Source organism: Pseudomonas fluorescens (assembly GCF_900636825.1).
GTDB lineage: Bacteria > Pseudomonadota > Gammaproteobacteria > Pseudomonadales > Pseudomonadaceae > Aquipseudomonas > Aquipseudomonas fluorescens_BG.
In genome coordinates, this window is sequence record NZ_LR134318.1 from 5,353,529 (window position 1) to 5,411,199 (window position 57,671).

Sequence of the window (57,671 nt, forward strand, 5' to 3'; positions counted from 1 at the left end):
GGTTCGGCGGGCAGACCACGGCCGTCCCAACCGGCGATGGCCGCTACGGTGCGCGGCATGCCGCCAACCACTTCCGGGTTGCCGACGCTTTTATAGAGCAGCGCCACGATCGGCACCAGAAATACCAGCAGCAGAAACAGCACCAGCGGCGCAATCAACGCTTGAGCCTTCCAGCGGTTGACCCGCTCGGCGCGCTTGAGCTTCTGCTTCAAGGTGGGGCTGGCGCCCTCGTTCAGGGGAACGGCGATGGCCATGACGTACTCCGCAAATCTTTGGATGGACGGCATCACCCATGGCGACACCGCATTACATCAACACACAGGAAAAGCGTCGCACCTGTAGGAGCTGACGAGTGCAACGAGGCTGCGATCTGTTGATCTTGAACAGGCAAAGTCAAAAGATCGCAGCCTGCGGCAGCTCCTACAGGGCGAGAGATGATCGTTCCCACGCTCTGCGTGGGAATGAATCCAGTGACGCTCTGCATCAAACAGGGACGCGGAGCGACCCGGGCGGCATTCCCACGCAGAACGTGGGAACGATCACCCGCAAAGCCATCGGTCCGTATGCTCGGGTTATTTCGCCGCCCAGGAATTGAAGCGCTGTTCCAGTTGCTCGCCGTTGTCAGCCCAGAAGCTGACGTCGATCTGCACCTGGTTGGCGATGTTTTCCGGGGTGGTCGGCATGTCTTTCAGGACATCCTTGGCCAGCAGCGGTACAGCCTGGGTATTGGCCGGGCCGTAGGCGATGTTTTCCGAGTAGGTCTTCTGCTGCTGTGGCTGCACCGAGAAGGCGATGAATTTCTTCGCCGCTTCCGCCCGCTTGGCGTCCAGACCTTTCGGGATGGCCCAGGCGTCGAAGTCGTAAATGCCGCCGTTCCACACCACTTTCAGATTGGATTCTTTCTGCACTGCGGCGATGCGACCGTTGTAGGCCGAACTCATCACCACGTCACCGGACGCGAGGTACTGCGGCGGTTGTGCACCGGCCTCCCACCACTGAATGCTCGGTTTCAGCTCATCGAGCTTTTTAAAGGCGCGATCCTGGCCGCCCTTGCTCGCCAGCTCTTTGTAGACGTCTTTCGGCGCCACGCCGTCGGCCATCAAGGCGAACTCGAGGGTGTACTTGGCGCCTTTACGCAGGCCACGCTTGCCCGGGAATTTCTTGGTGTCCCAGAAATCCGCCCAGCTTGTTGGTGCGGTTTTCAGCTTGTCGGCGTTGTAAGCCAGAACGGTCGACCAAACGAAGAAGCCCACGCCGCACGGCTGAATCGCGCCTTTGACGTAATCTTCGGTCTTGCCGAACAGGGCCGGGTCGAGTTGTTCGAACATGTCTTCGTCGCAACCACGGGACAGCTCTGGCGATTCAACTTCCACCAAATCCCAGGACACGCTCTTGGTGTCGACCATGGCTTTGACCTTGGCCATTTCGCCGTTGTACTCGCCGGCGACGATCTTGCCGTTACCCGCCGCTTCCCACGGTGCGTAGAAAGCTTTGACTTGCGCGGCCTTGTTCGCCCCGCCAAACGACACCACGGTCAAGTCCGGGCCGGCGGCCATCGCGCTGGCCGCACCCATCAGGCCCAGAGTCAGGGCGGTGAACTTCAGGGATCTCAACATTTATTGTTCTCTCCACGTGCAGGGTTGGTGTTGGTATTGCCGGGGCGCTTAGTGCGCCTCTAAAAGAGGATCGAGCGCACGAACGTGCTCGACCTGCCAGCCAAGCGGAACCACGTCGCCGACGGCGAGCGCTGGATCGAGCTCGGCAATCGGTTGTTTCACGAAGAAGTCGGTCTTGCCACAGACTTCCAGGCGCACCCGGACGTGGTCGCCCAGATAGATGAATTCCGCCACCCTCCCTGAGAAGCGGTTGACGCATTGATCGCTCGAACCATTGAGGCTGACGCGCTCCGGACGAATCGACAGGGTCACCGGCTCGCCGGTCCGGCCGACGTTGACCGCCAGCGCCTCGACCTTCTCACCGCGGCCCAGCTCGACCACGCAACGCTCGCCGCTCTGGCTGAGCAGGCGCCCGTTGAGGCGGTTGTTTTCGCCGATGAAATTGGCGACGAACGTATTTTTCGGTTCTTCGTAAAGGCTGCGCGGCGGCGCGATCTGCTGGATCTCGCCCTGATGAAACACGGCAACACGGTCGGACATGGTCAACGCCTCACCCTGATCGTGGGTCACGTAGACCACCGTCACGCCAAGACGCTGGTGCAAGTGTTTGATCTCCATCTGCATGTGTTCACGCAGTTGTTTGTCGAGGGCGCCGAGTGGTTCGTCCATCAGCACCAGTTGCGGTTCGAACACCAGCGCACGGGCCAGCGCCACACGTTGCTGTTGCCCCCCGGACAACTGCGCCGGATAGCGCGAAGCGAAAGCGTCGAGCTGGACCATGCTGAGGACTTTCTTCACCCGGTCGCTGACATCGCTTTTGTTCAAGCCACGCACGGTCAACGGGAAGGCAAGGTTTTCCGCGACGGTCATGTGCGGGAACAGCGCATAGTTCTGAAACACCATGCCGATGTCGCGCTTGTGCGGCGGCACGTTGTTGATCGAGCGCCCGGCCAGCAGAATCTCGCCGGCAGTCGGCGTTTCGAAACCGGCGAGCATCATCAGGCTGGTGGTCTTGCCGGAACCGGACGGCCCAAGCAAGGTGAGAAATTCGCCTTTGCGAATGTCCAGGTTGAGGTCTTTGACGATCAGGTTCTCGCCGTCGTAGCTCTTCTGCACTCCACGAAAGCTGACCAGCACATCACTGGCCCCTGCGCTTGTATCGACCTGGCTCATACCCACACCTTTGTTGTTGATGACTGCTTGTTCATCAAGCCTAGTGGCTGGCGGCAGGCACGCAAATCGGGGCGCAGGAGAGAATTGCTTAAGCACAATGGAAGGTTGGGGGTAGGGATTGCCCTACAAGGATGGCGCGTTTGGGCAAACGCAGCGGCAAGGGGCAAGCTGCAAGGCGCAAGAGCAGGCGAAAGCGCTTGTCGTTAATGAATATGCCAACGCGGTCTCCTGTAGGAGCTGCCGAAGGCTGCGATCTTTTGACTTTGCTGTTTACAGGATCAAAAGATCGCAGCCTTCGGCAGCTCCTACACGGTGGTGGGCTCAGAGGAGCTTGTGCTCCATCGCGTATTTGACCAGTTCGGCCAGCGAGGTGATGTTGAGCTTCTGCATCAGTCGGGCCTTGTGGGTGCTGATGGTTTTGCTGCTCAGCGCCAGTTGCTGGGCGATGTCATTGACGTTAGCGCCTTGGGCCAAGCGCTCGAACACCGAGAACTCGCGTTCGGACAACAACGAATGCAGCGGACGCGCATCGGTCAGGCCGACTTCGAACACCATCCGATCAGCCAGATCCGGATCGATATAGCGCCCGCCCGCCGCGACCTTGCGAATGGCGGTCAGCAGCAGTGCCGGGTCGCTGTCTTTGGTTGCATACCCGGCCGCGCCAACCTTCAATGCGCGAGCAGCCATTTGCGCTTCATCGTGCATGGACAGCACCAGAATCGCCGGCGGATTGTTCAGTGCACGGATTCGCGGGATCGCTTCGAGGCCGTTGACTCCAGGCATGGAGATGTCGAGCAGCACCACTTCGCACGGTACATGGCGCAAGGTTTCGAGAAGTTGTTCGCCATTGCTCGCCTCGCCCACCACTTGCAGATCCTTGGCCAGGCCGATCAATTGCTTGATGCCCTCACGGACGATGGTGTGGTCTTCGGCTACCAGTACACGGATCACTTGCACTCTCCTTGATTGTTGTTTTTAAGGGCAAAAGATCGCAGCCTGCGGCAGCTCCTACACTGATCGCGTTCCCCTGTAGGAGCTGCCGCAGGCTGCGATCTTTTAGCGATCCAACGGCACCCGCACCACCAGACTGGTGCCCTCCCCCGGCTCGCTCTCCAGCTCCAGCCGCCCGCCCATGATCAACACCCGCTCGCGCATGCCGACCAGACCAAACGAAGTCGGCCGACCCTCGTCGGCGACGAATCCTACGCCATCATCGGCGACCGTCAGACACAGTTCATCGTCTTCCAACGCCAGCGTCAGTTCCACAGTATGCGCCTGAGCATGACGCATCACATTGGTCAGCGCTTCCTGCAGAATGCGGAACAGACCGATCGCCTTGGCGTCGCTGAGCGTCGGCAGATTGTCCGGTACCCGCACCAGACACGGAATTTGTGTGCGCGCTTCAAATCGCCGCGCCTGCCACTCGATCGCCGATGCAATCCCGGCATCCAGAATCGGCGGGCGCAATGCGGTCGCGACATCGCGGACCAACTGGAACAATTGAGCGATCAGACGTTTCATGCTGTTCAGCCGTTCGTTCAGACCCGGGTCGAGTTGCGCGTAGGCCAATTCGCACATCGATGTCTCCAGTTTCAGCACCGTGAGCATCTGGCCCAACTCATCGTGCACTTCGCGAGCGATGCGCGCTTTCTCTTCTTCGCGCACGCTCTCCAGGTGCGCCGACAGTTCACGCAGTTGTTCGCGCGAGGCCGCCAGTTCGAGTTCGATGCGTTTACTTTCGCTGATGTCCCAGACGATGCCGTCCCACACGTAAGCGCCGTCTTCCAGTTGCCGGGTGATTGCTTTGATCTCGGCCCAGCGCTGCTCGCCTTGTCGGGTGACGATTCGGCCCTGCCATGACCAGTCGCTGTCAGTGTCGAGCGCTTGGTCCTGGGTGCGGTGATAACTGGCTTTGTCGTCGGGATGCACCAGACTGCGCAAGCCCATGTCGCGATGGGCGATGGCGGCGGGCGCGTAACCCACCAGACTCTCGCTGCCCTCGCTGATGTAGGCAAAGTCGATCTGCCCGGTGACAGGCGCCCGCTCCAGACGAAACACCAGCCCCGGGACGTTGGCGGCGATGCCTTGCAGGCGCGCTTCACTTTCCTGCAGCGCCGCCAATGCGCGGCGGCGGTCGGTGACGTCGGTGAGGTAGACCACCAGGTATTCACTGTCGCGAAAACGCAGAAAACTCAGTGACACATCGGCGGGCAAAACACTGCCATCGGCGCGCACGCAGCTGGTTTCGAAACTCAATGGCCCTTCCTCACTGGCCCGCGCACGCTTCCACAGATTGAGCCAGCGGTCCATGTGCAGGCCGGGCTCGAAGTCGATCAGCGGCCGCTCAAGCAAACCGCCGGCGGGATAACCGAGCATGACTTCGGCCGCTCGGTTGGCGTAGCGCACATGGCTGTCCCAGTTGACCCAAAGGATGCCGACCGTACTTTGATCGATGGAGAACTGCGTCAACCGCAACGCTTCCTCACTGGCAGCGCGTTGGGCGATATCTTCGCGGGCGGCGAGCAAGCGTTGTTCGAGGCTGTGCTGCTGGCGACGCTGCCACAACACAATGGCTACACAACTGAGTAGCATCACCGCGAACAAAAGGCTGAGGTTCTGCCAGAACCCCGGCGACTCCGACAGCCGCGGGTATTTCGGCTGTAGCCATTGATTGTGCAGGTGCTCCAGATCCTTGGCCGGGATGGCGCGCAACGCACTCTGGACGATCGCGGCCAGCTCTGGCCAATCCCGGCGCGAGGCCACGCGTAAAAGTTGCGGCAGGCCGATATCGCCGACCACCACCATTTCAGCGAACTCCGGCTCCACGGACAAGCGCCCCAACTGCGCTTCATCGACCACCGCGTAAGACGCTTGCTGGCTGAGCAGCAACTGCAAGGCCTGACGCTCCAGCGGCACGCCTTGCAGATTCAGGTGCGGATAGTTGCTGCGCAGATAATCGGCGGTGGTACTCGGCATGCGCACGGCGACGCGCGTCTGGCTGTCGAGTTTTTCCAGATCGACTGCGCCGCTGCTTTTCTGATCGCTGACCACCAGTTGCGGCACGCGCATGTAAGGATCGGAAAAATGCCAAAGCCTCAGAGCGCTGGGGGTTTGGCTGAGGCCGGGGGCAATGTCGATTTCGCCGTCGCGCAAAGCGCTTTCCAACTGCCCGAGGTCCTGAAAGTTGCGCCAGCTCATTTCCACGCCCAGCGTTTTCGCCAGCAGCTTCATCAACTCGACGTTAGCACCGGACAGCCGCTGCAAACGTCGGTCGTAGGTCGCGTACGGGGCCTGCAACACCAGGCCAACGCGCAGCTCATTGTGTTGCGCCAGCCATTGTTGCTGGCTCGCTGACAGCTGAGGGACATGCGCGGCTGGCGCAGGCGCCGCCCAGCCCATCAAGGGAAACCACAACCAGCCGATAACCCACAGGCAGCAAACTCGCTTCATTGAAGTCTCATACACTGACAAATTCTGACCAACCCATTAGGCTGCCGGGATACTTTCTGGCCTGGAATGACCGATGCCCTTTGTTTACCGCCTGGCAATGCCAGCATTGTGCCTGTCGCTGATCCTGCCTTGTGCGTTTTCCGTTAACGCCGCCGATCCGGCACCCGCCGCCGCGGCGGAAAAACCTGCCGAAGACAAACCCGCTGAACGCCAGCCATTGCTTGAGCGTAGTCAGGAAGAAGCGGCAGCACTCGGGCGCACGATTGCGGCGCAAGAGCAGCAACAGTTGCAGGCCGGAGGCGACACATTTCTTGCCCTGTGGAAAACCGCCAACACTGCCGAGCCCAAGGGTGCGGTGATTATCGTCCCCGGCGCGGGTGAAACCGCTGACTGGCCGCAGGCAATCGGCCCGTTGCGGCGCAAATTGCCAGACGCAGGATGGAGCAGCCTGAGTATCACCCTGCCGGACCTGCAAACAGATGTCATCGCGCCGCGCGTCGTCGAGCCCGCTGCCGCAGCAAAAGCGCCGGAAACCGGGAGCAAGGATGCGACCACCGCACAACCGATCGAACAGGCAGCAGGCGGTGAAGCCGAAGTTGCCGATCAAGTCGTCGCCGACACCGTGGAAGAACAGGAAAAAGCCGACGGCGAGCGAATCTTCGCGCGCATCGACGCGGCCATTGCTTACGCCGAACAGCAAAGTGCACGCAGTATCGTCGTGCTCGGCCACGGTACCGGGGCCTATTGGGCGGCACGTTATCTGAGCGAGAGACAGAGCGCACAGGTAGAGAAGCTGGTAATGGTGGACGCGCAAACGCCAGCCAGGGCCAAACCGCCGCTCGCTGAACTGACGCCGACCCTGAAACTGCCGACCGCGGATATTTTCTACATGGACAAGCCGACGGATCGCAATGCCGCACTGGAACGCATGCAGGCCAGCAAGCGTTTGAAGACGTCGTCGTTCAGCCAGGTTGCGCTGCGGGCCTTGCCCGATAAAAGAGCTGAACAGGAGCAATTGTTCCGCCGGGTGCGCGGCTGGTTGAGCCCACAAAATACGGACTGATAAAAGCAAAAGATCGCAGCCTTCGGCAGCTCCTACAGGAAAAATGCATTCCAAAGGCAGGAGCTGCCGAAGGCTGCGATCTTTTGATCTTCAAGGGTCAGCGAAAATCTCGCCGCTGCCGAATCAACGTATACGCATTGTGCAACTCACGCGTCCGCTCGGTCGCCTCACGCACTTGCGCTGCCGTGGCCCCCGTACCGGCAATCTTGTCCGGATGATGTCGACTCAACAGGCGCCGGTAAGCGCGCTTGATCTGCGCGGGCTCACTGGTCGCCGATACGCCAAGCAATTTCATCGCTTCCTGATAACTCACCGCCGCACTGACGGTTGGCCGCTTGCCCGGTTCGTAATCACTTGCGAGCGCTTGCACTTGCTGCGGCGTCCAGCCCAGCCACTTGCCCCACTGCGCCAGCAATTCACGCTCGCTGACACCCGCGCGGCCGTCGGCCCAGACCATCCGCCAACAGGCGCGCAACACGCCCTCGGCAGCGTGCGGCTGGGCACTGAGACGGCGCAGGTAACCACGCAGACTGTCGCTGCCGGCCTTGCCACGATTGAACGCCGCGATCGCCCGACGCATCGCCGGGTCGCTCATCTCCAGCGCGCGCATTTCGTTGCGCGCCTGCTGGATATGCCCGTCGGTGACCCGACCGTCGCTCTTCGCCAAGCGCCCGAGCAGCACAAACAACAGTTCGTCGTTACGCAACATCGGCCGACCGCCGAGCTTTTCCCGTAAATGCCCCCAGCTTTGCAAATGCAGCCGCCGATCCAGCGCCTGCCCCAACAAAGCGCCAAGCATGGCCCCCGGAATGCTGGCGATCGCATACCCCACTCCGGCTCCAATCAGAGTCCCTGGCCACAACATGTCAGCGACTCGCTTCTATCAGGGTTTCAGCTTCGGCCAGACGGTCATGGGTACCCACATCGACCCAGTGACCTTTCAGGCGCTCGCCCGACACTTCGCCGTCAGCCATGGCTTTGCGTAACAGCGGCGCGAGCTTGAAGGCGCCAGCGTTGCAACCATCGAACAGCTGCGGATGAAGCACGGCGATGCCGCTGTAGGTCAGAGTCGCTGCATCAGGCTCGCCGTCCTGCACTTTCCCATCGACCAGCATGAAATCACCGTTCGGGTGATGCGCCGGATTGTCGGCCAGCACCAAATGCGCCAGGCCATTGATCGGCTGGTGCAGCACGCTGAAGTCGTAATCGGTCCAGATGTCGCCGTTGACCACCACAAACGCATCGTCGCCGAGCAGCGGCAGCGCACGGAAAATCCCGCCGCCGGTTTCCAGTGGCTCGCCTTCCGGCGAATACTGAATGCTCAGCCCGAAGCGCGAGCCGTCCCCCAGGTAATCTTCGATCTGTTGACCGAGCCACGCGTGGTTGATGACGATCTCGTTGAAGCCGGCGGCCGCGAGGGCGCGCAAGTGATATTCGATCAGCGGTACACCGCCGGCGCGCACCAGCGGTTTCGGCGTGGTCAGGGTCAGCGGGCGCATGCGCTCGCCTTTGCCCGCCGCGAGAATCATTGCCTTCATGCCGTCGCTCCAGCACGCAAGCTGCTGAACAGCGCTTGCAGTTCCGCCAGCTCGGGGCGACGAGCGATCACTGCTTCTATATAGGAGAAGAAGCGCGGCACGTCGGCCAGATAGCGTGGCTTGCCGTCGCGATGACAGATGCGCGCAAAGATGCCGATGACTTTCAGATGGCGCTGCACGCCCATCAGGTCGCTGGCACGCAGGAAGTCTTCGAAATCTGCCTGCACTGGAATGTCCAGCGCCGAAGCTTGCTGCCAATAACTTTCCAGCCAGCCGCGCACGCGCTCTTCAGGCCAACTGAGGAAGGCGTCCTTGAACAGGCAGGTCACGTCGTAAGTCACCGGACCATAGACCGCGTCCTGGAAATCCAGCACGCCGGGGTTCGGTTCGCTGAGCATCAGGTTGCGCGGCATGTAGTCGCGGTGCACCAACACTTTCGGCTGAGCCAGAGCGCTGTCGATCAGCAAGTCGCTGATGCGGTGCCACTGTTGCTGTTGTGCCGAATCGAATTCGACGCCCAGTTCATGTTTCACGTACCACTCGGGGAACAATTCCAGCTCGCGGCGCAGCAGAGCGACGTCATAGCTCGGCAGCGGCGCGACCATCGGCAATTGCTGAAATGCCAGCAAGGCTTGCAGGGCATCGGCAAATAACGCGTCGGCATTTTCACCGTCAATTACGTCGAGATAGGTCTTGTTGCCCAGGTCATTGAGCAAAAGAAATCCGCGTTCGAGGTCTTCGGCATAAATTTTCGGCACATTTATTTCGGACTTCGCCAGCAAAAAAGCAATATCCACAAACGGTTTGCAGTTTTCCTGAGGCGGTGGCGCGTCCATCACGACGAAGCTGCGACCGCCGCCCTCCCAGCGAAAATAACGGCGGAAACTCGCGTCGCTGCTGGCCGCAGTCAACGTAGCCGGGGGCACGGAGCCCCAAGCCTGATCAGCAAAGAGGATTGCCAACTGCTCATCGAGCCAAACTTTCAGGTGTTGCAAGCGTACATCTTGATCAGGCATTGCAAGGGTCTCCGACGGCGCTAGCCGTCAAGCGGGTCATGCTTTATTATCCAGCATCTTTTTCAGACCATCGAGAGGCGTGCGGCCCACACCGCGGGCAGATGGCACGCAGGAAGCCCGGACTAATAAGATGGCATTGAAATCCCCCGCGTTTCGTAAAAAATTTCCGTTGTTGGTAACCGGCAGTCTGCTGGCTATGCAACCTCTGGCCAGTCAATTCGTTGTCGCCGCCGAGCAGTATGACTGCTCCGTCTCGGCTACGGGTGGTTGGGCGTGTGCGCCCAAGTCGCCGGCAGCCGCGTTGCCGCCGCGTCCCGTACATGACGGCACCGCCGTCAGTGCCAGCGGCGCAGCTGCGGCCGAAGACGGTTCGGTTGCCGACACAGCCCCTAAAACGGCACTGGTCACCGAAGCCAAGGGCCGCGGTTTGAAATCCCGTAGCGAAGACTTCAGTCACCTCGACTGGGTTCCGCGCGAGAAGCTCACCGCCGCCCAATTGGCCGAGACCGGCCCGTATTGCTCCGGCGCGTACATCGAGCCGACTCGTCCTGGCATGAACGACAAGACGAACAAAAGCGACGCTCCGACCTTTATCGGCGCGAAAGCGTCGCGCTATAACACCGATGATCAAGTCGGCACGCTGGCCGGCGACGTTGTCCTGCGTCAGGGCAGCATGCAGGTCGAATCCGACGAAGCGAGCCTGTACCAGGCCGAGAGCCGCGCCGAACTCAATGGTGATGTGCGCATCCGCGACAACGGCGCACTGATCGTCGGCGACCACGCCGATGTGCAGCTCGACACCGGTGAAGCCAAGGTCGACAACGCTGAATACGTGATGCACAAATCGCGCATCCGCGGTAACGCGCTGTACGCCAAGCGCGCGGAGAACGCGATCATCCGCTTGAAGGACGGCACGTACACCACGTGCGAACCGAACAGCAACGCCTGGCAGCTCAAGGGCAACAACATCACCTTGAACCCGGCCACCGGTTTCGGTACCGCGACCAACGTGACACTGCGGGTCAAGGACATTCCGGTCCTGTACACGCCGTACATCTACTTCCCGATCGACGATCGTCGCCAATCCGGTTTCCTGCCGCCGACCATCGGCACCGGCAGCGATACCGGTTTCATGCTGGTCACGCCGTACTACTTCAACCTGGCGCCGAACTACGATGCCACGTTGTATCCGCGGTACATGGCCAAGAAAGGCCTGCTGATGGAAGGCGAATTCCGTTACCTGACGAAGTCCAGCGAAGGCCAGTTCGGTGCGGCGTACCTGAACGACGAGGACGACGAGCGCAAAAACCAGACCGATTACGAAAAAACCCGCTACATGTACAACTGGCAGCACAAGGGTGGTCTGGACTCGCGCGTGCTCACTCAGGTTGACTACACCAAGATCAGCGATCCGTATTACTTCCAGGATCTGATGAGTGATCAGATTGGCGTCAAGAGCGAGGATTTCGTCAACCAACAGGGTTCGGTGACTTATCGTGGCGACAGCTACACGGCGCGCCTGAACGCTCAGGCGTATCAGCTGGCGACCGTATCGAACATCACGCCTTATGATCGTCTGCCGCAGATTACCTTCAATGGTCGGCTACCCTACGATCCGCAAGGCTTGCGCTTCGACTACGAGACCGAAATCGTTCGCTTCGATCGTGATCTCAAAGACGGCAACTTCGTCAACGAAGATGGCACAGTAGAGCGTCGACTCGATAACAACGTGTTTGGGCTGGGCCGGGCCAATGGTGATCGTCTGAACGTGAAACCAGGCGTCAGCCTTCCGCTGGATTGGACCTATGGTTTCCTGAAGCCTTCGATCAAGTACCAGTACACCCAATATCAGCTTGACCTCGACGGCACAGGCAAGTCCCAAATCGCCAGCTTGAGCCCTGAGCAGCAAAAGCTGAACGGCAGGTTCGACAGCAATCAGAATCGCGGCGTCCCGATCGTCAGCATCGACAGCGGTCTGTACTTCGATCGCAACACGTCCTGGTTCGGCAAGGACTACCGCCAGACATTGGAGCCTCGCCTGTTCTACCTCTATGTACCCGAGAAAGACCAAGGGGACATTCCGGTATTCGACACCGGCGAATACACCTTCAACTATGCATCCCTGTTCCGCGACAACCGCTTCTCCGGCGCCGACCGTGTCGGTGACGAGAACAAGCTGTCGCTGGGCGTGACCAACCGCTGGATTGAAGAAAACGGTTTCGAACGTCAGCGGATCAGTGTCGGTCAGGCGCTGTATTTCAAGGACCGCAAGGTTCAGCTTCCTGGTATCGATGCGAGCACTCGCCAAGACTCCCAGGCCAATGTTTCGCCGTACGCGCTTGAGTACGAATACCGCTGGAACCGCGATTGGCGCACCACAGCCGACTATAACTGGGATCCGGACAGCCGCAGCCCTCGCTCCGGCAGTGCGATGTTCCACTATCAGCCGGAAGACAACCCGAACAAAGTCATCAACGCCGGTTATCGCTATCGCAATGACCAGGTCCGTTATGACCAGAACACCGGTCGCTGGTCGGTGGGTGGTGGTGACTACGGCAGCCCTGGCCAACCTGGCTATGTGAAGGACTACTACAAGATCCAGCAGCATGACTTCTCGGTCATCTGGCCGATCGTTCCGCAGTGGAACGCCATCAGTCGCTGGCAGTACGACTACAACCGCAACCGTACGCTGGAAGCCTTCGGTGGTTTCGAATATGACAACTGCTGCTGGAAACTGCGCCTGATCAACCGTTACTGGGTCAGCTTTGACGAAAACAGTCAGAACGCCCCGGAAAACGAAAAAGGCGACCACGGCGTCTTCCTCCAAATTGTTCTGAAGGGGCTCGGCGGCCTGACTGGCGCCAAGGTAGAGAGTTTCCTCGACAAAGGCATCCAAGGTTATCGTCAACGTGAAGACCAAGCTTTCTGATTGTCTGCGCCCGCTGATGCTGGGCGCGCTGTTCCTGGGTACTGCGGCAAACGCCGCGGTACAGTCCATCGATAAAGTGGTAGCGATCGTCGACAACGATGTGGTCATGCAGAGCCAACTGGATCAACGCGTCCACGAAGTTCAGCAGACCATCGCCAAGCGTGGCGGCGGTCTGCCGCCTCCGGGCGTGCTGGATCAACAGGTGCTCGAGCGCCTGATCGTCGAAAATCTGCAACTGCAGATTGGCGAGCGTTCCGGCATCCGCATTACCGATGAAGAACTGAACCAGGCTGTCGGCACCATTGCCCAGCGCAACAACATGTCGATCGACCAGTTCCGCGCCGCTCTGGCTCGCGACGGCCTGAACTATGACGACGCCCGTGATCAGATCAAGCGCGAAATGATCATCAGCCGTGTGCGTCAGCGCCGTGTGGCAGAACGCATCCAGGTCTCCGAGCAGGAAGTGAAGAACTTCCTCGCCTCGGATCTGGGCAAGATGCAACTTTCTGAAGAGCTGCACCTGGCCAACATCCTGATCCCGACGCCGGAGAGCGCCAACTCTGACGCGATTCAAAGCGCCGCACGTCAGGCCATGGAGGTCTACCAGCAACTCAAGCAAGGCGCTGACTTCGGTCAGATGGCCGTTGCGAAATCGGGTAGCGACAACGCGCTGGAAGGCGGCGACATGGGCTGGCGTAAAGCCGCTCAATTGCCACCGCCGTTCGACCGCGAGTTGAGCAGCATGGCTGTCGGCGACATCACTCAGCCTGCGCGCACGCCGGGCGGCTTCATCATCTTGAAGCTGCTGGGCAAACGCGGTGGCGAAGCGCAGATGCGTGATGAAGTGCATGTACGCCACATTCTGGTCAAGCCAAGTCCGATCCGCGACGAAGCCAAGACCAAGGCGCTGGTGCAATCGCTGTATGACCGTATCCTGGCGGGTGAAGATTTCGCCGAACTGGCGAAAAACTATTCCGAAGACCCAGGCTCGGCCCTCAACGGCGGCGATCTGAACTGGATCGACCCGAACGCACTGGTGCCGGAATTCCGCGAAGTGATGGCCTCGACCCCGCAAGGTCAGCTGTCCAAGCCATTCCAGACCCAATACGGCTGGCACGTTCTGGAAGTCATGGGCCGTCGTGCCACGGACAGCACAGAACAAGCCCGCGAGCAGCAAGCCACGACCGTACTGCGTAACCGCAAATACGATGAAGAGCTGCAAACCTGGCTGCGTCAGATCCGTGACGAAGCTTACGTAGAAATCAAACTCCCTGGTGCAGACCAGGCAGCGCAGTGAAACCCAAGCGTTTCGCGCTGACCCCCGGCGAACCAGCCGGCATCGGTCCCGACCTGTGCCTGCTGCTCGCCTCGCAAGCCCAGCCACATCCTCTGATAGCCATCACCAGCCGCGACCTGCTCAATGAGCGGGCCGCGCAGCTGGGGCTGGCCGTCAATTTGCTGGATGTCGCGCCTGATCACTGGCCCGACGTGCCGGCGCCGGCCAACAGCCTGTACGTTTGGGATACGCCGCTGAGCGCCGCCGTGATTGCCGGTCAGCTGGACCAGAGCAACGCTGCCTTTGTCCTCGAAACCCTGACGCGCGCAGGCAACGGCTGCCTGAACGGCGACTTCGCCGGGATGATTACCGCTCCTGTGCATAAAGGCGTGATCAACGACTCAGGCATCGCGTTTTCCGGGCACACTGAATTTCTTGCCGACCTGACCCATACCGCACAAGTGGTGATGATGCTTGCCACCCGCGGTTTGCGCGTGGCGCTGGTAACGACCCATCTGCCCCTGCGCGAGATTGCCGATGCGATCACGCCAGAACGGCTGGAGCGGGTCACGCGGATTCTGCACAGCGACCTGCAAAACAAATTCGGCATCGCCCAGCCACGCATCCTGGTGTGCGGACTCAACCCGCACGCTGGCGAAGGCGGACATCTGGGCCATGAAGAAATCGACATCATCGAACCCACCTTAGAGCGCCTGCGCGGCGAGGGCATGGACCTTCGTGGCCCGCTGCCTGCCGACACTCTGTTTACCCCCAAATATCTGGAGCACTGCGACGCAGTGCTGGCGATGTACCACGACCAGGGCCTGCCTGTGCTGAAGTACAAAGGCTTCGGTGCTGCCGTCAACGTGACGCTGGGCCTGCCGATCATCCGTACATCGGTCGACCACGGCACTGCCCTGGACCTGGCCGGCAGCGGCAAGATCGACACCGGCAGCCTGCAAGTCGCCCTGGAAACCGCCTACCAGATGGCCGAGACCCGTTTATGACCGAGCAATACCAACACAAGGCGCGCAAGCGCTTTGGCCAGAACTTCCTGCACGATGCCGGCGTTATCGACCGCATCCTGCGCTCCATCAGCGCCAAACCCGACGACCGCCTGCTGGAAATCGGTCCGGGCCAGGGCGCATTGACCGCCGGTTTGCTCAACTCCGGCGCGCAGCTTGATGTGGTGGAACTGGACAAAGACCTGATCCCGATCCTCAACGACCAGTTCGCCGGCAAAAGCAATTTCAACCTGCACCAGGGCGACGCACTGAAGTTCGATTTCAACACGCTCAATGCGGCGCCGAACAGCCTGCGCGTTGTCGGTAACTTGCCGTACAACATCTCGACACCACTGATTTTTCACCTGCTGAATAACGCCGGCATCATTCGCGACATGCACTTCATGCTGCAGAAAGAAGTGGTCGAGCGTCTGGCGGCGGGTCCGGGTGGCGGTGATTGGGGTCGTTTGTCGATCATGGTTCAGTACCACTGCCGCGTCGATCACCTGTTCAACGTAGGTCCGGGTGCTTTCAACCCGCCGCCGAAAGTCGATTCGGCCATCGTCCGTCTGGTGCCGCACGCCGTACTGCCGCACCCTGCCAAGGACCATCGCCTGCTCGAGCGTGTGGTTCGTGAAGCGTTCAATCAGCGTCGCAAAACCCTGCGCAATACGCTCAAGCAATTGCTCAGCAACGCCGAAATCGAAGCCGCCGGTGTCGATGGCAGCCTGCGTCCGGAACAACTGGATCTGGCCGCATTCGTGCGTCTGGCCGATCAGCTCGCCGTCCAGGTCCCGGCCTCCCCTGCCGCAGACTGACAAACGATGAACGCTATCGGGCAGGACGCCACTCTGGTTTACTGCCCGATACTTGCCTAGACTGACTCACCATCAGCTACGCCCCGCGTTCCGCTTCGTTTAAGGCCTTTTGCATGTCCGATTCCCGTTACCAGGTCGATGTCAGCGTCGTCACCCACTATCTGGCAGACCAATCGCAACCCGAGCACGATCGCTTCGCCTTCGCCTACACCATCACCGTGCAGAACAACGGCCAGATTCCGGCCAAGCTTTTGTCGCGGCACTGGGTGATCACCGATGGCGACGGCCATGTCGAAGAAGTCCGTGGCGCCGGAGTAGTTGGCCAGCAGCCGTTGATCGCCGCAGGCAAAAGCCACACCTACAGCAGTGGCACGGTGATGACCACCAAGGTCGGCACCATGCAAGGCACCTACGAAATGCTTGCTGACGATGGCAAACACTTCGATGCCGTCATAAAGCCGTTCCGCCTTGCAGTGCCCGGAGCCCTGCACTGATGACGACATACGCCGTCGGTGACCTGCAGGGCTGCCTCGAACCGCTGAAATGCCTGCTCAATCAAGTCGCATTCGACCCGAAGCTCGATCGACTGTGGCTGGTCGGCGATCTGGTCAACCGCGGCCCGCAATCCCTGGAGACCTTGCGTTTTCTCTATGCCATGCGCGATTCGCTGGTTTGCGTGCTGGGCAACCATGACCTGCACCTGTTGGCTGCGGCGAAGAACATCGAACGGCTGAAAAAAAGCGACACGCTGCGCGAGATCATTGAGGCGCCAGACGGCCCACAGCTGATGGAGTGGCTGCGCCAGCAGAAGCTGATGCACTACGACGAAATGCGTGATGTCGCTATGGTGCACGCAGGCATTCCTCCGCAATGGTCGCTGCGCCGCGCGCTGAAGTGTGCGGCTGAAGTCGAAACGGCCCTGCGCGACGATAATGTGTTCCCCGCGTACCTCGACGGCATGTATGGCAACGAACCAGCGAAGTGGGACAACGACCTCAAAGGCATCGACCGCCTGCGCGTCATCACCAATTATTTCACGCGCATGCGCTTCTGCACGGCCGAGGGCAAGCTCGATCTCAAGAGCAAGGAAGGCCTCGACACCGCGCCACCGGGTTACAAACCCTGGTTCCAGCACAAGGAGCGCAAGACCAAAGGCCTGCGTATCATTTTCGGCCACTGGGCGGCGCTCGAAGGCAATATCCATGAGCCGGGCATTTCGGCGCTGGACACCGGGTGTGTCTGGGGCGGCAGCCTGACTCTGATGAACGTTGACAGTGGTGAGCGCCTGCCTTGCAAATGCGACGAGCATGGCGGTATCGCGTCAACGGTCGCTCCACTTATCCCCAAAACCGATCCGCTGAGCGCCCCGCGTTAAACTGGACGTTCAGCCGAGCAACAGGAACCCGCCATGAGCGAATTCAAAAGAATCCCCCCAGAGCAGGCCCAGGCACTGCGTGAACAAGGCGCCGTCGTGGTCGACGTCCGCGATCCGGCAACGTTCGCCGCGCTGCACATCAGCGGCTCGAAACATCTGGATAACCATTCACTGCACGCTTTCATTCAAGACGCCGACCTCGATGCGCCGACCGTAGTGGTTTGCTATCACGGCAATTCCAGCCAAAGCGCGGCCGCGTACCTGATCGGCCAAGGATTCTCCGACGTCTACAGCATGGATGGCGGTTTTGAGCTGTGGCGTACGACCTATCCTTCGGAAACTGCGCAAGGCAGCGACGAATAATTTTTTTGTCAGGCGCAGGCCCCGGCTTCCGCGGGCCCGCGCGGGGCAGACGAACGGTCTGCCACAACTAATTACGTATCTCGCCTTTACCTGCCGAATTCCCAACTATCCTTAAGCGCAGGCCATCCAAATCAGGGGAGAGCCGGTACACCGGCGCACGGGTCATCGGGAGTGACTTTCGCGATTGTCGATCGTGGAAGTGTTCTGGGGGGTAAACAAACAGCTGTGAAAACGGTTGTTTGCCAGCATCGACTGAGTGATCCGGCGTCGGCTCCACGTATCGAGCGAGGTGACGTCATGAGTATCTTTAGCCACTTCCAACAACGCTTCGAGTCCACACGCCAGGAAGAATTCTCGCTGCAAGAGTACCTGGAGCTGTGCAAGAAGGACCGCAGCGCCTACGTTTCCGCCGCCGAGCGCCTACTGCTGGCCATCGGCGAACCGGAACTGCTCGACACCTCGACCAATTCGAGGCTGTCGCGCATCTTCTCCAACAAGGTGATCCGGCGCTATCCGGCCTTTGAAGACTTCCACGGGATGGAAGAATGCATCGACCAGATCGTCTCGTATTTCCGCCACGCCGCCCAAGGCCTGGAAGAGAAGAAACAGATCCTTTATCTGCTCGGCCCCGTCGGCGGCGGCAAGTCGTCGCTGGCCGAGAAGCTGAAACAGCTGATTGAAAAGGTGCCCTTCTACGCGATCAAGGGCTCGCCGGTATTCGAGTCGCCACTGGGTCTGTTCAACGCCACCGAAGATGGCGCGATCCTCGAAGAAGACTTCGGCATTCCACGGCGCTACCTGAACACCATCATGTCGCCGTGGGCGACCAAACGTCTGGCCGAATTCGGCGGCGACATCAGTCAGTTCCGCGTGGTCAAACTGTACCCGTCGATCCTCAACCAGATCGCCGTGGCCAAGACCGAACCGGGCGACGAGAACAACCAGGACATCTCGGCACTGGTGGGCAAGGTAGACATCCGCAAACTCGAGGAATATCCACAGAACGACGCCGATGCCTACAGTTATTCCGGTGCGCTGTGCCGGGCCAACCAGGGCCTGATGGAATTCGTCGAAATGTTCAAGGCACCGATCAAGGTGCTGCACCCGTTGCTGACCGCCACTCAGGAAGGTAACTACAACAGTACCGAAGGCCTCGGCGCGATTCCGTTTACCGGGATCCTGCTCGCTCACTCCAACGAATCGGAATGGCACACCTTCCGCAACAACAAGAACAACGAAGCGTTCATCGACCGGATCTACATCGTCAAAGTGCCGTACTGCCTGCGCGTCAGCGATGAGGTGAAGATCTACGACAAACTGCTGTTCAACAGCTCCCTGGCCAAAGCGCACTGCGCGCCCGACACCCTGAAGATGCTCGCTCAGTTCACCGTGCTGTCGCGCCTCAAGGAGCCGGAAAATTCCAACATCTATTCGAAGATGCGCGTGTACGACGGCGAGAACCTCAAGGACACCGATCCAAAGGCCAAGTCGATTCAGGAGTATCGCGATTCGGCCGGTGTCGACGAAGGCATGAACGGTCTGTCGACCCGCTTTGCGTTCAAGATCCTGTCCAAGGTCTTCAACTTCGATCCACATGAAATCGCCGCCAACCCGGTGCACTTGCTCTATGTGCTGGAACAGCAGATCGAACAGGAACAATTCCAGGCCGAAACCCGCGAGCGCTATCTGCGCTACCTGAAAGAATACCTGGCGCCGCGTTATATCGAGTTCATCGGCAAAGAAATTCAGACCGCTTATCTCGAGTCCTACAGCGAATACGGCCAGAACATCTTCGACCGTTACGTGCTGTATGCGGACTTCTGGATTCAGGATCAGGAATACCGCGATCCGGAAACCGGCGAGATCCTGAACCGCGTAGCGCTGAACGAAGAACTGGAAAAGATCGAGAAACCGGCCGGTATCAGCAATCCGAAGGATTTCCGCAACGAGATCGTCAACTTCGTCCTGCGCGCCCGGGCCAACAACAACGGCAAGAACCCGACCTGGCTCAGTTACGAAAAACTGCGGGTGGTCATCGAGAAGAAAATGTTCTCGAACACCGAAGATCTGCTGCCAGTCATCAGCTTCAATGCCAAGGCGAGCAAAGAGGATCAGCAAAAGCACAACGACTTCGTTACACGAATGGTCGAACGCGGCTACACCGACAAACAGGTACGGCTTCTTTCCGAATGGTACCTACGGGTACGGAAGTCGCAGTGAGGCAGCTGCAAGCTATAAGCCACAAGCTGCAAGAACAAAGCGCTTGACCCCGAAAACACGGGCGTTCGCTTTTACTTGCAGCTTGCAGCTCAAAACTTGAAGCTCCCCGGAGGGGCCTTATGAGCTATGTGATCGACCGACGCCTGAATGGCAAGAACAAGAGCACGGTGAACCGCCAGCGTTTCCTGCGGCGTTATCGTGACCACATCAAAAAAGCAGTCGAAGAAGCGGTCAGCCGGCGTTCCATCACCGATATGGAGCACGGCGAACAGATCAGCATCCCCGGTCGCGACATCGACGAGCCGGTGCTTCACCATGGACGCGGTGGCAAGCAGACTGTGGTTCATCCCGGCAATAAGGAGTTCACTGCCGGCGAACATATCGCCCGACCACCGGGAGGTGGCGGCGGACGAGGTCCAGGCAAGGCCGGCAATTCCGGCGAAGGCATGGACGAGTTTGTTTTCCAGATCACTCAGGAAGAGTTTCTCGAATTCATGTTCGAAGACCTCGAACTGCCGAACCTGGTCAAACGCAACCTGAGCGGCACCGACACGTTCAAAACCGTGCGTGCCGGGATCAGCAACGAAGGTAACCCGTCACGGATCAACATCATCCGCACGCTGCGCTCGGCACACGCACGGCGTATTGCCTTGTCCGGCAGCAGCCGGGCGAAACTGCGCGAGGCCAAACTGGAACTTGAACGTCTGAAACGCGAAGAGCCGGACAACTTCGGCGACATTCAGGAGCTCGAGGCAGAAATTGAAAAGCTCAGCGCGCGCATCCATCGCGTGCCGTTCCTCGATACGTTCGACTTGAAATACAACTTGCTGATCAAACAGCCCAACCCCAGCTCGAAAGCCGTCATGTTCTGCCTGATGGACGTTTCCGGCTCGATGACCCAGGCAACCAAGGACATCGCCAAGCGCTTCTTCATTCTTTTGTACCTGTTCCTGAAACGGAACTACGACAAGATCGACGTCGTGTTCATCCGCCACCACACCAGCGCTCGTGAAGTTGATGAAGAGGAGTTCTTCTATTCGCGGGAAACCGGCGGGACGATCGTCTCCAGCGCATTGAAACTGATGCAGGAGATCATGGCCGAGCGCTACCCCAGCAACGAGTGGAACATCTATGCGGCGCAGGCTTCCGACGGCGATAACTGGAACGACGACTCGCCCATCTGCCGTGACATTCTGATCAACCAGATCATGCCGTTTGTGCAGTACTACACTTACGTGGAAATCACCCCGCGCGAACATCAAGCCTTGTGGTACGAGTACGAACGCATCGCTGAAGCCTTTTCTGACACTTTTGCCCAGCAGCAACTGGTCTCGGCCGGAGATATCTATCCGGTCTTCCGTGAACTCTTCCAGCGCAGGTTAGTGACATGACCGCCAAAGAGCAGAAGCGCCAACCCATTTCCACCGGCTCCGAATGGACTTTCGAGCTGATCCAGACCTATGACCGCGAGATCGCCCGTATCGCGGCCCGCTATGCGCTGGACACGTATCCCAACCAAATAGAGGTGATCACCGCCGAGCAGATGATGGATGCCTATGCGTCGGTGGGCATGCCATTGGGCTACCACCACTGGTCCTACGGCAAACACTTCCTCAGCACCGAGAAATCCTACAGCCGCGGGCAGATGGGTCTGGCGTACGAGATCGTGATCAACTCAGACCCGTGCATTGCCTATCTCATGGAAGAAAACACCATTTGCATGCAGGCGCTGGTGGTGGCGCATGCGTGCTATGGCCACAACAGCTTCTTCAAGGGCAATTACCTGTTCCGCACCTGGACCGATGCCAGTTCGATCATCGACTACCTGGTGTTTGCCAAGCAGTACATCATGCAATGCGAGGAACGCCATGGCATCGATGCCGTGGAAGACCTGCTCGATTCCTGTCACGCCTTGATGAATTACGGCGTCGATCGCTACAAACGTCCTTATCCGATTTCCGCCGAGGAAGAACGCCGCCGGCAAAAAGATCGCGAAGAGCACATGCAGAAGCAGATCAACGATCTGTGGCGCACCATTCCCAAAGGCGCGGACAAATACAGCGACAAGGACAATGCGCGATTCCCGGCAGAACCGCAGGAAAACATCCTTTACTTCATCGAAAAGCACGCCCCACTGCTGGAGCCATGGCAGCGTGAGATCGTGCGCATCGTACGCAAGATCGCCCAATATTTTTATCCACAGCGGCAGACGCAAGTGATGAACGAAGGATGGGCAACGTTCTGGCACTACACGTTGATGAACGACCTCTATGACGAAGGCCTGGTTACCGACGGCTTCATGATGGAGTTTCTGACGTCGCACACCAGCGTGGTGTTCCAGCCTGGCTTCGACAGTCCTTACTACAGCGGCATCAATCCTTATGCCCTGGGCTTTGCCATGTATCGCGACATCCGACGGATGTGTGAAGAACCTACCGAGGAGGATCGGCACTGGTTCCCGGATATCGCTGGCAGTGACTGGCTGTCGACCATCAAGTTCGCCATGAGTAGCTTCAAGGACGAGAGTTTCATCCTGCAATACCTGTCGCCGAAGGTAATCCGCGATCTGAAACTGTTCAGCATTCTCGATGATGATCAGAAGGACGATCTGCTGGTGCCGGCGATCCATGACGAACCCGGCTACCGGATCATTCGCGAGACGCTCGCCGCCCAGTACAACCTCGGCAATCGCGAACCGAACGTGCAGATCTACAGCATTGATCGGCGCGGTGACCGATCACTGACCTTGCGCCACCAGCAGCATGACCGCAAACCGTTGGGCGACTCTACCGAGGAGGTACTCAAACACCTGCACCGCTTGTGGGGCTTCGATATTCATCTGGAAACCCTGCAGGGAGATCAGATCATGAAAACCCATCATGTACCGCCACGTGGTGAACACAGCGAAGGGGATTACGGTCGACTCGATCTGGCCGTGATACATCTTTGATCCGCTTTCGGCCGCCGAAAGCCTGACGCAAGGGTTATCCTGTCAGGCTAACGGAGGTTTTCTATGCAGGTTTACAAGGTTGGCGGTGCGGTACGTGATCGCCTGTTGGGGTTGCCGGTTACAGACGTAGATCGAGTGGTGGTCGGCGCCACGACCGAAGAAATGCTCGCGCAGGGTTTTCGACCAGTCGGCGCCGATTTCCCGGTGTTTCTTCATCCGAAGACCGGCGAGGAATACGCCCTAGCCCGTACTGAGCGCAAGAGTGGCCGGGGATATGGCGGCTTTACCTTTTATGCCAGCCCCGAAGTCACGCTGGAAGAAGACCTGATCCGTCGTGATCTCACCATCAACGCGATGGCCGAGGATGATCAGCTCAATCTGACCGATCCCTATCATGGCCAGCGCGATCTCGAAGCGCGAATCCTGCGCCACGTTTCCCCGGCATTCGCCGAAGATCCCTTGCGAGTCTTGCGCGTTGCCCGCTTCGCCGCACGTTACGCCGGATTGAGATTTACCGTTGCCGACGAAACACTGGAACTGATGCGTCAGCTTAGCGAGTCCGGCGAACTGCAAGCGTTGACCGCGGAGCGCAGCTGGAAAGAAATTTCCCGGGCGCTGATGGAAGACTACCCGCACGTATTTATCGAAGTGCTGCGCGACTGTGGCGCACTGAAGGTATTGATGCCGGAAGTGGAGGCCTTGTTTGGTGTGCCGCAGCCAGCGATTCATCACCCGGAAATCGACACGGGCCTGCACACTTTGAGCGTGATCGAGCAGTCGGCACGCCATAAACAGCCGCTTACAGTCCGTTGGGCTTGCCTGCTGCACGACCTGGGCAAAGGTCTCACGCCGGAAGAACAATGGCCACGGCATATCGCCCATGAGCACACCGGCCTGAAGCTGATCAAAGCGGTCAACGAACGCTTCAAGGCACCGAAGGACTGTCAGGAATTGGCCTTGCTCGTCGGCAAATACCACACCCACGGTCACCGAGCGCTGGAGCTCAAGGCTTCGACGTTGCTGGAGTTGTTGCAGAGTTTTGACGTGTATCGCCGGCCGCAGCGGTTTGAAGAATTTATCGCCGCCTGCGAAATGGACGCCCGGGGCCGCAAAGGGCTGGAGCTGAGAAGTTATCCACAAGCCGATTATTTGCGCGGTGCGGCGAAGGTAGCGCGGGAAGTTGCGGTGCAGCCGTTGCTGGAGAAGGGATTCAAGGGGCCGGAGCTGGGCGAAGCGCTGAAGCGTGAACGGCTGAAGGCTTTAAAGGTTTACAAACGCAAAGGCTGATTCAAGATCAAAAGATCGTCCGATCGCGGCCCGAGCCTTCGGCAGCTCCTACACGGATATGCGTTTCTCTGTAGGAGCTGCCGCAGGCTCGGGCCGCGATCGGACGATCTTTTGCGTTTATAGATTCTGCGGGGTCAATTGCGTGCCACGCCATTCGAAGGCAACCGGCGCCAACACCTGATCAATGTGCGCCTCTGCCCACAACGTCGCGAAGCTTTTTCCCACACCCGGATGCACACGATCCGGGGCAATCAGCGACAGCGGCCACAGCACAAAAGCGTTTTTCAGAATTTCTGCCCGCGGCAAGATCAGTCCGTCGAAGTTTCCCGACAGATCGCCATACAGCAGCACGTCGATATCCAGAGGCAAGCCCTTGCGATCCGGAGCGTAACGCCCGTTGTCCGCCTCGATGAATTTCAAGCGGCGATCCAATTCGATCAATGGCAGATCGGTGTAAGCCGACACTACGAAATTGAAAAACGGTCCGCTCTTGATACCCACCGGTTGGCTCTCGAACACCGCTGAACAGCGGATATCTACCAGAAACGTCGCCAACGCATCGAGACCGGCACGCAAATGTGTTTCGCGCTCGATATTGCTACCGAGCCCGAGATAGACCTGAGTCAGCGACATCCGCGCTCGATCTCCACGCCCACGCCACCCTTGGCAGCCGGCACCGCGCCTGGCTTGGTCAGTTTCAGGCGCACCCAAGTGATATTGAATTCGGTCATCAGCACTTCGACCAGACGCTCAGCGAACGTTTCGACCAGTTGAAACTGGGCCTGCTCGGCAAAAGCCTGAATACGCGTGGAGACGCTGGCGTAGTCGAGCGCCAAGGTCAGGTCGTCACCGGCAGCGGCCGGGCGATTGTCCCAGGCGAAGCTCAGATCAAGACGCAGGCACTGGCGGATGCCGCGCTCCCAGTCATAGGCACCGATCACGGTGTCGACTTCCAGGCCCTCGATAAACACTCTGTCCAAGCACTTCTCTCCACTGCACGACAAGGGCGCAATGCGCCGTTAGAATCAGGGCGTCCTCGCCCGGAATAGTTAGCATGTTTTGGTTACTGGCGACTCTCGCCTACCTGCTCGGCTCGCTGTCCTTCGCCATTTTGCTCAGCCGCATGACCGGAAATCCGGACCCGCGAATGAGTGGCTCGGGCAATGCCGGCGCCACCAACATGCTGCGCCTGGCCGGTCGCAAGCTGGCGATCCTGACCCTGCTGGGTGATCTGTGCAAAGGCCTGGTCCCGGTGCTGATCGCCTCGGCGGCTGGCCTTTCTTTGCAAGACCAGGCCTGGATCGGCGTATGCGCCGTGATCGGTCACCTGTTCCCGCTGTACTTCCGTTTTCGTGGCGGCAAAGGTGTCGCAACCGCGGCCGGGATGCTGCTCGGCCTGTATCCGCCAGCGGCATTATTGGCCGCTTGTGCCTGGCTACTGACGTTTTACCTGACCCGCACCAGCTCGTTGGCAGCGCTGATCGCCACGCCCTTGACCCTGCCACTGCTGGCATGGCAGCGACCGGAGGCGCTGTTGCCGATGAGCGCGCTGACCTTGCTGATCGTCTGGCGCCATCGCGGCAATCTACGCGACCTGTTTGCCGGGCGCGAACGGCATTTTTAACGATCGTCCATGAGCACCGCGCATCACAGCGCTGACAATTGCTCCATCGGCCAGCGCGCCTGCACGCTGATCGCCAGACTTTCCTGCTGACCGGCCTGCAAACGCTGGCAACCGGCGAACGCGATCATCGCGCCGTTATCGGTGCAGAACTCAGGACGCGCGTAGAACACATCGCCCTGCATATCGCCGAGCATCTTTTCCAACGAGACGCGCAGGGCCTTGTTCGCACTGACACCGCCAGCAATCACCAGACGCTTCATGCCCGCCTGTTTCAGGGCGCGCTTGCACTTGATGGTCAAAGTCTCCACCACGGCCTGCTGGAACGCCAGCGCGATGTCGCAACGGGCTTGCTCGCCGTCGTCCCCGGCGCTGACGCAGTGCTGCCAGGCGTTGAGAGCAGAGGTTTTCAAACCACTGAAACTGAATTGCAGGCCCGGGCGGTCACACATCGGACGCGGAAAGGTGAAACGTCCGGCGACGCCCTTCTCGGCCAGTTTGGCGATTTCCGGCCCACCTGGATAATTGAGACCCATCATCTTCGCGGTTTTGTCGAATGCCTCACCGGCCGCATCGTCGAGCGTCTCGCCGAGCAGGCTGTAGTGACCGATGCCATCGACCTGAACCAGCTGCGTATGACCGCCGGAGACCAACAAAGCGACGAACGGGAATTCGGGCGGTTTCGGCTCCAGCATCGGTGCCAGCAAATGCCCTTCCATGTGATGCACGCCGAGTGCCGGAATGCCCCAGGCAAACGCCAGCGCTTGCGCGCAGGACGCACCCACGAGCAACGCGCCGACCAGGCCAGGACCCGCGGTGTAGGCGATCGCATCGATCTCGGTCGGCACACAGTCCGCCTCGGCCAACACCTGACGGATCAAGGGCAGCATGCGCTTGACGTGGTCACGCGAGGCCAGCTCCGGTACCACACCGCCATAGGCGCGGTGCAGGTCGATCTGGCTGAACAGTGCGTCAGCCAACAGACCGCGCTCGCTGTCATATAATGCGACGCCGGTTTCGTCGCAGGAAGTTTCTAATCCCAGTACTAGCATGGGTTTGCGCCTTGTTTAGGCTGAATTCGAAGGCGCGCATAATAGTCGCCGCGTGATGCCCCGACCAGCGGTTTTCGATCAGAGGCTTTGCATTCCGAGCGATGAGGGGTTAACATCCGCAACCCTTAAAAACCGACGTCTTCAAGTGCTCTTTTGCCGCGAGGATGTTGACCCCGGTAATGAATGAAGGTAGCTCTGGATGCCAGCCGTCAAAGTAAAAGAGAACGAACCCTTCGACGTAGCTCTGCGTCGTTTCAAGCGCTCCTGCGAAAAAGCCGGTGTACTGGCTGAAGTTCGTAGCCGCGAATTTTACGAGAAGCCAACTTCTGAGCGTAAGCGCAAGGCAGCTGCTGCTGTTAAGCGTCACGCCAAGAAAGTTCAGCGCGAACAGCGCCGCGCCGTTCGTCTGTACTAATACACAGACGTTCGTTGCAAGCTTCTTTGCCTAAGCCCGGCTCTCAGCCGGGCTAATGGCATTTGCGTAAAACGCTTGATGCTTCACCGTCGAAGCCGCAGACGCGACCAAGACGAATCTGCTTCACACGTCAGACCTGGCTCTTTTGCCAGCGGTGCACGTCTTTTCTGACGAGTCTTTCAAGGCTACTGACGAGCACACCCACTGATTCCTCTTACGACGATCAGCCCAAGGCACCTGCATGCGTGCCCGCTTTATTGAGCTATCCGAGGCCGACAACCGGCCGTCAGCGGATTCAGCGCAACACTTTCAAATAGTCGAAGACTGATAGGCACTAACGTCAGTGGATTTTCGGCAGATACACTTCCCGACAGCGATTACGCATACGACACCGGTCGAGCCGCACACTCTGTGCGTTTCCAACAATGACCCGCGTGCAGCAGCCTGTCGCAACGGACTTATTGCAGCGCAGACGACGAGAACGCCATGGCCGGGCTGATTCCCCAGAGCTTCATTGACGACCTGCTGAACCGCACCGACATCGTCGACGTGGTCAGCTCGCGCGTGCAATTGAAGAAGGCCGGCAAGAACTACACCGCCTGTTGCCCGTTTCACAAAGAAAAAACACCGTCGTTCAGCGTCAGCCCCGACAAGCAGTTCTATTACTGCTTCGGCTGCGGCGCCGGCGGTAATGCTCTCGGCTTTCTCATGGATCACGACAACCTGGATTTCCCCCAGGCCGTCGAAGATCTGGCCAAAGCCGCCGGCATGGAAATCCCCCGCGAAGAAAGTGGCCGCGAACGCAAACCGCGCCAGCCGACCGATTCGCCGCTGTACCCGCTGCTCACCGCCGCCGCCGACTTTTATCGACAGGCACTCAAGAGTCATCCGTCGCGCAAGGCTGCGGTGGATTACCTCAAGGGTCGCGGCCTGACTGGCGAGATCGCCCGGGATTTCGGCCTCGGGTTTGCACCGCCAGGCTGGGACAACCTGTTCAAGCATTTGAGCAGCGATACCCTGCAACAAAAGGCCATGATCGACGCTGGCCTGCTGATCGAGAACGCCGAAACCGGCAAACGCTATGACCGCTTCCGCGATCGCGTAATGTTTCCGATCCGCGACACCCGTGGCCGTATCATTGCGTTCGGTGGCCGCGTACTCGGCGACGACAAGCCGAAATATCTGAACTCTCCGGAAACTCCGGTATTCCATAAAGGCCAGGAACTCTATGGCCTTTATGAAGCGCGCAAGAACAACCGCAACCTCGACGAAATCATCGTCGTCGAAGGTTATATGGACGTCATCGCCCTCGCCCAGCAAGGCCTGAAAAATGCTGTGGCGACACTGGGCACGGCGACCAGCGAAGAACACTTGAAGCGCCTGTTCCGCGTCGTGCCGAACGTATTGTTCTGCTTTGACGGCGACCAGGCTGGCCGCAACGCCGCGTGGCGCGCCCTTGAGGCAACGCTGTCGAGCCTGCAGGACGGCCGCCGTGCGCGGTTCCTGTTTCTACCGGAAGGCGAAGACCCGGACACCCTGGTGCGCGCCGAAGGCACCGATGCGTTCAAGGCACGAATCAATCAGCACGCCCAGCCGCTGGCGGATTATTTTTTCCAGCAATTGACGGAAGAAGCTGACCCGCGCTCGCTCGAGGGCAAGGCGCACATGGCGACCCTCGCCGCACCGTTGATCGACAAGGTGCCAGGCGCCAACCTGCGCATCCTGATGCGGCAACGCCTGACCGAAATCACCGGCCTGAGCAGCGAAACCGTCAGCCAATTGGTGCAGAGCGCGCCGCAAGAGGCGCCGCCGGCCTACGATCCCGGCATCAATTACGACGTCATGCCGGATTACAGCGACTACCATCAGCCCCAGGCGCAGGACATATACGCGCCGCAGCAGGAATGGACGCCAAAGAAACCTGGCGCCGGCGGCAAGAAATGGGACAAAAAGCCCTGGGACAAGAATGGCAAGCGTGGTGGCGACCGCGAACAGCAGCGTCCGCGCACGCCAATTGGTGTCGAGTCACCGACCCTGACCGCCCTGCGCACATTGCTGCACCATCCGCAATTGGCCGAGCGCGTCGAGGACGCCGGGCACATTGCCGACGAAAATCAGACCAACGCCCAGCTACTTGTGGCGCTGCTCGAAGCCGTACAGAAGAATCCCAAGCTAAACTCATTTCAGTTGATCGCGCGATGGCACGGCACTGAACAGGGTCGCTTGCTCAAGGCACTGGCAGAAAAGGAATGGCTGATTGATGGAGAAAACCTTGAACAACAGTTTTTCGACACCATTACTAGCTTGTCAGCCCGCCAACGCGAGCGAAATCTTGAACAGTTACTCAGGAAAGCCCGACAAAGCGAACTGAGTATTGAAGAGAAAAATCAACTGCGCGACCTTTTAAGTCGCAATGTTTCCGCATCAAACCCGACCTCAACTGGCGCGTGAGGTCATAGCTCAGGTATAATCCTCGGCTTGTTTTTTGCCCGCCAAGACCTTCAGTGGATAGGGTGTTATGTCCGGAAAAGCGCAACAGCAGTCTCGTATTATTGAGTTGATCAAACTGGGTCGTGAGCAGAAGTATCTGACTTACGCCGAGGTCAACGACCACCTGCCCGAGGATATTTCAGATCCTGAGCAGGTGGAAGACATCATCCGCATGATCAACGACATGGGGATCCCCGTACACGAGAGTGCTCCGGATGCGGACGCCCTTATGTTGGCCGACGCCGATACCGACGAGGCCGCTGCGGAAGAAGCAGCCGCTGCGTTGGCGGCGGTGGAGACCGATATCGGTCGCACCACTGACCCGGTGCGCATGTACATGCGTGAAATGGGTACGGTCGAGCTTCTGACCCGTGAAGGCGAAATCGAAATCGCCAAGCGGATCGAAGAAGGCATTCGTGAAGTGATGAGCGCAATCGCGCACTTCCCTGGCACGGTTGACCACATTCTCTCCGAGTACACCCGCGTCACCACCGAAGGTGGTCGCCTGTCCGACGTCCTGAGCGGTTATATCGACCCGGACGACGGCATTGCGCCGCCTGCGGCAGAAGTGCCGCCGCCGGTCGATCCGAAAGCCGCCAAGGCTGCAGAGGAGACCGACGATGATGACGCCGAATCTTCCGATGACGAAGAAGAAGCCGAAAGCGGTCCGGATCCGGTCATCGCCGCACAGCGTTTTGGCGCTGTGGCCGATCAGATGGAAATCACCCGCAAGGCCCTGAAAAAGCACGGTCGCAACAACAAGGCAGCGATTGCCGAGTTGCTCGCACTGGCCGAGCTGTTCATGCCGATCAAACTGGTGCCGAAGCAATTCGAAGGCCTGGTCGAGCGTGTGCGCAGTGCCCTGGATCGTCTGCGTCAGCAAGAGCGCGCGATCATGCAGCTGTGCGTACGTGATGCACGTATGCCGCGCGCCGATTTCCTGCGCCAGTTCCCGGGCCACGAAGTCGACGAAAGCTGGTCTGACGGCCTGGCCAAAGGCAAGAGCAAGTACGCCGAAGCCATCGGTCGCGTACAGCCGGACATCCTCCGTTGCCAGCAAAAGCTGATTGCGCTGGAAACCGAGACCGGTCTGACCATTGCAGAGATCAAGGACATCAACCGTCGCATGTCGATCGGTGAGGCCAAGGCCCGCCGCGCGAAGAAAGAGATGGTTGAAGCCAACTTGCGTCTGGTGATCTCGATCGCCAAGAAGTACACCAACCGCGGCCTGCAATTCCTCGACCTGATCCAGGAAGGCAACATCGGCCTGATGAAAGCGGTGGACAAGTTCGAATACCGTCGTGGTTACAAGTTCTCGACTTATGCCACCTGGTGGATCCGTCAGGCGATCACTCGCTCGATCGCCGACCAGGCCCGCACCATCCGTATCCCGGTGCACATGATCGAGACGATCAACAAGCTCAACCGTATTTCCCGGCAGATGTTGCAGGAAATGGGTCGCGAACCGACCCCGGAAGAGCTTGGCGAGCGCATGGAAATGCCTGAGGACAAGATCCGCAAGGTATTGAAGATCGCTAAAGAGCCGATCTCCATGGAAACGCCGATCGGTGATGACGAAGACTCCCATCTGGGTGACTTCATCGAAGACTCGACCATGCAGTCGCCAATCGATGTCGCCACAGTTGAGAGCCTCAAGGAAGCGACTCGCGAAGTACTGTCCGGCCTTACTGCCCGTGAAGCCAAAGTACTGCGCATGCGTTTCGGTATCGACATGAACACCGACCATACGCTCGAAGAAGTGGGCAAACAGTTTGACGTAACGCGTGAGCGGATCCGTCAGATTGAAGCCAAGGCGCTGCGCAAGCTGCGCCACCCGACGCGAAGCGAGCATCTGCGCTCCTTCCTCGACGAGTGATACCAGAACCCCCGGCCCGTGCCGGGGGTTTTGTTTTGTGGCAGATTAAATTCCCCGCAGCACCCTCCCCCGCCGTATACCCCGTCTACACTCGAAACAATCCCCCCGATCCATAACGAGAGCGTTATGCCCAGACTGGCGCCCGTGCTTTTTCTGCTGTCACTGATGCTCTGGACCGCCACGGCTGCCGCGCTCACTCTCACCGAAGAAGAACGTAGCTGGCTGGCGGCTCACCCCGATCTGCGCCTGGGTGTCGACGCATCGTGGCCGCCCTTTGAGTTCCGCGACGAGCAGACCCGTTATCAGGGTCTCGCGGCCGATTACATCGACGTGATTCGCCAACGTCTGGCGATCAAACTCTCGCCCATCGAGCCGGTCAGCTGGACGGTGGTGCTGGAGCAAGTCAAAACCGGCAAGATCGATTTGCTGCCCGGCATCATGTCGACCCCGGAGCGCCAGAGCTACCTGTCGTTCACCCGCCCCTATCTCGACTTTCCCATTGTCATTCTTGCCCATGTCGGCGGCGCACAACCGCGCAAACTGGATGATCTGTATGGGCTGAAAATCGCCGTAGTGGAAAACTACGCACCTCACGAACTGCTGCGTACACACCATCCAGACCTCAACCTGGTTGCCATGCCCAATGTCAGTTCGGCGCTGCAAGCATTGGCGACCGATGAAGTGGACGCCGTGGTCGGCGACCTCGCCTCAAGCGTCTGGAGCTTGCGCCAGCTCAAACTGGACGGCCTCTATGTAAGCGGCGAAACCCCGTATCGCTATCAACTGGCCATGGCCGTCCCCCGCGACAACAAGGTACTGATAGGGATCCTCGACAAAGTCCTCGCCGACATGTCGCCTGCGGAGATCAGCAGCATCCAGGAACACTGGGTCGGTAACGTGCTCGATCACCGCACGTTCTGGTCGGATCTGCTCATGTATGGCCTGCCCGGCCTGTTGCTGCTGGTGACCGTTCTGGCAGTGGTGATTCGCATCAACCGGCGTCTGAGCTCGGAAATCACCCGGCGTATCGACCTCGAACAAGAGTTGCGCAGCAGCGAATATCACTACCGCGGCCTGGTGGAAAGCCTGTCGGCTATCGCTTGGGAAGCGCGAATGAGCGACTTCACCTACAGCTATGTATCGCCCCACGCCGAGGATCTGCTCGGCTATCCGCAATCGCACTGGCTGATTCCCGGGTTCTGGCACAACATCATTCATCCCGCCGATCTGACGCGCACGCAGAGTTATTGCAAAGAGGCGCTGCGTCAGGGCCGTGATCATACCGTCGACTATCGGGTTATCACCGCCGACGGCCGCTGCCTGTGGGTGCGCGATATTGTCAGTCTGATCGAACACGGCCATGAGCCGGTGATGCGCGGGCTGATGATCGACATCAGCGAAATCAAGCGTACCGAAGAAGCATTGCGCCTGTCCGAGCAGAAGTTTGCCTCGGTGTTCCAGCAATGCCCGGACATTCTGGTGATCGCGCGGCTCTCCGATGGCTGCCTGCTGGAAGTCAACGAAGCGTTTGAAACACAGATGGGGCTCAGGGCCCACCAAGTGATCGGTCAAACCGCGACGAATCTTAATATCTGGGGGATTCCCGGCGTAGGGCCAGGTTTGTTGCAGCGCCTGCAGGCCGGCAGCATTCGCAACCTGGAAATGCCCTTTCGCCGCAACAATGGCCAGTTGTTCACTGGCCTGATTTCCGCCGAGCCATTCGACCTCGACACCACGCCAGCATTGGTGGTGGTGGTGCGCGACATTACCCAGCTCAAGGAGACCCAACAGCAGTTGCAGACTTCCGAAGAGAAGTTCGCCAAGGCCTTCCATGCTTCGCCGGACGGCTTGCTGCTATCGCGGCAAAGCGATGGCCTGCTGATGGAAGTCAACGAAGGTTTCAGCCGCATCACCGGTTTCAACAGTGCGATGTCGGTGGATCGCTCGGCGCTGGACCTGGGCATCTGGGTCAACCTCAACGAGCGCAAACAGATGCTCGATCTGTTGCAGCGGGACGGTTTCGTCCGTGACTTCACCTGCCATATTCGCCGCAGCGACGGCCAGATTCGTCTCTGCGAAGTCTCCAGCAGACCCCTGCCGATCGGCGACGAAGACTGCATGCTGACCATTGCCCGCGACATCACCGAACGTCATCTCATGCAGGAAAAACTGCAGCAGGCAGCAACGGTTTTCGAAAGCACCGCCGAAGGCGTGTTGATCACCGACACCCAACAGCACATCAGCGCGGTCAACCGTGCCTTTACCGAAATCACCGGTTACAGCGAAAGCGAAGCGCTCGGGCACACTCCGCGTCTGCTCGCGTCCGGCCTGCACGACAGCGCGTTTTATGCGGCGATGTGGCACCAGTTGACGGCCGAAGGTCACTGGCAGGGCGAGATTTCCAACCGGCGCAAAAACGGCGAGCTATACCCGAGCTGGCTGACCATCAGCGCCGTGCGCAACCGCGACAAGCTCATCACTCACTTTGTCGCGGTATTCGCCGACATTTCCAGTCTCAAACATGCGCAGGCCAAACTCGATTATCAGGCTCATCACGACCCGCTCACCGGTCTGCCGAACCGCACGTTATTCGAGAGCCGCTTGTTGACTGCGCTGAACAATCAGCAGGAAAACGGCGGTCAAGGCGCTGTGCTGTTTCTCGACCTAGACCGCTTCAAACACATCAACGACAGCCTCGGGCATCCGGTCGGCGACCTGTTGCTCAAGGGCATTGCCGTGCGTTTGAAGGAACAGTTGCGCGATATCGACACGGTTGCGCGATTGGGTGGCGATGAATTCATTATTCTGCTGCCTGGCCTGCAACAGGCCAGCGACGCCGACAATATCGCCGGCAAGTTGCTCAACTGTTTTGGCGCACCGTTCCAGGCCGGCGAGCATGAGTTTTTCATCAGCGCCAGCATCGGCACAAGCCTGTATCCGCGTGACGGCTGCGATGTTGCCACACTGGTAAAAAACGCCGACGCAGCGATGTACCGCTCCAAGGCCAAGGGCCGCAATCGCGTCGAAAGCTACACCCGCGATCTCACCGCCCAGGCCAGTGAGCGCGTGGCGCTCGAGCATGAATTGCGCCGCGCCATCGAACGTGACGAACTGTTTCTCTGCTACCAACCCAAGATCAGCCTGGTTGACCACAGCCTCGTCGGTGCCGAAGCCCTGATTCGCTGGCGTCACCCGACGTTTGGCGATGTGCCGCCGGAGCACTTCATTCCGCTGGCTGAAGAGAACGGCATGATCCTGCAGATTGGCGATTGGGTGCTGGAGACTGCGTGTCGGCAGATGTTCGAATGGAACCAGGTTTACGACAGCCCCGGTCCAGTATCGGTGAACCTCGCCGGTGCGCAGTTACGCCAACCGAATCTGCTGGGACGCATCGAACAACTGCTTAATGAAAACCGCCTGCAGCCCGATTTACTGCAACTGGAAATTACCGAGAATTTCATCATGAGTCAGGCCGAAGAGGCGCTGGCCGTACTGCACCAGCTCAAACACCTCGGCGTGCAACTGGCGATCGACGACTTCGGCACCGGTTATTCCTCGCTCAGTTACCTCAAGCGCCTGCCGCTGGACATCCTCAAGATCGACCAGTCGTTCGTCCGCGGACTGCCCGATGACCCCCACGATGCGGCAATTGTGCGAGCGATCATCGCCCTCGGCCGGAGCATGCAATTTACTGTCATCGCCGAAGGCGTGGAGACCCAGGCACAGCAACAATTCCTCGCCACCGAAGGCTGCGAACAGATTCAGGGCTACATCGTCAGCCTGCCGCTGCCGCCGGAAGAATTCGCCGCAACGTTTCTGCGTGTGACCGTATCGGATTTTTCGGATAGCACAGCCGAGAAACCATCGCTATAATCCGCGGCCTACTGAGGGCCTATAGCTCAGTTGGTTAGAGCAGAGGACTCATAATCCTTTGGTCCACGGTTCTTATGTGGTATGAATGTCGGTGTGGCATTTGAACCTCATTTCTGGTAGTTTTGCATCACCTCAGCGCCACTGTAGCTCAATTGGTTAGAGCAACCGACTCATAATCGGTGGGTCGCGGGTTCGATTCCCGCCGGTGGCCCCATCTCCTTGTATATCAAGCACTTCATGAATTCTGCACAATTTCTCTGATAACGCTGTCGGAGTTTTTCGCGTGCTAAAAAATCCTCATTTCAAGACTTTTGCTTGACATGGCAAGTGCAACACCGAAAGCTAGGTGGGTGTTGTATTTGGAAATGCGCTCGTGAAAAATTTCATCTTGGTCGAGGCACCGCTCACAAGCGAAGCTAAACACCTATTGCTTCACCTTGACCCGGATATGCCCGACGAGCTGCGGGAATTCAAGCCTTTTACCCACTACACCATCTGGCTGGCACGTAGGGGTTATGCCCCCAACACAGCGAAGCTTTATGCCGAGCACGTGGGGCGGTTTGTGGATTACGTGTATGAAGCATCAAAAACTCAGTTCGCGGCGGATGTCGACGTCACAATTGAGACCGTCATCAACAGCTACCAGGCGTATCTGCTGTTCGGTAAGGGCGCTGCGAACCCGATAGCATTGAAATTGGCTGACAGCCTAGGGAAGGAGAAGCTCACAGGCCAAAACTCCCTAGCGCAGACCATCGAATCGTCGATTAAATGGTTTCTTGATGTATCGGAAACTAAGAACAGAATAGCGCCAGACCAGTTATTCAGCGCGTTCTACACAAAGCGAGCTGAGTACCGCAGCCAGTATGAGATTTCGGCGCACAAGGCCAATTCTTGGTTGGCCGCAGTCATTCGTGACTCGATTAAGTCGGTGATGCCTAAGCGCAAGGGAGACAAACTATTTCCCCAGGCTGCACGCAGGGACAGGAAGAACGACCAAAAACCGTTCAAGACGGTAGCATTTCCCATCGAACGATCCGTGGATCTCATCAGGCAGTCAAAGCCAGCGAAGTCCAAAACTTTCTATAGAGATATGACCCTCTATTCCCTACTCGCGGCAACAGGCGCTCGTTCGAGCGAGGCCCTGCAGGTGAGGATGCCCGATATCGACGATGATGAGTTCGCAGTTTTCCTCCGCGACCCTTTTGCACGCAAAACGCCTGGAATTACAGAGGATGAATACCAGTTCCTTGCCTGGAAGGGACGGGTGACCGAAATGACGTTCATGATCGAACCCTTTGCCGGTATGTTCTGGGAAAACCTTGAGAAGTATTTGACCCGTGAGTACAACTCGAGCGTCGACCATGACTTCCTCTTTCAAAACCTCGATGGCAGGCCATTCTTCGCTAGCGACCGAAGCAGTCGAGACAAAACCTTCAAGAGCTACGCCCAAAAAGCAGGGGTAGAGGACGTCACAGGCATTAGCGCTCACTCGCTGCGACATATGTACGGAACCTACACTCTTAATTACTTGCCAGTTCCCGGACAGAGCATTCCAGGACTGCCTCTAGCGTATGTAAAAATCCTAATGGGTCACGCTAGTGCCTCTTCTACCATGAAGTACGCCAAGCACGACACTGACATAATTGAAGCCTATATCCAACACGCCAATCAGTACGTATCACAACGTGGTGAAGCATCTTTCAAGACGATTCGAGCAGACTTCCACTACCGGCAGTTAGAGTTACTCGAGGAAGAAGCCAAGCGTATTGAAGGAGAAAAAAATGATTAATCTCACCAAAGATATTCTCATTATCAAGTCAGGAGAGGACTTGGAGAGATCGATCAAGGAGGCTATTGCCAAAGCTAAGGCATGTGTTTCAAAGGTACTTTTTGAGTCCAAGCACATCGCTCCTAGCAAAATCTCAAGCGGCTCCGTTAATGAGTATTACCAGGCCTCCGTCCTACGTTTCTTTAACGACCACTTGGATCCGGTTAACGCCCCGGTATACGATGAAGATTGGGTACACAATCTCCATACCTGCACGAAGAAAACTCCGGACGCGAATATTGCCAAGCAGGTGGTTCCGAAGACCGCACACGACTGGATTAACAAGTCTTCACTGGAAAGGCTTGCTAAAGATTCAATATTGATTTTGCATTTTCTCTGGCAGGAAAAAGCCGTACTTCTTCCGTTAGATACCAAGAAGCCCACTGGCGGCAACCAAACTAAGAAGAAGCATTTCGAGTTTGCTGCAGCTGACTACACTGAAGTTCTCGCCTTGGTCAGCAAGCCTTTCGTTCCTCATGTCACATACGAGAACATTCTTGATATAACTACTGTTATGAAGCCGAGTGCCATCAAGAATTTCGAGTGGTATGCGTGGCGGATGATTCGCGCCACCGACTGGCACCAAATTGAAGACATCAGGCCGGTTGACATCTCTGATCTTATTGAACATCTAATTAAAACACGCCGTGGCGAAATCGACTGGTTCATGTATCCAATTGCCCCTGCGGCTTTTCTGAGTTACGTCCAGAAGCTATACCCTGAAAGGTGCCAGCAAGCCACTACCCCTCCGAAAAATGATAAGACAGCCAGTAAAAAGGCATTAATCTCTGGTGAATTCAATATCCCTGCTGAACACCAAAAAAGCGTCGATCTCTGGTTGAAATATCAAGGCAAGTTTATTCAACTGCTAAAAACCAAAGGAATGAAGACTTTTAGGCACTATGAAAGCAGCTTCACGGTGTTGAACACGTTCCTATTTAGTGAATATCCTGGAAGAACTGGTCTACTTCCACCAGGGCCTCGAGATCTCAATCGTACACACATCGAAGGAGACGGCCAGGTTGGTTTTCTCAGTTATCTTCGCAAGGGTCGGTCGGGAACAGCCGTTCAAAAGTCCCTGTATCACTTGGAAGCTTTGTTTGACTACCTGATAGTCAACTCTAGCGCCGATGAGGAATTATCTGGCTTCGTTAATCCGATTTCCCACATCGATTATCCAATTGTAAGCAGAAGCTCTGGCACCAACAAGCCAGCTTTCGAATCCGAGCACTTTCCCATTCTGCTGCAATACTGTTACGCAATTGAATCTTTCTCAACGCACCTTGCCGACAGGGTTCATGAAGAGCAGATCAATCTGTATGACAAAAAATTCAGGGCAGATATACCCACAAAGAACTGGAACGAAGCCCAGAAAGTTATTCAAACTGAAAAACTCGGGTACGTACCGGTTGTTTTCTATCGCAACCCAGACTTTGACGCCAGTCAGCCAAAGTCAGATATCAACCGCCCGATGAAATATGAAGCTCTACACCTTCTCCCTAGGTTCGTAGTGCCCATTATCGAACACAGTGTCGAAAGGAATGGGCAATGGGTTTTCTATCCCCAACTGAACTACATTCGACACAACATCGTAGCGCTGGAAACCGGCGTTCGAAGCATTCACATTCGGTGGCTGGAAAAGCTAACCTATGATATGCACATTGATCGATCTAGACCGCTACCGCCTCTTTGTAAGTTGCGAATCAACACAGACAAGGCAAATGGCGCTTGGGATTCCACTGTTTCTAGAAACGTAATTTATGTTTTAGACCGCCAAAAGGCCATGATTAAATGGTTCAACGATCCGTCAATGGATGTTCCGGTTTGGTACGACTACCATGAAGAAAGCCCATTTGGAAAAATCACCTCCCTGTTCCCTAGGGGCGAAACTCCTGGTGTACTGACAGGAGAAGCCTATGGCAAATACTTCAAGAGGCTTGTCTATTCTTTTGATTTGTTCTGCCGATTCCAGCTGGGAATTAATACTACGAACGCGATGCCAGAAGCTGTGGGTGACCTGGAGTCAATTGATGCGCCTCTGGATTACTTGGCGGCACTGAAACTCGAAGCACAAGCCTGTAAGCTCATCGAGCATACTCCGCACTCTTGTCGAGTTTCAGTAGTATCCGAATACATCAGGGTATTGCCGCCACATATCATAGGCGCGTTCATCACGGGGCAAGCCACTGAAGAACACGTCATGTATTACGCGAAAGTCGACCCTGCATACCTGAAGTCGGTAGCCCAGTTTCAGAAGATGAGTGTCGAGCAGGGCTGGCTCATTGATCGTCCAGCAATGTCCAATATTAAAGCCGAAGATGTCTCCTCAAAGCTCCAGCAGGCTTTCCGTCGAGACAAGGAAAAGTCTCTGATTGATTTCGGCGCCATCTCCTTTGACCGCGAGATGAAGGACGATGTCGTGTCAGGCGTCAGGGCCGCAAAACAGCGCCCAATTGATTCGCTGGCTTTCATGCCCACACACATCTGCCCGTACGGCAATCACTGTCCAGCGGACGTGGTGAAAGACCTGGGTGCCATCCCTGGACTGAGCACGCCATGCGGTGGTTGCTACTACTCAGTCAAAACTGTCGACCATCTGCCTAGGATTCACGGCCATATCCGAGCTTTAACTGATGAATGCAGCGAGCTAGAGGCGTACATCGCAGAGGCAAAAAGGAATGGTGCATCGCTAGAAAGCCTTGTACAGAAAGCCAACCGTCGCAAATTCCTGGCTACGGAGATCATCTCCTGGAGCGTCACAGCACACTGTCTCGAACAAATGTATAGCGAGATTAAAACGCGTGAAAGTTTCTTGGTAGAGAAGCCTGAAATCGTGTCAGAACATCTGGAACGTCTGGAGCTGAAAGAGCACTCGCTCTCCAATCTCATCGCCCGCACTGCTGAAGCCAAGTCACATGCAGAGTATTTCACTCCACAACTGAACCAGCAGCTCAAGGTAGCCAGGAACAAGCTGCTGGCGTTCACAGGAGACTTCAACCGCATGCTGGAAGAAGCCCCGACTGGTTTCACGTTAATCGATGAATTCAGAGGACTGATTCGATCTGCCTGTGAAGTCCTCGGCATTTCGCTACACGAACTGAGCGATGCAATGACCAAGCCTATGGCTTTGAATCGCCCTGATTCGATTCTGAAGCTAATTTCGAGCCCTGGGAGTGTCCCAGCATGAGCAAGGGTGCAAAACCTGGCCAAAATCGCTTTGCAGGCTCCCAGAAGAGAAATCGCGAGTTCAGGATCAGCCGGATAAAGGATGAAGTTGTCCCGAGACTGAAGACGTTTGTGGGGAAGACATCTTTTGACGGCATTACCCCTTTTTCCAGGTTTTGTGCAGAGCTTTACAACGCCGATCTGCCCGTAAACGAGAAGAAGATAGGCTATCGCACACTGGTTCAAAGCACCGATTATTGGGCATTGATCGGCCCACTGTTCCATAGATATTGGGACTCCGCCGGCAACATGGAATCCACGAAGAACAAGCTAGTCGAGAAGCTATCAGCGCATCGGGCAGATGGGCTCCAAGCAGAGACAGAAAGGCTGAAGAAAGAAATAGAGGCTCTCAAATCAGCGCTTCGTACTCACGGGGCCACCCTGGCTCCCATTTCGGATTCAAAGCACAGCGATCAGGCCTTCATGACGAAGTTTGATAAGACCTGCCGTGCCCTTATGCTGGTGCTCAAAGCGAGCGACGGCATGTTCGTTGTTGACATGATGGCCGGAAAAATCACCTGCACATTTGATGATCTCGAACCTGCTGAAGGGCTTGTTCCAAAAGATATTGCCGAACCCTTCGTCCTTTGGATGAAAGCCAAGGAAAGCACTAATGGCGACCGGTGATCAAAAGCGCTCTCCGTACGACCGCTACAGGGACTATGTGCTGCAGCTTGAACAGGCTGGAAAAAAGTTTCCTGTGAATCAGTTTGGCGCCGTCAACTTCAGCAAAATCGCTGATGAATGTGGTAATCGTAGGCAGTGGTTTTCTGAAAGCGCCAAGAAGATCTTTTGCTCACAGGGCAAAACCCTTGAGCAGGTCATCGCGAAGGACATTCGCCGCATAGGCAGTGAGTTTGTTGCGGCCAAAGATCCTGAGTCTCTGGCGATTGATATGGCGGATTCGAAAAGTCGCGAAGCGAATCGGTTGCGAGTAATGCTTGAGCAAAAGTCGAAGGAAAACGAACTGCTCCGCGAGCAAGTTGAGCGACTCTCTGCCGAGCTACGGTTGCTTCGGACATCTGCGCAAGAAATCAGTAGCCAGCAGGACTTGATGATCGACTCCGGGCGGTCATTCATCCTATGAGCAATCTGTCGAACATAATCCAGGTGAGCTCGGTAAAGCCAGGCAGTTTTGGCGGAGCAGTTTTCTCCGGGCGCATCATTGGCCAAAACAAAATCTACACATGCAGAGCCAGCTATAAAGTCATCACTCGCATACCTCAACCCGGTGAATGCTGGCAGTTCAAAGGTTCGATCACAGGGCATGATCAGTACAGGGATTTCGTTCTGATCGAGAGCTGCCACATCGTAAACCTGCCCATAGCGGCATATGTGGAACGATTGCTGGTGAAGCATCCTGCGTTTCGCGGGCTGTCATTCGGCAAAGCGAAAGTCTCGAAACTGGTCAGGGCATTTGGCGCAGAAAATCTTGCTCAGGCATTGACTGCAGGCAGGGTCAGCTACCTGGCGGAATTTATTAATCCCGATCTCGCCCAGAAGGTCGTGGATGCCTGGAGGACACTGCAGGATGAGATTTCAACGATTGAATTTCTCTTGGAGCACGACTTCGATCCTGGGCTCGCCAAAAGCATTCTCAAGGTTTGCCAGACGGATACAGTAGAGCGCCTAAAGCTTAATCCGTACAGCCTCGTAGCGTTTCAAGGCATCCACCCGAACATGTGGAAAATCGTAGACGCCGCAGCAGCCAAGCTAGGCATACCTCAGGATGACCCACGCAGGCTGGCCGGCCTTGTGGAGAACTTGCTCTATGTGCGCTTGGATCAGGGTCATACCGCATACGAAATCGAAGAGCTAAAAGCCGCCCTGATGCAGAAGCTTCCATCCGCCAGATTGGTAGACCAGGCTATCGACTGTGCCCTACAAAGGCGTGCTGTATGCGTTAAGAAGGATCAAGGGACGACGCTTATCCAGCCACTGGGAGCGGCCCTTGTCGAAAGTAAACTCGAGCAGCGAGTCGCGAGTCTACTGTCCTCTCAGGCCTCATTGCTTCACGGTTCTCCGCAGGAACTGGAGCAAGCGATTGAAGATTACTGCGCACACGGTGAGAGCGTGCCTGGACACTCACTCACCCGAGACCAGAAAAGCGCAGTGCTGATGGCGCTTACTAATCGCATCAGCACGCTGACTGGATTTGGCGGTACGGGCAAGACAACCGTGCTGAAAGCCATCGTTGATATAGCCTCTCAGCACCGCCCAGTGCATGTCTTAGCACTGAGTGGAAAAGCCAAGGAGCGCGCCAAGGAGTCTGTTGGCCGAGACACCTACACGATCCACAGCTTCTTGATCAAAATCAGCACCGCAAGCTCAGGGATCAGCACTGGAGGCGACCCTCTAGTAATCATTGATGAATCCAGCATGGTAGACATCGCCTTGATGCTGAAACTGCTGAATGCTTTCGCGAAGAAAGAACTGTCTCTCTTGCTAGTAGGGGATACCGGTCAGCTATCTCCGGTTGGTTATGGAATCTTCTTCCATGCACTGGCCAAATCGAAGGCGATACCGTCGACTCACCTGATCAAGGTTCACAGGTCTATCGGCAACAGTCACCTTCAGAACATCGCCATGAAGATTAGATCTGGTCACCTGGACACCTTGCCATTCTGGAATGGCGAGCGCGATGGGGTTTATCTGATCCCCTGCACAAACACGCAGGACATGCTGACACACCTCGCGAAGATCAAGCAGATCATCCCTGACGCTCAGATCCTGACGCCACACATGTCTGATCGCATGCCGGATTCCGGGCACAAGATAAACAAACATCTGCAAAGTGCCCTCCAGCATACAGACGAGACGCAGGGCATCTGGATGGGCAAATACTGGCTGCGAGTTAACGACCCCGTCATCGTCACCCAGAATAGCTACGAACATAATCTGTTCAACGGCAACACCGGGATCATGACTGGCGTTACGTCAATCGATGGCCAGACTTCAGGTGTGTTTTTCTTCAATGGGCTCGAAGTGACCCTCTCTAGGATGGACTTGTTCGGGCTGGGAATGAAGCTTGCCTACGCCATATCCATTCATAAGGCGCAAGGCAGCGAGTACGAGACGTCGATCCTTTGCATTCTGAGTCAAAGCGAATTTGTGGAACGAAGCATGCTTTACACAGCCGTCTCACGATCTAAGCGGCTGGCCTTGATCCTAAGCACGCATGACATCATGCAGCAGGGGGTAGCTCGCCCGAACCGAAGTGACACCCTCTGTGTGGGCTTCTCGGTTTGAATATCAAACAGGTCGTTAGCCCTACAATATTGTGGGCAGGGCCTTCGCTTCAGGCGGCTTACCTTGCTTGTATGATCGCGGGATCCGCGCCCAATGCCTCAAGGTAGGAGAATGTCATTGAAGCTGTTCACAAGCCTTTGGAATCTCATCAACCCCGACAGTCGCCCTGACTGGGAGAAAGCGCGAGAACGCGAGTTCATCTTGGCAGCAAACAGCCTAAAAACCCTTTCGGTCACCGACCGGGGCGGCATGTCTATCGACCCCGAAGAGCTGCGCGACCAGATAGTCGCGTCGCGTGAGCAGTTGAAGCATCTTGTCCGCAGGCCAGAAGCGCCTAACCGATCATTCAGAGCAGCGGAAGATGTCCAGGTGGAACCGTTAGTGAGTTCCACCGTAGAGGCTCCGGCGAGCGCCATGGACTGTATTGAGGTGGTGGCATGGCGTCGGTTGCAGACCGGCGCTGCTGTGCGCTACGTGTGCCTCCAGTGTACAAGTTCGGAGCGATTCGCTGTCGCTACAGCCAGTCTGTTCACAGAGGCCATAGAGAGTCTACCGACTTGGGTCGATGGTAATACCAACAGGCAAGTTGCAAATGCACTTCAGAGCGGTGGACTCCATTGGTACGCGACTTTGAGTGAGGCGATAAATGCTTGGGATGCGGAGCTTTAATGACCCTGAGCGTTCAGTTGGGGCGTGCCCCTGCGGGGAGGGGCTGTCGTAAACCGAGCCTTGGCGCGAGCGCCAGCATCTCGGCCCTTCGGGCTTCCATCCCACACGACTGCGCGCTCCGCTTGCCATGCTTATCCAGCCGTGTGATCACCTTCCTTCAGTTCGAGCGGACAACCAGGCTGAGCTAGATCCAAAGCTCACTGGGTTCTACCCCTTTGAAAGTTCAAGCTTCAAAGAAAGCACGGTAGGCGTTCATCAAAGCAGTTGCGTCATTCAAAGCTCGGTGGTGCCTGGTTGTCGGCAGTAGGCGATAAATGTCACTTGCCGCCTCCCTACCCACCAACACCTCCAAAGGCTTCAACTCGAAGGTAGGTATCAGATCTGCTGCCTCGTAGAGCACATCGAGCCAACAGCCGTCCTGAGGTGAATCACTGCAAAGCACCTGCCCGGAAAACAGCTGATTCATATTTCTCGCGACGGCGGCTGGGGTATCACCTTCCTGATGTAACTGATCTTGAGTGAGACCGTGCATGTCTTGCGCGTCAAACGACCAGTGCGTCCAGTACCGGACGGGCTTGATAAGCGAGCTGAAAGTGGTATCAATCGACACGACGGCAACTTCAATCGGATAGCTGTCAGGAGCTATTCCAGAAGCTTCAAAATCAATAAAAAAAGAAGGCCGTTCCACCTTGCTGCTCCTGTTTGAGGCTGCGCTTTTCAGCAGCTACACCGACTGCTTATGTGTTTGCGCCGCCATTGCTCGAACCAGCAGTTCTAGCTGCTAGCAGCCTTTGCAAGTCGATGGTCTTGCAGATGCTGCATCTCACGCTCCCATTCAACCAGAAATTTATCCCAGTCTGAGGCGTATGGCCCATCAAGCAACCTGGTCGAGCCGATACTTGCTTGATTGAAGCGCTCCCTCCATGGCTGCGGGATAGTCTGCTCCAGGATGATGTCGATGCCGGAGTGGTGATGCTGCAACGTGACACAATCCCGAAGCTGGCTGAGTTCAAGTGCCTTGTCAGCATGAGGGGAGACTTTTCGCTCTAGAAGGTCAAGGTCATCGAGAATGGATAAAGCATCGAACGCCTTCGAATCGCCTGGAGATATGTTCGCAAGCATCCACAAAGCCTTTCGTCTCTTGGCTTCCAGCTCGCGGAGTTCATCGTCGGGCATGTGAGTTAGCTCTTGTTGGCGTTGATGGCATGCCGCCTGCGGCGTTAGGCTGCCGTGAATCGAGCCCCGCCAAGGCGTGTCTCGCCCCTGCGGGCTCGCATCCCTCACGCCTGCGCGCTCCGCTTGCTTGGTGTCTGAGCCTCTGTGAAGCATAGATCGCAACGCATCCTACCCTCATGATTCGGAGCTCGGCATCGCTTTTAGAAGCGTTCTGTTATCGTTCTAAAACTAATTTAGTCGCTCTTAGTCATCAGCCTTCTGGGGAGCCGGGAATGGACACAACTCGACGTGTACCAGGCAGAGCCTACCAAAAGGTTCGCGATCCCGAGCGCCTACTCATTGAAGAACGTGCCGAAGCTCTATCCGCTGCCGGCTACCCACTGCCAGCTGATGACCCGGCTATGTACGCTGAGCAACGGCTAAAAGAGGCCAGAGCTGCAGCGCGTTCATCCCAGGTAGGTAGCGTTAGCGAAAACACTGCGGCGGAGCTCTCCGCAAGAGAGGTATCCCACGTACTCAGGGAGGTGATTTTCGGTCGAACCGTCATGAGTAAGGTGGGTCATGAATCGTGGGACGAAATTTATGCCGGCCACTTCCAGATCAATGTAGATAGTTGGGAGATATCGATTTACAACGACTGCGATCAGCTCGATTACTGCGAAAAATGCATCAGCCCGGATGGGCGACACTGGTCGTTTGACTCCGGAGATCGCTTTGGCACAGACCCCATTGCACTGCTATCTGCATGGGAGCATCAGATGCTTGAGAACCTGCTGAAGGCTCTCTAGCGGTCGACTTTTAGTCGGCAACGACGACTGTCGCAGCCGCGCATCTTCTAACACCTACGTCAGCGTACATAGCCTTTAGTAATCATCCCAGTCGTCGTAATGCTCGTCAGACTCTGGCTGACCATCATCGCGCTGCAGGTCTTCAGTTATGAATTTGACACGACAAACCTTATGCCTTACCAGCGTGTCAGGCACGTACTCAATCGCAGGCGTCTGCGATGAGGGGCTGCTAAGCAAATCATCTAGGTTCGTGAAAGCAGTTCTAGGCTCGAGTGAAGCCACCACGGCATGATTAAAAAGGGTCAGGTTTGTACCTTTCCGCACTTGAGCGGATTCGAACAGCACACCGTCGAGCGGCGGGTCGAATTGTGTAGCTAGGTACTCCGCCATGACTTGTGTAGCTAGGTATTCGTGTTCCTGATTCGGAAGCACCGGGACGGTAATTTTTGCGTGGAGTGTTTTCAAGAAGATGCGCCTACCCATTTGCTCTTCGTAGCTGGCTTCAAACGCACTCAACGGCCTCGCTTCGTAGGCTTCATCCAATGCAATGAAATCCAGGACGCGAACGGGTCTTGTGAGTTTGAATTCGCCGCTGACGACTCGTCCTCCTACTGGTGGGCGAAGCTCGGCAACACAGGTTTTTCGGTCAAAAGCTCCGTAAAAAGCGGCCAATCCTTTAGGGTTCATTCGGCCAGCCCCTGCGACCTCCTTGGGTGGCGGGCCAAGTTCTGCAGCAGGGTTGCTAATGATCGAGTCGTATTCTGAAGCGGAATCACAGCGCCTGGCACGAAAGATCTGATCGTCGACAAGCTCTTTGACAACGGACATTGATCCATTAGGGCTTTTGAAGGTTGAAAGCCCTCGAAACAGCCAGTCCAGAAAATCCTTGGCATGCTGACTAAAAAATCGATTTCCATGCTTCATTTCGTTCTGAAAATTTAGCCATCGAGCATCTGCTTCTCTTGGTCGAATCACTCTCCACTCATAGTTTTCATCATCACTGTACCTCGCGTCACCTCCTTGCATGATGTCGTAATGGGAGCTTTCGTTGAGGTCGCAGAGAACACGCTCGGCAACCGGGTCGTCCTCATCCAAACCAAGCAATTCTGCGACATAGAAGATAAGGGGGTCGCCAGTCTGCTCTGTTTCAGAGCGTTTCCCATTGTCATCGTACTGATCGTATATCGCTCCAGGATGGCAATACTTCTGGAGGACATCGTCGACCATGCTGATAAGGTCTTCGAATGGGATAGCCTTACGCCTTTTTAAGCAGAACGAGCACTCCGCAGCCACGCCTGTTCGCCTGATCAACCCAATGAGATAGGCTTCGTTCAAGCATTGGTGGCAGATCAGGTCTTTGTCCATGGGGCTGTGCCTAGCAAAGTTCAGATGGCGGTGATTCTAAGTCACCTTAGACGCTGAGCCCGATGGAAACTTGCTGGGTCTTAGTCTTCCGTCTTCAGGGCATGTCCTGGCAATCAGGTAGCGCAGGTGCACAGAGGTATGTCACATGAAGCAACCACTCTTCGATTTCGATCTCAAACGCGTTTCTCGCCAGCACTACATAACTGGCAAGGCCGCAATCAATTTCCCTCATCCAGGATGTATCACCGGTGGGTGGCACTTTCTGTCGTACTTTGACCGAGAGGCAGGGGTCGCCAAAGTATCGCTTGCAGGGATTCACTACCCAGATACCGACGCCTTTTTTGGTGGCACGGGCATCACTGATGTTACCGAGCAGTTGAGGAAGCGTGGCTGGCCCGTAGAGGATAAAAGGCTCTTTATGGCTGATCACTACAGAGCTGCAGCAGACATGGTAGTGAAATGGTCGTTGAGCGATTCAAATCACTGCAGCTTAGAAGTCGCCGAATGGTTCCCTTCCCCTGAAGCAAGGAGTCGGTTGCTTAAGGTGCTGGATCTTGGCAAGCCCCAGCTTTCTGAACTGCACAGGCTGCAAAAAATGGAAGCTTGGCTAAGCTCGCAATAGGTGATGACGTCAGGTTGGTCAGGAAGACAGCCGTTGGCATACGTGGCGAATGAGAGCAATGGATATGCGCAAGAAGTCCCCGTCATGGTTTGTCCCGCTCCTGATTATTTTTGCCCTCCTGTGGGCAATGGGGAAGAAAGACACGCCTCCAGCCCCGGTACAGCCACACGCTCTTAGCTCGCCGAATCCGCAAGCGTCGATTTCCCCGGCCTCACCGCCAACCCCGGCTCCTGCTCCTGCTCCTGCTCCTGCTTCCGCAACTGAGCACTTTGTGAGTGCTGATAATCTCAATATCAGGGATCAACCAGGTGGAAAGGTCATCTCCAAACTGAAGCGCGGGGAAAGGTTCAGGTCTTCGAAACGAGGAATGAATGGGCGCGCATCAGCATTGATGGTCAATCTTCGAAATGGATTTCGTCCAAGAGTCTATGCAGTGGGCCTGGCTGCTACGTTGTTCCGAAGCCCAGACCGTCGGCCCAGCTTCCACTGCCCGCTCGCCAACAGACTCCAGCTTACGGTTCCTCGTGCCCCTGTTCCTCTGGAAACGTGTGTATAGGGCCTAGGGGTGGTCGATACTGCATTACCTCTGGCGGTAACAAGCGGTACGGCGTTTGAGCGATTATCTGATGACGTCTTGCCGGGGATTACACTCTCGCAGGCGCTTTAGCCTGTAAACGAGCCGATCTCTTGACGAGGTTTCGTTGCAGACGGATATGTATTGGCTATGAATCCGTAACCACCTGACTCAACAACCATGTGGTTCAACTTCATTTTTGATTTTCCAGCTCAGGGCTAAACATGCACACCATACGGAAAGTGGTAATTCAGAATTTCAAAAAATTCAAAACGCTCACGCTCGATTTTGAGTCTGGGAAGAATGTGCTGATTGGCAACAATGAGGCAGGAAAAAGCAGCATTTTGCTCGCGCTAGACCTCGCGCTCGGCGGGAGTCGCAACCGCATTGAAGCTCTGGGTGCAGAAGCTCTGCTCAACAAGGATTCGGTTGACACTTTCCTTGCTGGGGAGAAGAGCCTGGAGAAACTACCTGAGCTGATAGTCGACGTTTTCCTAGAGGAAGGTGACGACGAAGGCCTGTATGGAACCAACAACTCCCACCAGCGCCAGACTGACGGCGTGCGCATGATCCTTGCGGTGATGGCCGAGTATGGCGAAGCGGTGCAAGCCATCTTGGCTGATGATCAACCGAACTTCCCATTCGAATATTATGCGGTGCGGTTTGAAACGTTCGCCGGCAGACCCTACGCAGCATTCAACCGCCCCATTAAGCACATGATGCTAGACGGTTCACGTATTGATGGCGATCACGCGTCTCGTGAATACACCCGAGCCGTTTACGCTTTCAACGCCCCCGTTGAAGACCGCTATAAACTTGAAAACCTGTACCGCCAAGGCAAGCAGGCTTTTACAGGACAACATCTCGCAGCGCTCAACGCTGACCTACCCGCGTATCAGTTTGACGTACGGAGTAGCGTCCGGTCGAACCTGGAAACTGACCTAATCATCACGGAAGACAATATTCCGCTTGAGAACCACGGCAAAGGAAGGCAGTGCTTCATCAAGACTGAATTTGCGCTGAGCAAGCACAAGCAAGGCGGCTTGGATGTAATGCTCTTGGAGGAGCCTGAGAACCACCTCAGCCATTCCTCCATGAAAGCACTCGTCGCCAAGCTAGCGGAAAACGAGAGCACCCAGCTTTTCATTGCAACCCACAGCAGCCATATCTGCTCAAGGCTTGATCTTCGGCACGCCCTTTTGATCGGCCCGAATGCAGCTGCTGGCTCACTTAAAGCCCTATCACCTGACACCGCAGAATTCTTCATGAAGGCCCCGGACAACAACGTCCTGGAGTTCGCGCTCTCGAAGAAGGTGATATTGGTTGAAGGTGATGCTGAATTCATCCTGGTGGAAGAGTTCTATAAGCAATTTACAAATGGGCGTCTACCGCATGTCGATGACGTTCACATAATCTCTATTGGGGGCACCAGCTTCAAAAGGTACATGGAGCTCGCTAACCTGCTCGGAATTCGAGTCGCAGCCATACGAGACAATGACAAGGATTATCAGAAAAACTGCGTAGAAAACTACGTCGACTTCGCTTCGGACAATGCCAAAGTCTTTGCCGACAAAGACAATGACCGTTCAACCTTCGAAATAGGGTTGCACAACGACAACGAGGAAACCTGCAAGACCGTCTTCGGCCCAGGACGAAAAACTCTCTCCCCCTTGGAATACATGCTGGCAAACAAGGCAGAAGCCGCGTTTGAGCTGCTCAAGGGAAAGCCCGGTGAGCTGACCGTTCCGGCCTACATCGCGGAGGCAATCCAATGGATAAACGAGTGATGTTCGCTGTGGCAGGGTCAGGGAAGACCACCTTGCTCGTGAAGCGTCTGAGCCTAGAAAAGCGCGCACTGATAATCACCTACACGGAGAACAACTATCGCCATTTGCGCGATAGCATCATCAAACGGTTTGGCCATGTGCCGAAAAACATCAACTTGCTGAGTTATTTCACGTTCCTTTATAGCTTCTGCTATCGCCCTCTGCTGCAAGTGCATATGCATACGCGGGGAATCAGCTTTCGAGCTCCGCACGCCCGTACGCTAAAGCTCAAACGGGACAATATGGCGTATTACGCCACTACAAGCGGCAGCGTTTACCACAATCGCCTCGCCAAGCTCCTAGAGACCGCTAATGCAATTCCTGACGTGATGGCGCGGATGGAGCGCTTTTACGATGAGTTTTATGTCGACGAAGTTCAAGACCTAGCAGGCCATGACTTCAACCTGCTAATGGCATTAGCGAAAGCCAAACTTGAGATGCTGTTTGTAGGTGACTTCTACCAACATACGTTCGACACCAGTCGTGATGGAAACGTGAATAGCTCGCTACACGCTGACATTGGCAAATACGAAAAGCTTTTTCAAAAGGCGGGCGTGACCGTCGACAAGGAGACATTGAGTCGAAGCTGGAGGTGTGGCATCACCGTATGTGATTTTATCCGCACACATCTCCAGATTGACATGCAGTCACAGCATACGTATGAAACCGAAATCATTCCTCTGTCCAATCAAGTGGATGCTAACGCCGTGCACGCGGATGGCAACGTGGTGAAGCTGTTCTACCAGGAGCATTACAAATACGGGTGTCTGTCTAACAACTGGGGCGCTAGTAAGGGTTTGGATCACTACAACGATGTGTGCGTAGTGCTGGGTACTACTCACTGGAAGATCTACCAGACATCCTCGCTTGCCGCGCTCCCTCCACAGACAAAAAACAAACTCTATGTTGCCTTCTCACGGACTCGCGGAAGGCTCTACCTAGCGCCCGAAACACTTTTCAAACCATTTAAAACGGACTAGGTCGTAGCCATGGGTGGTGATGTATGGCGTAAGACCTTGTCCAGAAAGTATGCTCAGTATGAAGGGGAACCGCTGGGCATGACACCTAGCGTGATCAGTCGAAAGACTGGCCCTGCTCCATCTCCCCAATCCAGCTGTATGTGCCGTTTAGCCAAACGAAGACGCTGTTGAGCACCTCGCGCAAGTGCCGGATGTTGATATGCGTAACGTCTGGGAGATGGTCTTTACCACTGTTGGTCGTCGCATACCGAAACGCCATCGAGTCTGGGTCGACGTTGTCCAACTGGCGAATGAACTCGTGAACAGCAGTAGCGTTGACGTCAGAGCGCTCTAGACCCAAGTCCTTGAGCAGATGACGCAACTCCGACCACAGAGGCATCAACGGATGCTTGTCGTAGTTCTTGGGCTCTTTGCCTGTCAGAGCGCGAGCACTCTTTAGCATCAGCTTGAACTGCAGCTCCAAGGAATGGCGGTACAGAAAAAGCAAGGGATAAATGCCGCTATCCAATGGCACCTGACGATTCGCCATAGCCTCCACAAGACCGTCGGCGGCATCTTTGTATGCAAAAGCATAGAGGTCGACACGAAAGTGAGACGAGTTCAGCATCGCGTTGTACTGCCAATCTTCACCCTGGATAAACAGCTGCTGGCCGGAGAAGTCTGCCGGCCACTGGATGGCCTCAAGCTCCGGGTCGAGCATCGGTGGCGATTCCTCATCCATGTCGTCTTCTCACGTTGGCCAGTCCATGGTTCAGAACTTTACGAATCTGGGTGGACTATCGGCAACCAGTAGGTGGTTTTCTGGCTTGGGCTACTGTACGAGAAAGCGTGATCTCAGGTTGAGGTCACAGTGTCCTTTTTGCGGGGACATCGAAAAATGGCTCTGATCCATGCTGGGCAGGGTTTGGTGCCTAATTGAGCCTCAACCGCCAACGTACCACAGCCGGTTAACTGTGCTCTTGGGCAGTTCTAATTGCCGGCAAACCTCCGCTTGAGAAAGGCCTGCCGCCTTGAGATCGCGCACCGCTTTGAGTCTTTCTGCGGCAGCGATTCTCTGGGGCGTAGTGAGCTTTTGGGGTTCGGCAGGTAGCTGCTCATCAAGAACACCGAGCTGCATGAGTTCTTTCATTGTGTCATTCAGAACTGAGCGCGCGGTCTTGCCTTCATCGGCTGCGGCCACCAGTGTGAGGAAGGAGAGTGGCATTAGGCCTAGCGCTTTAGCTAAATCGGCACTGAGATCGACGGTAGCCGATGTCGTCGATGCTTCCAAGCGGCTTATGTGTGCTTGATCAGTCTGTTGCTGGAGGTCTGCTTGCGACAACCCATGTCGAACCCTCAGCCACTGTAGCGTTGCCGCATATGCCTTCCGCAAAGACATCCAGCGCACCTCTCCACAAAAGGAGACGGTATGCCCCGTTTGATGAGTTCCACACAAATGTATATAGTCATTGCGGTGGAACTACCGGTGCGCCACCTTTGCGATTCTGTACGTGCGCAGAGCCCTATTTTCTTTGTCGCCAAGAGGATCATCAATTTATGACTAATTCTTCTGAGCACGAGCTGCTACCGGAAGGGGAAATCTCCTCTGCTGGCACGTCGCTGTCTCATGCAGAAGTGGAAGTATTGGTCGCGGGGCGCTTCGGTCGTAAGCCTTTTTGCACCGTCGAGGACTGGGTCATCTTTCACGTCGACGAGTCCCCAGAATCGCTCGCGAAAGTACGAGCTACTGGTCTGGAGCCGATGTTCATGTATGCCCATTGCGTCATTCATGACGGTCATGGCCGGTTTCCGCCAGGGGGCTGGGTGCGCTCGACCCTGTGTAAATCGTTCGACGGTGTTTGCCTGTTCGAGACGCGAAACACGGTGTACGTGCTTTTGGGACAAGGGCGCGAGATGACTGCCTCGCTGAAGACAATATTTGGCTTATGTTAATCGCAGGCGCACTTCGCGGGCCTGCTCAACACGAGATACAAGATGTTCAGGATTAGCATGCAAGACCAGGCCGGCCCGGTGGGAATGTTCGGGGACGGTCTCGCTCATTTTCACGCGGTGTCGCGATCCCTAGTCACTCATTGGTATCACGTGAGCCTGAAGCGTCGACACGAAGATCGCCTCGTAGCCTACGAGGAGATGTTGAGCGACGAGCCCCGTCTGGTTGAGCTGCTGGTCTCTCAGAACGAGAACTTGCTCGTGCAGGAAGTCCAAGTCGTCACTCCAGGGTGGATGAACAAGGGGTCTAGCTGGAGGATGGAGAAGCTGACCTCGCTCGCCATGGGACTCAATCAAGCTGAAGTGCCAATCTGCGTCTTGAAGGTCGAGAGCGGTGATGTGTACGTCAATACTCATCAGCGTGATTTTGATGTTGAGTCTCTGACTGGCTTGAAGGAGCTATACCGGAGGACGGCTCCAGAGAGCACCGTAACCTGTGTATCGAGAGGTTCGTAACCATGGAAGAGATCAACACGGTCGCAGTCGATTTGCACGTGAAACGCTACTCGGACGTCGACCTTCTTCGCATCGCCAAAGCAGTGAATCAAGACTACAACGGGCTGGTCACTGCCTACCTGGTGAATGTCCATATTCATGCGTGCAGTGCTGTTGGTGTGGTGTTCGGTCACATTTGCCCTGGGCCGTACCAACGATTAGCAGATGGTCGGCTGATTCGGACATCCGACATTCAGTCCGTAACGAAGGAAGGCAGGTTTTGGGTTATCAACACGGTCAACTCCAAGTACGTGATTGCGACGTTTAGGCGTGACGTCGGGCGCCGCAGCTTGCGTGAGTTCTTACGTATAGCAGGCGCCAGGTATCTGCCAACGCCTGATCGACTGCAATAAATTCTGCATCGTTGTTGTACGGTAGCCCTTTGCGATGTTCTGCTGCGGCAAAAGGCTTTAAGGCGATCAGCCAGTACACGGAACTATCTCAGAGTCGGTCTCTGCCGGAGTGTAGGGCCGAACCGCGTGGACAGATACCGCTTGGCGTACCCGCTGATGAATTTATAACCTTCATCGATAGTCAGAGATGCTGTCTTGATTTCCTTCGCCTGCTGCTTGAATCCATGCCGCGACTCAAAGCCACTGATCGAAAAATTGTTAGCAGTCAGCTCAAAGCTTTTCTGAATCTTTTTGTCTACAGGCACATTTAAACCGTACTTCGCCGTATAGGACTCAATTGTTTCGAGAATCTTGTAATAGGTAGTCCAACCGCCCTTTTGCTCAAACAGCTTGACCAAGTGGTAAGCGTCTTGGTACTCGCAAGCAAGCGATACAAGGTGAAAAACTAACGCGCTATCTTCGCGTTCCCTGCCTCGCTTCGCTGAGGCTGGGAGAGCACCGAGAAGGCCATGCAAATTACGCTTTTCGGCGTAGTTTACGCTCCGGCCCTCACGCAAGAGGCGCGCAATCCGGAAGGGGTGTCGCTGGTTCCACAGCAAAGCCATTGCTCCGTTGAACAGCGACAGAAGCTCGTGCGCTACCTGCCAGGCCACATCAGGGTCATCTTCGATATCGCCGAAATGTGAGGAACTGAAGCTGAAGTGGTCATTTGTGCAGTCGAGGTAGTCGTCGACTCCTCCCCACACCCAAAAATGCCCGTTGTTATCGTTCTCGCGAGAAAGCTGATGCAAGTACATCGGAATGCCGCTGGTAAGTTCGACTTCCCATTCAATTGTGGAGCTCATTTAGGGTCGTAACCTCAAAATCCTGGGATTGGCAGCCTGCTGCCATGCTTAAAAGGCAGTGAATCTAAGACAGGCTGCTGCAGGTCTGCAATAGGGATGCGTTCTCACAACCAACCCTGCCACCGAATTAGCTAAAACGGAATTGGTCGTCAAACTGGATCTACGCCTTTCTAGACACCGGCGGGACGGTCAGACGACACTACAAAAAGATCAATGATGTCCTCTGCGCTGGTCAGGATACCCCCTCCCTCGGCTCACTCACGAGAACATGCCGGCGATAATCCTGGCGTCGAGCAAGGCGTGGTGAGGCAACTCTTCACCCTCGCTGGTTGGAGCAAGCGTCGTCGCATCGGTAGGAAAATTGCGAACGATTCTGGGCCATCGTCCGTCCTCATATACCAGGTCGCAAAAAAGCTCCCAATCGTACTGAGGGGCATCCGTGACGATCTCGACCTCGTTTTTGAACGACGTCAGAAACCTGAGCAGCGACTTCCTGGCTTCAACAATGGGCAGCGCATAGCTCCCACCCCACAGCTGCGGAAGCACGATTTCCTTCACGAAATCACTGCAGTCCTCTTCTTGCCAACCTTCGAGCAATTCCACGTAGAATTCGCGCCCATCCTCAGCCACCAATGCGAGTGAAATCAGCTTCGCAGCCGCCGAGAGCTTGGTAAACTCGCAATCAAGAAAGAGCCTCATGTTGCCGGAACTCCGTTATGACTAGGCCTCGCCTGGATATGGTGCAGGAAGGTCAGCTGTGGGAAATGGCTCTCAAGCATTTTGGCTCAGACGGGCTCCTCAAGGTAGTCATAGAAATGTGGAGTCACGCTGCGCCTCCGCCCAAGCCAGTCGTGGAATACCTGTCCACCAAACAGGTGAGCCGAGAAGTCCTGAATATACTGAAAATCGCCCAAGAGCGAGTGGGTGCATTCGTTGCGGGTCGGACACCGGTTCCGGACACCGTAACACTGTACTCCCGGCACGCCAGTGACCTAGCGGACGGGCTCATTACGCGACTGCCGAAGGTGCAACTTTCCCGAGCCTGGAGGGGTTTTTGTCTTGAAATTGACCTAGGCATTTGAAATCTCCTCCTGCTCCATAGGGCATCTTGGCGTAAGCCTTCCCAAATAACTTGTTGAGTTAATTGCTGTTCTATAGAGACGATTTATGAAAGCAGATTTAACTGAAGAAGAAATGCGCCGCGCCTTGTTCGGTACAGCTAAGCCTGAAGAGGTTCTTGCATCTCCAGCACCGGAACCTGTCACAGAAGTCGTCTTCACGAAGCCGATAGCTGAGTCTGCAGCCAAGAAGAAACCGGCGAAACCGTTCACGCCTAGGCTCAGGGTCACGCTTCGAGTTGGAAACGAATTTGAGGGGAAGATGCACGAGCTGATCCATGAGGCCGACACGCTGAGTTCGTTGCTTGCTGAGCAAGATGCTGTGAAGGCTGCTAGGAAGAAATACAAATACGTGGAAGTGGAATCCGTTAAGTCGATGTAAAAGACACAGCTGTGAGGATTGCCTACCTGGTAAAGATCGCTGAGCAGCATCGGGGGATATTCTGATTGTTGATCGAAGCGTCGATGCGGCCAGTGGAGATGTCGCTATCGCAACGCTTGGCGATACTTGAACTGCAACCGACACGACGAACCGTGCCGGTTTTTTATCATCGCAGGCTCATTTTCTTATAGAAACGATTGTGGCTTTGCCACCCTCTAGACGAAAGGTAAACGAGACACGGTCTCCGGCTGCCAGCCCTTTCAACTGATCCTCTGTCGCGGAAAACGCCATAGTCATCGGTGGCCATTGCACTGATGGAACAGCGCCATGGGCAATGGTCACGGTATGCTTCGTAGGATCCATAGCCTTGATCGTTCCGTCGGCGGTGGCTACTGGAGCCTGCTTTGTTTCTTGCTTCATTTCCATACTCTCCATTTTCATGCCCGGCATGTCCTCTGCTAGGGCAGAAAAAGACAGCGTAAGTACGGTGCTAGCAGCTGCAATCAGGGTCAGTTTCATACGACTTTTCCTTGAGGGAGGTTGGGTTCATCTTGGAGGTGACGGCGACGCATCAGGCGATACGCTGCCGGAATGACAAACAGGGACAGCAAGGGTGCAGTGACCATGCCGCCGACCATGGGCGCGGCGATGCGGCTCATGACTTCGCTTCCGGTGCCGCTGCCCAGCAGGATGGGTAACAGACCGGCAATGATCACGGCCACGGTCATGGCCTTGGGTCGAACGCGCTGCACAGCGCCCTCACGGATCGCCGCCACCAGCCC

General features: G+C 56.4%; 51 protein-coding genes and 1 tRNA gene (2 of these 52 running past the window's edge). 32 read left to right on the forward strand and 20 right to left on the reverse strand.

Translation table 11 applies throughout. The features are described from left to right. The 5 genes from EL257_RS24510 to EL257_RS24530 all read right to left on the reverse strand — a co-directional run. On the reverse strand, positions 1 to 254 hold the beginning of the coding sequence (locus EL257_RS24510; protein WP_126366907.1) for an ABC transporter permease. Its footprint begins 994 nt before the window's first position; only the first 254 of its 1,248 coding nucleotides appear in the window; it begins with the start codon at positions 252 to 254; the stop codon falls past the left edge of the window. 318 nt (positions 255 to 572) lie between these two features. Further along, a complete protein-coding gene (locus EL257_RS24515) occupies positions 573 to 1,616 on the reverse strand; it encodes an ABC transporter substrate-binding protein (RefSeq protein ID WP_038363355.1) in 1,044 nt (347 codons plus the stop codon). Between the two features lie 48 nt (positions 1,617 to 1,664). Further along, entirely contained in the window at positions 1,665 to 2,789 is a 1,125-nt protein-coding gene (locus tag EL257_RS24520; RefSeq protein ID WP_126366909.1) for an ABC transporter ATP-binding protein, read from the reverse strand. 321 nt (positions 2,790 to 3,110) lie between these two features. After that, a complete protein-coding gene (locus EL257_RS24525) occupies positions 3,111 to 3,740 on the reverse strand; it encodes a response regulator transcription factor (protein WP_008085218.1) in 630 nt (209 codons plus the stop codon). Between the two features lie 105 nt (positions 3,741 to 3,845). Next, positions 3,846 to 6,239, reverse strand: a complete 2,394-nt coding sequence (locus tag EL257_RS24530; RefSeq protein ID WP_126366911.1) for a PAS domain-containing sensor histidine kinase — start codon at positions 6,237 to 6,239, stop codon at positions 3,846 to 3,848. 73 nt (positions 6,240 to 6,312) lie between these two features. Here EL257_RS24530 and EL257_RS24535 point away from each other — a divergent pair, with 73 nt between their 5' ends. Beyond that, positions 6,313 to 7,302 carry an alpha/beta hydrolase family protein gene (locus EL257_RS24535; RefSeq protein ID WP_126366913.1) on the forward strand — a complete coding sequence of 330 codons (990 nt, stop codon included), beginning with the start codon at positions 6,313 to 6,315 and terminating at the stop codon, positions 7,300 to 7,302. A 97-nt stretch (positions 7,303 to 7,399) separates the two neighbouring features. Here EL257_RS24535 and EL257_RS24540 read toward each other — a convergent pair whose 3' ends face one another. From EL257_RS24540 to EL257_RS24550, 3 genes are read right to left on the reverse strand one after another with little or no spacing between them, the layout of a single operon-like run. Beyond that, complete coding sequence (locus EL257_RS24540) at positions 7,400 to 8,167, reverse strand: TerB family tellurite resistance protein (RefSeq protein WP_126366915.1); 768 nt, start codon at positions 8,165 to 8,167, stop codon at positions 7,400 to 7,402. Between the two features lies 1 nt (position 8,168). Beyond that, the gene (gene murU / locus EL257_RS24545) at positions 8,169 to 8,840 is read right to left on the reverse strand and encodes an N-acetylmuramate alpha-1-phosphate uridylyltransferase MurU (RefSeq protein WP_126366917.1); all 672 of its coding nucleotides are present in this window, start codon (positions 8,838 to 8,840) and stop codon (positions 8,169 to 8,171) included. After that, positions 8,837 to 9,856, reverse strand: a complete 1,020-nt coding sequence (locus tag EL257_RS24550) for an aminoglycoside phosphotransferase family protein (protein ID WP_126366919.1) — start codon at positions 9,854 to 9,856, stop codon at positions 8,837 to 8,839. The genes murU and EL257_RS24550 overlap by 4 nt, the downstream gene beginning before the upstream one ends. Positions 9,857 to 9,986: 130 nt before the next feature. Here EL257_RS24550 and EL257_RS24555 point away from each other — a divergent pair, with 130 nt between their 5' ends. The 11 genes from EL257_RS24555 to EL257_RS24605 all read left to right on the forward strand — a co-directional run bounded on the left by EL257_RS24555 (position 9,987) and on the right by EL257_RS24605 (position 24,078). Then, positions 9,987 to 12,785, forward strand: a complete 2,799-nt coding sequence (locus EL257_RS24555; protein ID WP_126366921.1) for an LPS-assembly protein LptD — start codon at positions 9,987 to 9,989, stop codon at positions 12,783 to 12,785. Next, positions 12,766 to 14,082, forward strand: coding sequence for a peptidylprolyl isomerase SurA (gene surA / locus EL257_RS24560; protein ID WP_145964616.1), 1,317 nt, complete (start codon positions 12,766 to 12,768; stop codon positions 14,080 to 14,082). The genes EL257_RS24555 and surA overlap by 20 nt, the downstream gene beginning before the upstream one ends. Next, positions 14,079 to 15,068, forward strand: a complete 990-nt coding sequence (pdxA, locus tag EL257_RS24565; RefSeq protein ID WP_126366923.1) for a 4-hydroxythreonine-4-phosphate dehydrogenase PdxA — start codon at positions 14,079 to 14,081, stop codon at positions 15,066 to 15,068. Before surA ends, pdxA begins: the two co-directional genes overlap by 4 nt. Next, entirely contained in the window at positions 15,065 to 15,883 is an 819-nt protein-coding gene (rsmA, locus tag EL257_RS24570) for a 16S rRNA (adenine(1518)-N(6)/adenine(1519)-N(6))-dimethyltransferase RsmA (RefSeq protein ID WP_126366925.1), read from the forward strand. Before pdxA ends, rsmA begins: the two co-directional genes overlap by 4 nt. 113 nt (positions 15,884 to 15,996) lie before the next feature. Continuing rightward, a complete protein-coding gene (apaG, locus tag EL257_RS24575; RefSeq protein WP_126366927.1) occupies positions 15,997 to 16,377 on the forward strand; it encodes a Co2+/Mg2+ efflux protein ApaG in 381 nt (126 codons plus the stop codon). Continuing rightward, positions 16,377 to 17,258, forward strand: a complete 882-nt coding sequence (locus EL257_RS24580; RefSeq protein ID WP_126366929.1) for a symmetrical bis(5'-nucleosyl)-tetraphosphatase — start codon at positions 16,377 to 16,379, stop codon at positions 17,256 to 17,258. Before apaG ends, EL257_RS24580 begins: the two co-directional genes overlap by 1 nt. A 33-nt stretch (positions 17,259 to 17,291) precedes the next feature. After that, entirely contained in the window at positions 17,292 to 17,621 is a 330-nt protein-coding gene (glpE, locus tag EL257_RS24585) for a thiosulfate sulfurtransferase GlpE (RefSeq protein WP_126366931.1), read from the forward strand. A gap of 297 nt (positions 17,622 to 17,918) precedes the next feature. Continuing rightward, entirely contained in the window at positions 17,919 to 19,841 is a 1,923-nt protein-coding gene (locus tag EL257_RS24590; protein WP_090286853.1) for a PrkA family serine protein kinase, read from the forward strand. Between the two features lie 119 nt (positions 19,842 to 19,960). Next, positions 19,961 to 21,232 (forward strand): YeaH/YhbH family protein, encoded by a 1,272-nt coding sequence (locus EL257_RS24595; protein WP_126366933.1) that lies wholly within the window; start codon positions 19,961 to 19,963, stop codon positions 21,230 to 21,232. Continuing rightward, positions 21,229 to 22,791, forward strand: coding sequence for a SpoVR family protein (locus EL257_RS24600; RefSeq protein ID WP_126366935.1), 1,563 nt, complete (start codon positions 21,229 to 21,231; stop codon positions 22,789 to 22,791). Before EL257_RS24595 ends, EL257_RS24600 begins: the two co-directional genes overlap by 4 nt. Positions 22,792 to 22,854: 63 nt before the next feature. Further along, positions 22,855 to 24,078: a multifunctional CCA addition/repair protein gene (locus EL257_RS24605; protein ID WP_126366937.1), complete on the forward strand. Its 1,224-nt coding sequence runs from the start codon at positions 22,855 to 22,857 to the stop codon at positions 24,076 to 24,078. Between the two features lie 117 nt (positions 24,079 to 24,195). On the opposite strand, the gene folK is transcribed toward EL257_RS24605, so the two are convergent. Then, positions 24,196 to 24,711 carry a 2-amino-4-hydroxy-6-hydroxymethyldihydropteridine diphosphokinase gene (gene folK, locus EL257_RS24610; protein WP_126366939.1) on the reverse strand — a complete coding sequence of 172 codons (516 nt, stop codon included), beginning with the start codon at positions 24,709 to 24,711 and terminating at the stop codon, positions 24,196 to 24,198. Beyond that, positions 24,702 to 25,058, reverse strand: a complete 357-nt coding sequence (gene folB / locus EL257_RS24615; RefSeq protein ID WP_126366941.1) for a dihydroneopterin aldolase — start codon at positions 25,056 to 25,058, stop codon at positions 24,702 to 24,704. Before folB ends, folK begins: the two co-directional genes overlap by 10 nt. 74 nt (positions 25,059 to 25,132) lie before the next feature. On the opposite strand from folB, the gene plsY reads away from it, so the two are divergent. Further along, the gene (gene plsY, locus EL257_RS24620; protein WP_126366943.1) at positions 25,133 to 25,702 is read left to right on the forward strand and encodes a glycerol-3-phosphate 1-O-acyltransferase PlsY; all 570 of its coding nucleotides are present in this window, start codon (positions 25,133 to 25,135) and stop codon (positions 25,700 to 25,702) included. A gap of 23 nt (positions 25,703 to 25,725) precedes the next feature. On the opposite strand, the gene tsaD is transcribed toward plsY, so the two are convergent. Continuing rightward, a complete protein-coding gene (tsaD, locus tag EL257_RS24625; RefSeq protein WP_126366945.1) occupies positions 25,726 to 26,751 on the reverse strand; it encodes a tRNA (adenosine(37)-N6)-threonylcarbamoyltransferase complex transferase subunit TsaD in 1,026 nt (341 codons plus the stop codon). 199 nt (positions 26,752 to 26,950) lie between these two features. Between tsaD and rpsU the strand changes: the two genes are divergently transcribed. The 11 genes from rpsU to EL257_RS24685 all read left to right on the forward strand — a co-directional run bounded on the left by rpsU (position 26,951) and on the right by EL257_RS24685 (position 44,376). Continuing rightward, entirely contained in the window at positions 26,951 to 27,166 is a 216-nt protein-coding gene (gene rpsU, locus EL257_RS24630) for a 30S ribosomal protein S21 (protein WP_002551877.1), read from the forward strand. Between the two features lie 486 nt (positions 27,167 to 27,652). Beyond that, positions 27,653 to 29,617 (forward strand): DNA primase, encoded by a 1,965-nt coding sequence (gene dnaG, locus EL257_RS24635; RefSeq protein WP_126366953.1) that lies wholly within the window; start codon positions 27,653 to 27,655, stop codon positions 29,615 to 29,617. 67 nt (positions 29,618 to 29,684) lie between these two features. Further along, positions 29,685 to 31,532 carry an RNA polymerase sigma factor RpoD gene (gene rpoD, locus EL257_RS24640; RefSeq protein ID WP_126366955.1) on the forward strand — a complete coding sequence of 616 codons (1,848 nt, stop codon included), beginning with the start codon at positions 29,685 to 29,687 and terminating at the stop codon, positions 31,530 to 31,532. Positions 31,533 to 31,658: 126 nt separating this feature from the next. Next, complete coding sequence (locus EL257_RS24645; RefSeq protein WP_126366957.1) at positions 31,659 to 35,405, forward strand: EAL domain-containing protein; 3,747 nt, start codon at positions 31,659 to 31,661, stop codon at positions 35,403 to 35,405. Between the two features lie 137 nt (positions 35,406 to 35,542). Continuing rightward, positions 35,543 to 35,619 (forward strand) — tRNA-Ile (locus EL257_RS24655). Positions 35,620 to 35,778: 159 nt separating this feature from the next. Beyond that, the gene (locus EL257_RS24660; protein WP_232013046.1) at positions 35,779 to 37,194 is read left to right on the forward strand and encodes a tyrosine-type recombinase/integrase; all 1,416 of its coding nucleotides are present in this window, start codon (positions 35,779 to 35,781) and stop codon (positions 37,192 to 37,194) included. Next, entirely contained in the window at positions 37,187 to 40,420 is a 3,234-nt protein-coding gene (locus EL257_RS24665) for a hypothetical protein (protein WP_126366961.1), read from the forward strand. Before EL257_RS24660 ends, EL257_RS24665 begins: the two co-directional genes overlap by 8 nt. After that, the gene (locus tag EL257_RS24670) at positions 40,417 to 41,085 is read left to right on the forward strand and encodes a hypothetical protein (RefSeq protein WP_126366963.1); all 669 of its coding nucleotides are present in this window, start codon (positions 40,417 to 40,419) and stop codon (positions 41,083 to 41,085) included. The genes EL257_RS24665 and EL257_RS24670 overlap by 4 nt, the downstream gene beginning before the upstream one ends. Then, positions 41,072 to 41,545, forward strand: coding sequence for a hypothetical protein (locus EL257_RS24675; RefSeq protein WP_126366965.1), 474 nt, complete (start codon positions 41,072 to 41,074; stop codon positions 41,543 to 41,545). The genes EL257_RS24670 and EL257_RS24675 overlap by 14 nt, the downstream gene beginning before the upstream one ends. After that, positions 41,542 to 43,707, forward strand: a complete 2,166-nt coding sequence (locus EL257_RS24680; protein ID WP_126366967.1) for an AAA family ATPase — start codon at positions 41,542 to 41,544, stop codon at positions 43,705 to 43,707. Before EL257_RS24675 ends, EL257_RS24680 begins: the two co-directional genes overlap by 4 nt. 111 nt (positions 43,708 to 43,818) lie before the next feature. Next, complete coding sequence (locus EL257_RS24685; protein WP_126366969.1) at positions 43,819 to 44,376, forward strand: hypothetical protein; 558 nt, start codon at positions 43,819 to 43,821, stop codon at positions 44,374 to 44,376. 223 nt (positions 44,377 to 44,599) lie between these two features. On the opposite strand, the gene EL257_RS24690 is transcribed toward EL257_RS24685, so the two are convergent. Next, positions 44,600 to 45,064 carry an exonuclease domain-containing protein gene (locus EL257_RS24690; protein ID WP_126366971.1) on the reverse strand — a complete coding sequence of 155 codons (465 nt, stop codon included), beginning with the start codon at positions 45,062 to 45,064 and terminating at the stop codon, positions 44,600 to 44,602. 86 nt (positions 45,065 to 45,150) lie between these two features. Further along, positions 45,151 to 45,552 carry a hypothetical protein gene (locus tag EL257_RS24695; protein ID WP_126366973.1) on the reverse strand — a complete coding sequence of 134 codons (402 nt, stop codon included), beginning with the start codon at positions 45,550 to 45,552 and terminating at the stop codon, positions 45,151 to 45,153. Positions 45,553 to 45,824: 272 nt separating this feature from the next. On the opposite strand from EL257_RS24695, the gene EL257_RS28290 reads away from it, so the two are divergent. Beyond that, the gene (locus tag EL257_RS28290; RefSeq protein WP_331852523.1) at positions 45,825 to 46,340 is read left to right on the forward strand and encodes a DUF7693 family protein; all 516 of its coding nucleotides are present in this window, start codon (positions 45,825 to 45,827) and stop codon (positions 46,338 to 46,340) included. A gap of 75 nt (positions 46,341 to 46,415) precedes the next feature. On the opposite strand, the gene EL257_RS24705 is transcribed toward EL257_RS28290, so the two are convergent. Then, positions 46,416 to 47,705 (reverse strand): RES family NAD+ phosphorylase, encoded by a 1,290-nt coding sequence (locus tag EL257_RS24705; RefSeq protein WP_126366975.1) that lies wholly within the window; start codon positions 47,703 to 47,705, stop codon positions 46,416 to 46,418. Positions 47,706 to 47,850: 145 nt separating this feature from the next. Here EL257_RS24705 and EL257_RS24710 point away from each other — a divergent pair, with 145 nt between their 5' ends. The 3 genes from EL257_RS24710 (at position 47,851) to EL257_RS24725 (ending at position 51,707) form a co-directional block, all read left to right on the forward strand. Next, positions 47,851 to 48,327, forward strand: a complete 477-nt coding sequence (locus tag EL257_RS24710; RefSeq protein WP_126366977.1) for a hypothetical protein — start codon at positions 47,851 to 47,853, stop codon at positions 48,325 to 48,327. 798 nt (positions 48,328 to 49,125) lie between these two features. Further along, on the forward strand, positions 49,126 to 50,688 hold the full coding sequence (locus EL257_RS24720) for an ATP-dependent nuclease (RefSeq protein ID WP_126366979.1): 1,563 nt from the start codon (positions 49,126 to 49,128) through the stop codon (positions 50,686 to 50,688). Beyond that, positions 50,673 to 51,707, forward strand: a complete 1,035-nt coding sequence (locus tag EL257_RS24725) for an AAA family ATPase (RefSeq protein ID WP_126366981.1) — start codon at positions 50,673 to 50,675, stop codon at positions 51,705 to 51,707. The genes EL257_RS24720 and EL257_RS24725 overlap by 16 nt, the downstream gene beginning before the upstream one ends. 94 nt (positions 51,708 to 51,801) lie before the next feature. Here EL257_RS24725 and EL257_RS24730 read toward each other — a convergent pair whose 3' ends face one another. Together EL257_RS24730 and EL257_RS24735 are read right to left on the reverse strand one after the other, a co-directional pair. After that, complete coding sequence (locus EL257_RS24730; protein WP_232013047.1) at positions 51,802 to 52,428, reverse strand: hypothetical protein; 627 nt, start codon at positions 52,426 to 52,428, stop codon at positions 51,802 to 51,804. A gap of 201 nt (positions 52,429 to 52,629) precedes the next feature. Continuing rightward, positions 52,630 to 53,085, reverse strand: a complete 456-nt coding sequence (locus tag EL257_RS24735; RefSeq protein WP_017337049.1) for a helix-turn-helix domain-containing protein — start codon at positions 53,083 to 53,085, stop codon at positions 52,630 to 52,632. A 158-nt stretch (positions 53,086 to 53,243) separates the two neighbouring features. On the opposite strand from EL257_RS24735, the gene EL257_RS24740 reads away from it, so the two are divergent. From EL257_RS24740 to EL257_RS24750, 3 genes are read left to right on the forward strand one after another with little or no spacing between them, the layout of a single operon-like run. Then, the gene (locus EL257_RS24740; RefSeq protein WP_109512842.1) at positions 53,244 to 53,639 is read left to right on the forward strand and encodes a DUF6957 family protein; all 396 of its coding nucleotides are present in this window, start codon (positions 53,244 to 53,246) and stop codon (positions 53,637 to 53,639) included. A 42-nt stretch (positions 53,640 to 53,681) separates the two neighbouring features. After that, the gene (locus EL257_RS24745) at positions 53,682 to 54,152 is read left to right on the forward strand and encodes a hypothetical protein (protein ID WP_126366983.1); all 471 of its coding nucleotides are present in this window, start codon (positions 53,682 to 53,684) and stop codon (positions 54,150 to 54,152) included. A gap of 2 nt (positions 54,153 to 54,154) precedes the next feature. Next, on the forward strand, positions 54,155 to 54,544 hold the full coding sequence (locus tag EL257_RS24750; RefSeq protein WP_126366985.1) for a hypothetical protein: 390 nt from the start codon (positions 54,155 to 54,157) through the stop codon (positions 54,542 to 54,544). A gap of 83 nt (positions 54,545 to 54,627) precedes the next feature. On the opposite strand, the gene EL257_RS24755 is transcribed toward EL257_RS24750, so the two are convergent. Continuing rightward, entirely contained in the window at positions 54,628 to 55,389 is a 762-nt protein-coding gene (locus EL257_RS24755) for a hypothetical protein (protein ID WP_126366987.1), read from the reverse strand. A 258-nt stretch (positions 55,390 to 55,647) separates the two neighbouring features. Then, positions 55,648 to 56,088, reverse strand: a complete 441-nt coding sequence (locus EL257_RS24760) for a 3'-5' exoribonuclease (RefSeq protein ID WP_126366990.1) — start codon at positions 56,086 to 56,088, stop codon at positions 55,648 to 55,650. A gap of 468 nt (positions 56,089 to 56,556) precedes the next feature. On the opposite strand from EL257_RS24760, the gene EL257_RS24770 reads away from it, so the two are divergent. Next, a complete protein-coding gene (locus EL257_RS24770) occupies positions 56,557 to 56,889 on the forward strand; it encodes a hypothetical protein (protein WP_126366994.1) in 333 nt (110 codons plus the stop codon). 177 nt (positions 56,890 to 57,066) lie between these two features. Here the strand turns inward: EL257_RS24770 and EL257_RS24775 are convergent, their stop codons facing one another. Continuing rightward, positions 57,067 to 57,408, reverse strand: coding sequence for a copper-binding protein (locus tag EL257_RS24775; RefSeq protein ID WP_126366996.1), 342 nt, complete (start codon positions 57,406 to 57,408; stop codon positions 57,067 to 57,069). Further along, positions 57,405 to 57,671 carry the 3' end of an efflux RND transporter permease subunit gene (locus tag EL257_RS24780; protein ID WP_126366998.1) on the reverse strand. Its footprint extends 2,892 nt past the window's final position, so the window shows 267 of its 3,159 coding nt (coding positions 2,893-3,159); its start codon lies off the right edge, out of view; it ends in the stop codon at positions 57,405 to 57,407. The genes EL257_RS24775 and EL257_RS24780 overlap by 4 nt, the downstream gene beginning before the upstream one ends.

Excerpts from the sequence above, each read along its gene's own strand:
- EL257_RS24515 (WP_038363355.1), bottom strand. The coding sequence starts at position 1,616 with ATGTTGAGATCCCTGAAGTTCACCGCCCTGACTCTGGGCCTGATGGGT.
- EL257_RS24520 (WP_126366909.1), bottom strand. The coding sequence starts at position 2,789 with ATGAGCCAGGTCGATACAAGCGCAGGGGCCAGTGATGTGCTGGTCAGC.
- EL257_RS24530 (WP_126366911.1), bottom strand. The coding sequence starts at position 6,239 with ATGAAGCGAGTTTGCTGCCTGTGGGTTATCGGCTGGTTGTGGTTTCCC.
- EL257_RS24535 (WP_126366913.1), top strand. The coding sequence starts at position 6,313 with ATGCCCTTTGTTTACCGCCTGGCAATGCCAGCATTGTGCCTGTCGCTG.
- EL257_RS24540 (WP_126366915.1), bottom strand. The coding sequence starts at position 8,167 with ATGTTGTGGCCAGGGACTCTGATTGGAGCCGGAGTGGGGTATGCGATC.
- murU (WP_126366917.1), bottom strand. The coding sequence starts at position 8,840 with ATGAAGGCAATGATTCTCGCGGCGGGCAAAGGCGAGCGCATGCGCCCG.
- EL257_RS24550 (WP_126366919.1), bottom strand. The coding sequence starts at position 9,856 with ATGCCTGATCAAGATGTACGCTTGCAACACCTGAAAGTTTGGCTCGAT.
- EL257_RS24555 (WP_126366921.1), top strand. The coding sequence starts at position 9,987 with ATGGCATTGAAATCCCCCGCGTTTCGTAAAAAATTTCCGTTGTTGGTA.
- rsmA (WP_126366925.1), top strand. The coding sequence starts at position 15,065 with ATGACCGAGCAATACCAACACAAGGCGCGCAAGCGCTTTGGCCAGAAC.
- apaG (WP_126366927.1), top strand. The coding sequence starts at position 15,997 with ATGTCCGATTCCCGTTACCAGGTCGATGTCAGCGTCGTCACCCACTAT.
- EL257_RS24580 (WP_126366929.1), top strand. The coding sequence starts at position 16,377 with ATGACGACATACGCCGTCGGTGACCTGCAGGGCTGCCTCGAACCGCTG.
- glpE (WP_126366931.1), top strand. The coding sequence starts at position 17,292 with ATGAGCGAATTCAAAAGAATCCCCCCAGAGCAGGCCCAGGCACTGCGT.
- EL257_RS24590 (WP_090286853.1), top strand. The coding sequence starts at position 17,919 with ATGAGTATCTTTAGCCACTTCCAACAACGCTTCGAGTCCACACGCCAG.
- EL257_RS24595 (WP_126366933.1), top strand. The coding sequence starts at position 19,961 with ATGAGCTATGTGATCGACCGACGCCTGAATGGCAAGAACAAGAGCACG.
- EL257_RS24600 (WP_126366935.1), top strand. The coding sequence starts at position 21,229 with ATGACCGCCAAAGAGCAGAAGCGCCAACCCATTTCCACCGGCTCCGAA.
- EL257_RS24605 (WP_126366937.1), top strand. The coding sequence starts at position 22,855 with ATGCAGGTTTACAAGGTTGGCGGTGCGGTACGTGATCGCCTGTTGGGG.
- folK (WP_126366939.1), bottom strand. The coding sequence starts at position 24,711 with ATGTCGCTGACTCAGGTCTATCTCGGGCTCGGTAGCAATATCGAGCGC.
- plsY (WP_126366943.1), top strand. The coding sequence starts at position 25,133 with ATGTTTTGGTTACTGGCGACTCTCGCCTACCTGCTCGGCTCGCTGTCC.
- tsaD (WP_126366945.1), bottom strand. The coding sequence starts at position 26,751 with ATGCTAGTACTGGGATTAGAAACTTCCTGCGACGAAACCGGCGTCGCA.
- rpsU (WP_002551877.1), top strand. The coding sequence starts at position 26,951 with ATGCCAGCCGTCAAAGTAAAAGAGAACGAACCCTTCGACGTAGCTCTG.
- dnaG (WP_126366953.1), top strand. The coding sequence starts at position 27,653 with ATGGCCGGGCTGATTCCCCAGAGCTTCATTGACGACCTGCTGAACCGC.
- rpoD (WP_126366955.1), top strand. The coding sequence starts at position 29,685 with ATGTCCGGAAAAGCGCAACAGCAGTCTCGTATTATTGAGTTGATCAAA.
- EL257_RS24645 (WP_126366957.1), top strand. The coding sequence starts at position 31,659 with ATGCCCAGACTGGCGCCCGTGCTTTTTCTGCTGTCACTGATGCTCTGG.
- EL257_RS24665 (WP_126366961.1), top strand. The coding sequence starts at position 37,187 with ATGATTAATCTCACCAAAGATATTCTCATTATCAAGTCAGGAGAGGAC.
- EL257_RS24670 (WP_126366963.1), top strand. The coding sequence starts at position 40,417 with ATGAGCAAGGGTGCAAAACCTGGCCAAAATCGCTTTGCAGGCTCCCAG.
- EL257_RS24675 (WP_126366965.1), top strand. The coding sequence starts at position 41,072 with ATGGCGACCGGTGATCAAAAGCGCTCTCCGTACGACCGCTACAGGGAC.
- EL257_RS24680 (WP_126366967.1), top strand. The coding sequence starts at position 41,542 with ATGAGCAATCTGTCGAACATAATCCAGGTGAGCTCGGTAAAGCCAGGC.
- EL257_RS24685 (WP_126366969.1), top strand. The coding sequence starts at position 43,819 with ATGTCATTGAAGCTGTTCACAAGCCTTTGGAATCTCATCAACCCCGAC.
- EL257_RS24695 (WP_126366973.1), bottom strand. The coding sequence starts at position 45,552 with ATGCCCGACGATGAACTCCGCGAGCTGGAAGCCAAGAGACGAAAGGCT.
- EL257_RS28290 (WP_331852523.1), top strand. The coding sequence starts at position 45,825 with ATGGACACAACTCGACGTGTACCAGGCAGAGCCTACCAAAAGGTTCGC.
- EL257_RS24705 (WP_126366975.1), bottom strand. The coding sequence starts at position 47,705 with ATGGACAAAGACCTGATCTGCCACCAATGCTTGAACGAAGCCTATCTC.
- EL257_RS24710 (WP_126366977.1), top strand. The coding sequence starts at position 47,851 with ATGAAGCAACCACTCTTCGATTTCGATCTCAAACGCGTTTCTCGCCAG.
- EL257_RS24720 (WP_126366979.1), top strand. The coding sequence starts at position 49,126 with ATGCACACCATACGGAAAGTGGTAATTCAGAATTTCAAAAAATTCAAA.
- EL257_RS24725 (WP_126366981.1), top strand. The coding sequence starts at position 50,673 with ATGGATAAACGAGTGATGTTCGCTGTGGCAGGGTCAGGGAAGACCACC.
- EL257_RS24730 (WP_232013047.1), bottom strand. The coding sequence starts at position 52,428 with ATGGATGAGGAATCGCCACCGATGCTCGACCCGGAGCTTGAGGCCATC.
- EL257_RS24735 (WP_017337049.1), bottom strand. The coding sequence starts at position 53,085 with ATGTCTTTGCGGAAGGCATATGCGGCAACGCTACAGTGGCTGAGGGTT.
- EL257_RS24740 (WP_109512842.1), top strand. The coding sequence starts at position 53,244 with ATGACTAATTCTTCTGAGCACGAGCTGCTACCGGAAGGGGAAATCTCC.
- EL257_RS24745 (WP_126366983.1), top strand. The coding sequence starts at position 53,682 with ATGTTCAGGATTAGCATGCAAGACCAGGCCGGCCCGGTGGGAATGTTC.
- EL257_RS24750 (WP_126366985.1), top strand. The coding sequence starts at position 54,155 with ATGGAAGAGATCAACACGGTCGCAGTCGATTTGCACGTGAAACGCTAC.
- EL257_RS24755 (WP_126366987.1), bottom strand. The coding sequence starts at position 55,389 with ATGAGCTCCACAATTGAATGGGAAGTCGAACTTACCAGCGGCATTCCG.
- EL257_RS24760 (WP_126366990.1), bottom strand. The coding sequence starts at position 56,088 with ATGAGGCTCTTTCTTGATTGCGAGTTTACCAAGCTCTCGGCGGCTGCG.
- EL257_RS24770 (WP_126366994.1), top strand. The coding sequence starts at position 56,557 with ATGAAAGCAGATTTAACTGAAGAAGAAATGCGCCGCGCCTTGTTCGGT.
- EL257_RS24775 (WP_126366996.1), bottom strand. The coding sequence starts at position 57,408 with ATGAAACTGACCCTGATTGCAGCTGCTAGCACCGTACTTACGCTGTCT.